General features: G+C 63.0%; 35 protein-coding genes, 1 pseudogene and 2 riboswitches (2 of these 38 running past the window's edge). Of the genes and pseudogenes, 16 read left to right on the top strand and 20 right to left on the bottom strand.

From position 1 onward, the window contains the following. From RHM60_RS01250 to gloB, 8 genes are all read right to left on the bottom strand, one after another. Nucleotides 1-205: the 5' portion of a hypothetical protein gene (locus tag RHM60_RS01250; RefSeq protein ID WP_209981193.1), read on the bottom strand. It extends 50 nt beyond the left edge of the window; only the first 205 of its 255 coding nucleotides appear in the window; its start codon is at nt 203-205; the stop codon falls past the left edge of the window. Nucleotides 206-356: 151 nt separating this feature from the next. Beyond that, the gene (locus RHM60_RS01255; protein WP_209981195.1) at nt 357-1,967 is read right to left on the bottom strand and encodes an ABC transporter ATP-binding protein; all 1,611 of its coding nucleotides are present in this window, start codon (nt 1,965-1,967) and stop codon (nt 357-359) included. 1 nt (nt 1,968) lies between these two features. After that, entirely contained in the window at nt 1,969-2,988 is a 1,020-nt protein-coding gene (locus RHM60_RS01260; RefSeq protein ID WP_003235508.1) for an ABC transporter permease, read from the bottom strand. Nucleotide 2,989: 1 nt separating this feature from the next. Beyond that, entirely contained in the window at nt 2,990-4,063 is a 1,074-nt protein-coding gene (locus tag RHM60_RS01265) for a microcin C ABC transporter permease YejB (RefSeq protein ID WP_209981197.1), read from the bottom strand. Beyond that, on the bottom strand, nt 4,064-5,902 hold the full coding sequence (locus RHM60_RS01270; RefSeq protein ID WP_322213340.1) for an extracellular solute-binding protein: 1,839 nt from the start codon (nt 5,900-5,902) through the stop codon (nt 4,064-4,066). It abuts the gene before it with no gap. Further along, complete coding sequence (locus RHM60_RS01275; protein WP_209981203.1) at nt 5,899-7,728, bottom strand: extracellular solute-binding protein; 1,830 nt, start codon at nt 7,726-7,728, stop codon at nt 5,899-5,901. Before RHM60_RS01275 ends, RHM60_RS01270 begins: the two co-directional genes overlap by 4 nt. A 210-nt stretch (nt 7,729-7,938) precedes the next feature. Then, nucleotides 7,939-9,345: a transglycosylase SLT domain-containing protein gene (locus RHM60_RS01280; RefSeq protein WP_209981205.1), complete on the bottom strand. Its 1,407-nt coding sequence runs from the start codon at nt 9,343-9,345 to the stop codon at nt 7,939-7,941. Nucleotides 9,346-9,443: 98 nt separating this feature from the next. Further along, nucleotides 9,444-10,211: a hydroxyacylglutathione hydrolase gene (gene gloB, locus RHM60_RS01285; protein ID WP_209981208.1), complete on the bottom strand. Its 768-nt coding sequence runs from the start codon at nt 10,209-10,211 to the stop codon at nt 9,444-9,446. Between the two features lie 65 nt (nt 10,212-10,276). Here gloB and RHM60_RS01290 point away from each other — a divergent pair, with 65 nt between their 5' ends. The 4 genes from RHM60_RS01290 to RHM60_RS01305 all read left to right on the top strand — a co-directional run bounded on the left by RHM60_RS01290 (nt 10,277) and on the right by RHM60_RS01305 (nt 13,196). Continuing rightward, nucleotides 10,277-11,035: a class I SAM-dependent methyltransferase gene (locus RHM60_RS01290; RefSeq protein ID WP_209981210.1), complete on the top strand. Its 759-nt coding sequence runs from the start codon at nt 10,277-10,279 to the stop codon at nt 11,033-11,035. A gap of 33 nt (nt 11,036-11,068) precedes the next feature. Next, a complete protein-coding gene (gene rnhA / locus RHM60_RS01295) occupies nt 11,069-11,521 on the top strand; it encodes a ribonuclease HI (protein ID WP_003207474.1) in 453 nt (150 codons plus the stop codon). 72 nt (nt 11,522-11,593) lie between these two features. Next, nucleotides 11,594-12,334, top strand: a complete 741-nt coding sequence (gene dnaQ, locus RHM60_RS01300) for a DNA polymerase III subunit epsilon (RefSeq protein ID WP_209990274.1) — start codon at nt 11,594-11,596, stop codon at nt 12,332-12,334. A gap of 283 nt (nt 12,335-12,617) precedes the next feature. Continuing rightward, complete coding sequence (locus tag RHM60_RS01305; protein WP_209990277.1) at nt 12,618-13,196, top strand: GNAT family N-acetyltransferase; 579 nt, start codon at nt 12,618-12,620, stop codon at nt 13,194-13,196. 31 nt (nt 13,197-13,227) lie between these two features. Here RHM60_RS01305 and RHM60_RS01310 read toward each other — a convergent pair whose 3' ends face one another. Next, nucleotides 13,228-14,145, bottom strand: coding sequence for a LysR substrate-binding domain-containing protein (locus tag RHM60_RS01310; protein ID WP_322213341.1), 918 nt, complete (start codon nt 14,143-14,145; stop codon nt 13,228-13,230). 183 nt (nt 14,146-14,328) lie between these two features. On the opposite strand from RHM60_RS01310, the gene RHM60_RS01315 reads away from it, so the two are divergent. After that, the gene (locus RHM60_RS01315) at nt 14,329-14,673 is read left to right on the top strand and encodes a hypothetical protein (RefSeq protein ID WP_209990280.1); all 345 of its coding nucleotides are present in this window, start codon (nt 14,329-14,331) and stop codon (nt 14,671-14,673) included. A gap of 62 nt (nt 14,674-14,735) precedes the next feature. Here the strand turns inward: RHM60_RS01315 and RHM60_RS01320 are convergent, their stop codons facing one another. Continuing rightward, a complete protein-coding gene (locus RHM60_RS01320) occupies nt 14,736-14,972 on the bottom strand; it encodes a hypothetical protein (RefSeq protein WP_057009432.1) in 237 nt (78 codons plus the stop codon). A 227-nt stretch (nt 14,973-15,199) separates the two neighbouring features. Here RHM60_RS01320 and RHM60_RS01325 point away from each other — a divergent pair, with 227 nt between their 5' ends. Further along, nucleotides 15,200-15,757, top strand: coding sequence for an NADPH-dependent FMN reductase (locus RHM60_RS01325; RefSeq protein ID WP_209981214.1), 558 nt, complete (start codon nt 15,200-15,202; stop codon nt 15,755-15,757). A 66-nt stretch (nt 15,758-15,823) separates the two neighbouring features. Here the strand turns inward: RHM60_RS01325 and poxB are convergent, their stop codons facing one another. Next, entirely contained in the window at nt 15,824-17,548 is a 1,725-nt protein-coding gene (gene poxB, locus RHM60_RS01330; RefSeq protein WP_322213342.1) for a ubiquinone-dependent pyruvate dehydrogenase, read from the bottom strand. 77 nt (nt 17,549-17,625) lie between these two features. Continuing rightward, nucleotides 17,626-18,858, bottom strand: a complete 1,233-nt coding sequence (locus RHM60_RS01335) for an NADH:flavin oxidoreductase/NADH oxidase family protein (RefSeq protein WP_322213343.1) — start codon at nt 18,856-18,858, stop codon at nt 17,626-17,628. Between the two features lie 71 nt (nt 18,859-18,929). Here RHM60_RS01335 and RHM60_RS01340 point away from each other — a divergent pair, with 71 nt between their 5' ends. Then, the gene (locus RHM60_RS01340; protein WP_057009428.1) at nt 18,930-19,331 is read left to right on the top strand and encodes a MerR family transcriptional regulator; all 402 of its coding nucleotides are present in this window, start codon (nt 18,930-18,932) and stop codon (nt 19,329-19,331) included. 130 nt (nt 19,332-19,461) lie between these two features. Here the strand turns inward: RHM60_RS01340 and RHM60_RS01345 are convergent, their stop codons facing one another. Continuing rightward, entirely contained in the window at nt 19,462-19,956 is a 495-nt protein-coding gene (locus tag RHM60_RS01345; RefSeq protein ID WP_322213345.1) for a DUF934 domain-containing protein, read from the bottom strand. Beyond that, a complete protein-coding gene (locus RHM60_RS01350; protein WP_322213346.1) occupies nt 19,940-21,598 on the bottom strand; it encodes a nitrite/sulfite reductase in 1,659 nt (552 codons plus the stop codon). The genes RHM60_RS01345 and RHM60_RS01350 overlap by 17 nt, the downstream gene beginning before the upstream one ends. A gap of 424 nt (nt 21,599-22,022) precedes the next feature. Here RHM60_RS01350 and RHM60_RS01355 point away from each other — a divergent pair, with 424 nt between their 5' ends. Then, nucleotides 22,023-23,090: an ABC transporter substrate-binding protein gene (locus tag RHM60_RS01355; protein ID WP_322213347.1), complete on the top strand. Its 1,068-nt coding sequence runs from the start codon at nt 22,023-22,025 to the stop codon at nt 23,088-23,090. Nucleotides 23,091-23,126: 36 nt separating this feature from the next. On the opposite strand, the gene metH is transcribed toward RHM60_RS01355, so the two are convergent. Further along, a complete protein-coding gene (gene metH / locus RHM60_RS01360; protein WP_322213349.1) occupies nt 23,127-26,837 on the bottom strand; it encodes a methionine synthase in 3,711 nt (1,236 codons plus the stop codon). A 162-nt stretch (nt 26,838-26,999) separates the two neighbouring features. On the opposite strand from metH, the pseudogene RHM60_RS01365 reads away from it, so the two are divergent. Next, nucleotides 27,000-27,181: pseudogene (locus RHM60_RS01365) on the top strand (fatty acid cis/trans isomerase); the annotation flags it as partial. A gap of 23 nt (nt 27,182-27,204) precedes the next feature. On the opposite strand, the gene RHM60_RS01370 reads toward RHM60_RS01365, so the two are convergent. Then, nucleotides 27,205-31,248, bottom strand: coding sequence for a membrane-targeted effector domain-containing toxin (locus RHM60_RS01370; RefSeq protein ID WP_322213350.1), 4,044 nt, complete (start codon nt 31,246-31,248; stop codon nt 27,205-27,207). Between the two features lie 182 nt (nt 31,249-31,430). Between RHM60_RS01370 and nfuA the strand changes: the two genes are divergently transcribed. Next, complete coding sequence (gene nfuA, locus RHM60_RS01375) at nt 31,431-32,015, top strand: Fe-S biogenesis protein NfuA (RefSeq protein WP_003190728.1); 585 nt, start codon at nt 31,431-31,433, stop codon at nt 32,013-32,015. Between the two features lie 146 nt (nt 32,016-32,161). Here the strand turns inward: nfuA and cobM are convergent, their stop codons facing one another. The 4 genes from cobM to RHM60_RS01395 all read right to left on the bottom strand — a co-directional run bounded on the left by cobM (nt 32,162) and on the right by RHM60_RS01395 (nt 34,257). Continuing rightward, a complete protein-coding gene (gene cobM / locus RHM60_RS01380; protein ID WP_209981229.1) occupies nt 32,162-32,908 on the bottom strand; it encodes a precorrin-4 C(11)-methyltransferase in 747 nt (248 codons plus the stop codon). A 67-nt stretch (nt 32,909-32,975) separates the two neighbouring features. Continuing rightward, nucleotides 32,976-33,368 (bottom strand): cobalamin biosynthesis protein, encoded by a 393-nt coding sequence (locus RHM60_RS01385; protein ID WP_322213355.1) that lies wholly within the window; start codon nt 33,366-33,368, stop codon nt 32,976-32,978. Next, nucleotides 33,365-34,057 carry a CbtA family protein gene (locus tag RHM60_RS01390; RefSeq protein ID WP_322213356.1) on the bottom strand — a complete coding sequence of 231 codons (693 nt, stop codon included), beginning with the start codon at nt 34,055-34,057 and terminating at the stop codon, nt 33,365-33,367. Before RHM60_RS01390 ends, RHM60_RS01385 begins: the two co-directional genes overlap by 4 nt. An 11-nt stretch (nt 34,058-34,068) precedes the next feature. Beyond that, nucleotides 34,069-34,257 (bottom strand): CbtB domain-containing protein, encoded by a 189-nt coding sequence (locus RHM60_RS01395; protein ID WP_209981235.1) that lies wholly within the window; start codon nt 34,255-34,257, stop codon nt 34,069-34,071. Nucleotides 34,258-34,351: 94 nt separating this feature from the next. After that, nucleotides 34,352-34,567, bottom strand: a riboswitch (cobalamin riboswitch). Between the two features lie 250 nt (nt 34,568-34,817). On the opposite strand from RHM60_RS01395, the gene RHM60_RS01400 reads away from it, so the two are divergent. From RHM60_RS01400 to RHM60_RS01425, 6 genes are all read left to right on the top strand, one after another. Continuing rightward, complete coding sequence (locus RHM60_RS01400; RefSeq protein WP_322213358.1) at nt 34,818-36,158, top strand: M10 family metallopeptidase C-terminal domain-containing protein; 1,341 nt, start codon at nt 34,818-34,820, stop codon at nt 36,156-36,158. Nucleotides 36,159-36,209: 51 nt separating this feature from the next. Further along, nucleotides 36,210-36,410, top strand: a riboswitch (cobalamin riboswitch). A 92-nt stretch (nt 36,411-36,502) separates the two neighbouring features. Further along, nucleotides 36,503-37,564, top strand: a complete 1,062-nt coding sequence (cobW, locus tag RHM60_RS01405; RefSeq protein WP_209981239.1) for a cobalamin biosynthesis protein CobW — start codon at nt 36,503-36,505, stop codon at nt 37,562-37,564. 3 nt (nt 37,565-37,567) lie between these two features. After that, nucleotides 37,568-41,329: a cobaltochelatase subunit CobN gene (gene cobN / locus RHM60_RS01410; protein WP_322213359.1), complete on the top strand. Its 3,762-nt coding sequence runs from the start codon at nt 37,568-37,570 to the stop codon at nt 41,327-41,329. A gap of 336 nt (nt 41,330-41,665) precedes the next feature. Beyond that, the gene (locus tag RHM60_RS01415; protein ID WP_322213360.1) at nt 41,666-42,664 is read left to right on the top strand and encodes an ATP-binding protein; all 999 of its coding nucleotides are present in this window, start codon (nt 41,666-41,668) and stop codon (nt 42,662-42,664) included. Next, nucleotides 42,589-43,320, top strand: coding sequence for a vWA domain-containing protein (locus RHM60_RS01420; RefSeq protein ID WP_231421812.1), 732 nt, complete (start codon nt 42,589-42,591; stop codon nt 43,318-43,320). The genes RHM60_RS01415 and RHM60_RS01420 overlap by 76 nt, the downstream gene beginning before the upstream one ends. Before the next feature lie 1,507 nt (nt 43,321-44,827). Beyond that, nucleotides 44,828-57,671, top strand: the 5' portion of a protein-coding gene (locus RHM60_RS01425; protein WP_322213361.1) for a non-ribosomal peptide synthetase. 71 nt of this gene lie beyond the right edge of the window; 12,844 of the gene's 12,915 nt are visible here — the first part of the coding sequence; the start codon lies at nt 44,828-44,830; its stop codon lies off the right edge, out of view.

Raw genomic sequence — 57,671 nt, forward strand, 5'->3', positions numbered from 1 at the left:
CGATTCTGGAACTGATCGGCTGCAACAGAAAGAACATCAGGTAGGCCGTCAGTACCAGCGTCAGGTCCACCCAGGTTCCGGCGACCGGTTCGTCTGAAAATATCTCGACTACGTCCTTGATCAGGAACAGCAGGGCGACCCCGCCCAGCCACAGCAAGGCCTTGAACAGCAATGGTTGCAGGTTGTTCGACAGTTTGTGTTGCATCCCGGGCTTACCTCTGCGGTGCATGACTTCCTCTCAGGCGAGAGTGGAGGTGAGCCACCGCGCCTGAAAGCGTCACCGATGATAACGATTAGGCAGGTTTAGGGATTGATCCAGAGCAGAAAGTTCATTTATTTAGTGACGAATACCGAAGTTACGCCCCCGCAGCAGGCACCAGAAAAGCAGCCTCCAGTAATTGACGCGTATACCCATGCTGGGGATTGGCAAAGATCGTCGCTGCATCGCCCTGTTCCACCACTTGCCCCTGTTTTACCACCATCAACTGATGACTCAATGCCTTGACCACCGCCAAATCATGGCTGATGAACAAGTAGGTCAGGTTGTACTTGGCCTGCAACCCACGCAACAACTCCACCACCTGGCGCTGCACCGTGCGATCCAGCGCTGAAGTCGGTTCGTCGAGCAAAATCAGCCTGGGCTTGAGCACCAGCGCCCGTGCAATCGCAATACGCTGGCGTTGCCCTCCGGAAAACTCGTGGGGGTACCGGTGCCGCGACGCCGGGTCCAGGCCTACTTCCTTGAGCGCTGCAATAATCGCCGCTTCCTGTTCGGCCGCCGTGCCCATCCTGTGAATGCGCAGGCCTTCACCGACGATTTCACTGACGCACATCCGCGGGCTCAAACTGCCGAACGGGTCCTGGAACACCACCTGCATCTCCCGACGCAACGGCCGCACCTGTTGCTGAGTGAGCTGATCCAACTGCTGGCCTTCGAATCGAATGCCGCCCTTGCTCGCGATCAACCGCAGGATCGCCAGGCCCAGGGTGGATTTGCCCGAGCCGCTCTCACCGACGATGCCCAGGGTCTGGCCCTGGGGCAGGCTGAAGTTGATGCCGTCCACCGCTTTGACGTAATCGACGGTGTTGCGCAAAAAGCCCTTCTTGATCGGGAACCAGACTTTCAGGTCGTCGACTTCCAGTAAGGGCGGCCCAACTTCATTGGTGGCCGGCCCTCCGCTGGGTTCCGCCGCCAGCAGTTCCTGGGTGTAAGGGTGCTGCGGCGACTGGAACAAGGTCTCGCAGTCGGCCTGTTCGACGATGCAACCCTGTTGCATCACGCACACCCGATGGGCAATGCGCCGCACCAGGTTCAAGTCGTGGCTGATCAACAGCAGCGACATGCCCAGCCGCGCCTGCAGTTCCTTGAGCAGTTCGAGAATTTTCAGTTGCACGGTGACGTCGAGGGCGGTGGTCGGCTCGTCGGCGATCAACAGTTCCGGCTCGTTGGCCAGGGCCATGGCGATCATCACGCGCTGGCGCTGGCCACCGGACAGTTCGTGGGGCAGGGCCTTGAGGCGCTTGTGTGGCTCGGGAATGCCCACCAGTTCGAGCAGTTCCAGCGTGCGTCGGGTGGCCACCTTGCCGGTGAGGCCCTTGTGCAGGCCGAGTACTTCGTTGATCTGTTTTTCGATGCTGTGCAGCGGGTTCAAGGAGGTCATCGGCTCCTGGAAGATCATCGCGATGCGGTTGCCGCGAATATGCCGCAGGGTCTTTTCCTTGAGCGTCAGCAGGTCTTGCCCGGCATAGCGGATAGTGCCGCTCGGATGCCGCGCCAGCGGGTAGGGCAGCAGGCGCAGAATCGAATGCGCGGTCACCGATTTGCCGGACCCGCTTTCGCCTACGAGGGCGAGAGTTTCGCCGCGCTTGATGTCGAAGCTGAGGTTGTTGACCACCCGGTGGTGGTGCTCGCCCGTGACGAACTCGACGGAGAGGTCGCGGACTTCGATCAGATTGTCCTGATTCATCTCATTTCCTCGGGTCGAAGGCATCGCGAGCGGACTCGCCGATAAACACCAGCAAACTCAGCATGATCGCCAGCACGGCAAAGGCACTGATGCCCAGCCACGGCGCCTGCAGGTTGGATTTGCCCTGGGCCACCAGTTCGCCCAGCGACGGAGAGCCGGCCGGCAGGCCGAAGCCGAGGAAGTCCAGGGCGGTGAGGGTGCCGATGGCGCCGGTGAGGATGAAGGGCATGAAGGTCATGGTGGAGACCATGGCATTGGGCAGGATGTGGCGGAACATGATCGCGCCGTTCTGCATGCCCAGTGCCCGGGCTGCGCGCACGTATTCAAGGTTGCGCCCGCGCAGGAACTCGGCGCGCACCACGTCCACCAGGCTCATCCACGAGAACAGCAACATGATTCCCAGCAGCCACCAGAAGTTGGGCTGCACAAAACTGGCCAGGATGATCAGCAGATAAAGCACCGGCAAACCGGACCAGATTTCCAGAAAGCGCTGCCCGGCCAGATCCACCCAGCCGCCGTAGAAGCCCTGCAAGGCGCCGGCGATTACGCCGATGATCGAGCTGAGCACGGTCAACGTCAGCGCAAACAATACCGACACACGAAACCCGTAGATCACTCGCGCCAGCACATCGCGACCCTGGTCATCGGTGCCCAGCAGGTTGACGCTGGACGGTGGCGCGGGAGCCGGCACCTTAAGGTCGTAGTTGATGCTCTGGTAGCTGAACGGAATCGGCGCCCACAGGGTCCAGGCGTCCTTGGCCTTGAGCAGTTCGCGGATGTACGGGCTTTTGTAGTTGGCTTCCAGCGGGAATTCGCCGCCGAAGGTGGTCTCCGGGTAGCGCTTGAGCGCCGGGAAATACCAGTCGCCGTCGTAGTGCACGGCCAGTGGCTTGTCGTTGGCGATCAGCTCGGCGCCCAGGCTCAGGCCGAACAGGATCAGGAACAGCCACAGCGACCACCAGCCACGCTTGTTCGCCTTGAACCGCTCGAACCGGCGGCGATTGAGGGGGGACAGATTCATCTCAATGCTCCCGGCTGGCGAAGTCGATACGCGGATCGACCAGGGTGTAGGTGAGGTCGCCGATGAGTTTCACCACCAGCCCCAGCAGGGTGAAGATGAACAGCGTGCCGAACACCACTGGGTAATCGCGGTTGATCGCGGCTTCAAAACTCATCAGGCCCAGGCCGTCGAGGGAGAAGATCACTTCAACCAGCAGCGAACCGGTAAAGAAGATGCCGATGAACGCCGAGGGGAATCCGGCGATCACCAGCAGCATGGCGTTGCGGAACACGTGACCGTAGAGCACGCGGTGATTGGTCAAGCCCTTGGCCTTGGCGGTGACCACGTATTGCTTGTTGATCTCGTCGAGAAAGCTGTTCTTGGTCAGCAGGGTCATGGTCGCGAAGTTGCCGATCACCAACGCCGTGACGGGCAGCGCCAGGTGCCAGAAGTAATCGAGGATCTTGCCGCTCACGCTCAGCTCGTCAAAGTTGTTGGAGGTGAGCCCGCGCAGGGGGAACCAGTCCAGGTAACTGCCGCCGGCAAACACTACGATCAGCAGGATGGCGAACAGGAACGCCGGGATCGCGTAGCCGACGATGATTGCCGAGCTGGTCCACACGTCGAAATGGCTGCCGTGCCGCGTGGCCTTGGCGATCCCCAGGGGAATCGACACCAGGTACATGATCAGCGTGCTCCATAACCCGAGGGAGATGGACACCGGCATCTTTTCCCTGATCAGGTCGATGACCTTGGCGTCACGAAAGAAGCTGTCGCCAAAATCCAGCCGGGCGTAGTTCTTGACCATGATCCACAAGCGTTCCGGCGCCGATTTATCGAAGCCGTACATTTTTTCGATTTCCTGAATCAGCGCGGGGTCCAGGCCCTGCGCGCCACGGTAGCTGGAGCCGGCCACGGCCACTTCGGCACCGCCGCCGGCGATGCGGCTGGTGGCGCCTTCAAAGCCTTCGAGCTTGGCGATCATCTGTTCCACCGGGCCACCGGGGGCGGCCTGAATGATGACGAAATTGATCAGCAGGATCCCGAACAGGGTGGGAATGATCAGCAACAGGCGGCGAACGATATAGGCCAGCATTCAATCGCCTCCCTTCGCCGGATCGGCGTCAGCTTGGGTGCCTGCGGCGGTTACCGGCGGCACATTGGGTTTGGCCCACCAGGTGGCGGTGCCGACGTCGTACAGCGGGGACACTTTCGGATGGCCGAGGTTGTTCCAGTAGGCCACGCGGAAGGTCTTGATGTGCCAGTTGGGAATCACGTAGTAGCCAAATTGCAGCACGCGGTCCAGGGCCTTGGCGTGGGCGATCAGGCTGGTGCGCGAGTCCGAATCGATCAGTTCCTCCACCAGTTGGTCGATGGCCGGGTCCTTGAGGCCGATGTAGTTGCGGCTGCCGGGCTTTTCGGCGCTGGTGGACTTCCAGAACTCGCGTTGTTCGTTACCCGGCGACGAGGATTGCGGGAAGCTGCCCACCACCATGTCGAAGTCCCGCGAGCGCAGGCGGGTGACGAACTGGGACACGTCGACCCGGCGAATCACCAGGTTGATGCCCAGGTCCGCCAGGTTGCGCTTGAACGGCAGCAGGATGCGTTCGAACTCGGTCTGGGCCAGCAGGAACTCGATGGTCACCGGTGTGCCGGTGGTGTCGACCATCTTGTCGTCAACGATCTTCCAGCCGGCCTGCTGCAGTAATTGGTAGGCCTCGCGCTGCTGGGCGCGGATCATGCCGCTGCCGTCGGTTCTGGACGGCTCGAAGGCCTGGGTGAATACCTCGGGCGGGATTTTGTCGCGCAGCGGTTCGAGAATGTTCAGTTCATCGGGGCCGGGCAGGCCGGTGGCGGCCATGTCGGAGTTTTCAAAATAGCTGCGGGTGCGGGTATAGGCGCCGTTGAACAGCTGTTTGTTGCTCCACTCGAAGTCCAGCAACAGGCTGATGGCCTTGCGCACGCGCACGTCCTGGAACATCGGCTTGCGGATATTGAACACAAAACCCTGCATGCCGGTGGGGTTGCCGTTGGGGATTTCTTCCTTGATCAGTCGGCCCTGGGTGACTGCCGGAACGTTGTAGGCATTCGCCCAGTTCTTGGCGCTGAACTCGGACCAGTAATCGAACTGCCCGGCCTTGAGCGCTTCGAGGGCCACGGTGGCATCACGGTAATAGTCGGTGATGCGGTTGTCGAAGTTGTACAGGCCCTTGTTGATCGGCAAGTCCTTGCCCCAGTAGTCCTTGACCCGTTCATAGCGCACGGACCGGCCGGCCTTCACTTCGGCCACTTGATAAGGGCCGCTGCCGAGGGGGAACTCGAGGTTGCCCTTGTTGAAGTCGCGGTTGGCCCACCAGTGCTTGGGCAGCACCGGCAGTTGGCCGAGGATCAGCGGCAGCTCGCGGTTGTTGGTGCGCTTGAACTTGAACAGCACGCGCAACGGGTCTTCGGCGATCACTTCGTCGACATCGGCATAGTAGGTGCGATAGAGCGGGGTGCCGTCCTTGATCAGGGTCTGGAAGCTGAAGACCACGTCGTCGGCGCGAATGGGGTGGCCATCGTGGAAGCGCGCCTCGGGGCGCAGGTAGAAGCGCACCCAGCTGTTGTCCGGGGCCTTTTCGATCTTGCCGGCCACCAGGCCGTATTCGGTGAAGGGCTCATCCAGACTCTGGGTAGCCAGGGTGTCGTAGATCAGGCCGATATTGTCGGCGGGCACGCCTTTGCTGATGAACGGGTTGAAGCTGTCGAAGCCGGTCAGGCTCGACTCGCGGAACGTGCCGCCCTTGGGCGCGTCCGGATTGACGTAATCGGTGTGCTTGAAGTCGGCTGGGTACTTGGGTGGCTCGTTGTACAGGGTCAGCGCATGCTGCGGCGCGGCCTGGGCGGCGCTGCACAGCAACAGGCCGCCCAGCAGAACGTTGCGCAAAGACATCATTGGGCTTTCTCCGAAGCTTTCAGCCACCACGCGCTCAGGCCCAGGCTGTAGGGCGGCGTGGTGACAAAGGCGAACCGGTTGCGGTAGGCCAGGCGATGATAGTTGAGGTACCAGTTGGGAATGCTGTAGTGCTGCCACAGCAGCACCCGGTCCAGGGCGCGGCCGGCGGCCAGTTGCTCTTCGCGGGTCTGGGCCGCGAGCAGTTGGTCCAGCAGGTGATCGACCACCGGGTTGGCAATGCCGGCGAAATTCTTGCTGCCCTTGATCGCGGCCTGGCTGGAGTGGAAGTACTGCCACTGTTCCAGGCCTGGGCTGAGGGTCTGGTTGAGGGTGATCAGGATCATGTCGAAGTCGAACTGATCCAGGCGCTGCTTGTATTGTGCGCGGTCGACGGTGCGCAGGCGGGCATCGATGCCGATGCTGATCAGGTTCTCGACATAGGGCTGCAGGATGCGCTCCAGGTTCGGATTGACCAGCAGGATCTCGAAGCGCAGCGGTTGTCCGTCCTTGTTCAGCAGGCGTTGGCCCGACAGTTTCCAGCCGGCCTCGCCGAGCAGGCCGAGGGCACGACGCAGGGTTTCGCGAGGGATGCCGCGCCCGTCGGTCTGCGGCAGGCTGAAGGCTTGGGTTAACAGGTTGGGCGGCAACTGGTCGCGGTAGGGCGAGAGCATCAGCCATTCATGGCCGACCGGTATGCCAGTGGCAGCGAACTCGCTGTTGGGGTAATAGCTGAGGGCGCGCTTATAGGCATTGCTGAACAGGGCGCGGTTGGTCCACTCGAAATCGAACATCAGCCCGAGCGCTTCGCGCACCTTGGTCTGGCTGAAGGTGGGCCGTCGGGTGTTCATGAACAGGCCCTGGCTCTGGGTGGGGATCTGGTGGGCGATCTGCGCCTTGATCACCTCGCCACGGTTGACCGCCGGAAAGTTGTAACCATTGGCCCAGTTCTTGGCCTGGTGCTCGATATAAATGTCGAACTCGCCGGCCTTGAATGCCTCGAACGCCACATCGCTGTCGCGGTAGAACTCCACTTCGACCTTGTTGTAGTTGTAAAAGCCCCGGTTGACCGGCAGGTCCTTACCCCAGTAGTCCTTGACCCGCTCGAACACCAGTTGCCGGCCCGGGGTGACCTTGCTGATGCGGTACGGGCCGCTGCCCAGGGGCGGCTCGAAGGTAGTGGCCTTGAAGTCGCGGTGCTTCCAGTAATGCTGGGGCAGCACCGGCAGTTCGCCCAGGCGCAGGATCAGCAACGGGTTGCCCGCGCGCTTGAACACGAAGCGGATGCGATGGCGGTTGAGAATGTCCACCCGCGCTACTTCCTGCAGGTTGGTGCGGTATTGCGGATGGCCTTCGGTGAGCAGGGTGCGATAGGAAAACGCGACGTCGTAGGCGGTGATCGGCTTGCCATCGTGAAAACGCGCTTGCGGGCGCAGGTTGAACACCACCCAGCTGCGGTCCTCGCTGTATTCCACCGACTGCGCAATCAGGCCGTAACTGGAAGCAGGCTCGTCGCCGGACGGCGCGTACTGGCCGGTGCCGACCATCAGCGGCTCGTTCAACTCGTTAACGCCGTATTGCAGGAAATTGGGCGTGGAAACCGGGCTTGAGCCCTTGAAGGTGTAGGGGTTGAGGGTATCGAAGGTGCCAAACGCCATCACCCGCAGGGTACCGCCTTTCGGCGCTGCAGGGTTTACCCAATCGAAATGGGTAAATTTGGCCGGGTACTTGAGCGTGCCGAACTGCGTGTAACCGTGGCTCTCGGTTATCGTCGCGTGCGCACCAAAGCTCAAGGCCAGACTTATTAGTAGAAGGAGGGGACGCTTCAAGTCAGAGATCCGATCCAGGCGGCTTGGGCTTTATGGTCGGTACAGTAACAGCTTGTTCCGGTTGGAAAAAGCCGGTTTAGATGATGGAGAACCAATGTGGGAGGGGGCTTGCTCCCGATGGCGGTGTGTCAGCCAGTACATGCGCTGGCTGAATCACTGCTATCGGGAGCAAGCCCCGTCCCACATTGTATTTTCAGTGTTGCCGAGGATTCAGCGCGGTGCCGAAACCACCAGCATCTGCCCCGGCTTCAGCGCCTGACCCGTGCGCGGGTTCCAGCGTTTGAGATGTTGCATCTCGACGTTGAAGCGTTTGGCGACGATAGACAGCGAGTCGCCTTTCTTGACCTTGTACTGCACCGGTTTTTTGGCACTGGCCACGGCGCGGCGTGTGTCCTGCATCACCAGGGTCTGGCCAACCTTGAGCGCCTGGCCATTGAGCTTGTTCCAGCGCTGCAGGTCATGCACGTCGACCTTGTTGGCCTTGGCGATCAGCGTGAGGTTGTCGCCGCTGCGCACCTTGTAGTTGCGGGTACGCCCGGCCACGCGTGCGGTCTCGACTTCGTCGAGTACCTGCTTTTTCGGGCGCATGGCCAGCAGTTCTTCGGGTTTCATCGTCGACAGCGTGCTGGTCAGCAGGTGCGCCTTGGAACTGGGGACGAGCAGATGCTGGGGGCCGTCGAGGGTGGTGCGTTGCTTGAGGGCCGGGTTGAGCTGGAACAGTTCGTCCTCGTCGATTTCCGCCAGCGCGGCGACCCGCGACAGGTCCATGCTCTGCTTGACCTCAACCACTTCGAAGTAGGGCGTGTTGGCAATCGGACTGAGGTTGACGCCATAGGCTTCAGGCGCCAGCACCACTTGGGACAGCGCCAGGAACTTGGGCACGTAGTCGCGGGTTTCCTGGGGCAGGGGCAGGTTCCAGTAGTCGGTAGGCAGGCCGAGCTTTTCGTTACGCTCGATGGCGCGGCTTACCGTGCCTTCACCGGCGTTGTAGGCCGCCAGGGCCAGCAGCCAGTCGCCGTTGAACATGTCATGCAGGCGCGTCAGGTAATCCAGGGCGGCGGTGGTGGATGCGGTGATATCACGGCGGCCATCGTAGGCGCGGGTCTGGCGCAGATTGAAGTAACGCCCGGTGGAGGGAATGAACTGCCACAGGCCGACCGCATCGCTGCGCGAATAGGCCATCGGGTTGTAGGCGCTTTCAATCACTGGCAGCAGCGCCAGTTCCAGCGGCATGTTGCGCTCTTCGAGGCGTTCGACGATGTAATGAATGTAGAGACTGCCGCGTTCGCCGGCGTTTTCCAGAAAGGATGGATTGCTGGCGAACCACAGGCGCTGTTGCTCGATGCGCGGGTTGACGCCTGCGCTGTCCTGTAATTGAAAGCCCCGACGCATGCGTTCCCAGACATCCTGGGGCACTTCGGGGCTGGGCTTCTCTGAAAGCCAGATGGGTTTTTGCTTGATCTTGGCAGCAAGATTCGGTTTGGGTTGCACGGTGGATTGTGCAGCATATTGTGTGGATTGGCAGCCCGCCAGAGTTGCGGAAACGGCCACCGCCACGGCTTGAGCCAGGCGGGTCAATGCGTCTGAAGAGATGGATTTACGAATAGATGACGACATTGGCTGGAAGTAAGTTCCGGGCAAAAATGTCGGGCGATTCTAGAAAGCGCTTTGGTTCCGGTCAACCATTCAGAAATTACGTATCAGAATACGTAGGCTTAGAACGTATCTTTCCATGCCCTCAAGCTGGCAAACACCTCGGCCCCAGCCCGGTTGTCACGACCATCCCGTTCGTCCGCTTTTTGTTTAACGGATGTTTCAGAGGTGCGCAGGAAGGGGTTGGTGCGCTTTTCCAGAGCCAGGTTCGAGGGCAGCGTCATCTCGCCGCGAGCCCGCAATTGGCGGACGTTTTCCACCCGTTCGGCGATATCGGCGTTGTGCGGTTCCACCGCCTGGGCAAATTTCAGGTTGCTTTGTGTGTATTCGTGGGTGCAATACACCTGCGTGTCGTCGGGCAGGTCGGCCAGACGCTGCAACGAGGCGTACATCTGCTGCGGCGTGCCCTCGAACAGGCGGCCACAACCGGCGGCGAACAGGGTGTCGCCGCACAGCAGCACGCCTTGGTGATAAAACGCGATATGGCCGAGGGTGTGGCCGGGTACGCTGTAAACGTCAAAGTCCCAGCCCAGCACGCTGATGCGGTCGTTGTCGTGCAGCGCCACGTCCCGCGCCGGGATGTTCTCGCTGGCCGGGCCGTAGACCTTGGCGCCGGTCACGTCCTTGAGCTGCGCAACACCGCCCACATGGTCGTGGTGATGGTGGGTAACGAGGATGTCGCTGAGGGTCCACTGCGGGTTCTGCCCAAGCCAGGCCAGCACCGGCGCGGCATCGCCGGGGTCGACAGCGGCGCAGCGGCGGGTATGCGGGTCCTGTAATAACCAGATGTAGTTATCGGTGAAGGCGGGCAGGGCACTGATCTGTATCATTCTTCGATTCGCCAAGCTGAACACATTGGTGCATCTTAGAACGTCCAGGCGAGTAGGAGAATGCAATGACTGATAAAGCGTTCGCCCAGGCCGATCCTGAGTGGCTCGCGCTGATCGGCGCAGCCCGCGAATGGCTGTCCGGGCCCATCGGGCAATTTTTGCTGGAGGAGGAGCGGCGCATGCTCGAAGACGAGCTGGGCCGGTTCTTTGGCGGCTACCTGGTGCATTACGGCCCATCGGCCCAGACCCCGCCCGCCGCGCCGCAGGTGCAGCGCAATGTGCGCCTGGGGGCCCCGTTGCCCGGTGTGGAGATTGTCTGCGAGGAACAGGCCTGGCCGTTGAGCGAGCACGCCGCTGATGTGGTGGTGTTGCAGCATGGCCTGGATTTCTGCCTGTCGCCCCACGGCCTGTTGCGTGAAGCGGCGAGCAGCGTGCGCCCCGGTGGCCATTTGCTGATTATCGGCATCAACCCCTGGAGCACCTGGGGCCTGCGTCATGTGTTCGCCCAGGACGGCCTGCGCCAGGCACGCTGCATCGCGCCTTCACGGGTGGGTGACTGGCTGAATCTGCTGGGCTTCGCGCTGGAGAAACGCCGCTTCGGGTGCTATCGTCCGCCGCTTGCCTCGACCCGGTGGCAGGGCCGTCTGGCCGGCTGGGAACGTCGCGCGGGGACCTGGCAATTGGCCGGTGGCGGCTTCTATCTATTGGTGGCGCGCAAGATCGTGGTCGGCCTGCGTCCGGTGCGTCAGGTGGCCCGCCAGCCCATGGGCAAGCTGGTGCCGATGCCGATGGCCAAGGTCAATCGCAAGCAAAGCGAACCGTAAACCCCCTCTTTTTGATTCAAGACCGAGCAAACGATGACCGATACCGTAGAACTTTTCACCGATGGCGCCTGCAAGGGCAACCCTGGCCCTGGCGGCTGGGGCGCATTGCTGGTGTGCAAGGGCGTGGAGAAGGAACTGTGGGGCGGCGAAGCCAACACCACCAACAACCGCATGGAGCTGATGGGCGCGATTCGCGGCCTCGAGGAGCTCAAGCGGCGCTGCGACGTGCTGCTGGTGACCGACTCGCAATACGTTATGAAGGGCATCAACGAGTGGATGGTCAACTGGAAGAAGCGCGGCTGGAAGACGGCGGCCAAGGAGCCGGTCAAGAACGCCGACCTGTGGCAACTGCTCGACGAGCAATGCAATCGCCACAACATCACCTGGAAATGGGTGCGCGGGCATATCGGCCATCCAGGCAATGAGCGCGCTGACCAACTGGCCAACCGTGGCGTGGATGAGGTGCGCGGCTACAAGCAGAGCTGAGGCCGGCTGCCGTGTTAACATCGCGCCTTCTACACACTCCACCACACCGTTGAGAGCTGAACCCTGATGGCCATCCGATCTGTTGTACTCGATACCGAAACCACCGGCATGCCGGTGACCGACGGCCACCGGATCATCGAAATCGGCTGTGTCGAACTGATGGGTCGTCGCCTCACCGGGCGGCACTTCCACGTGTACCTGCAACCGGACCGGGAAAGTGACGAAGGCGCGATTGGCGTCCACGGCATCACCGACGAATTCCTCAAGGGCAAGCCGCGTTTCGCCGAGGTGGCCGACGAGTTCTTCGAGTTCATCAACGGCGCGCAGTTGATCATCCACAACGCGGCGTTCGACATCGGCTTTATCAATAACGAGTTCGCCCTGATGGGGCAGACGGACCGTGCGGATATTTCCCGGCACTGTTCGATCCTCGATACCCTGATGATGGCCCGTGAGCGTCACCCGGGCCAGCGCAACAGCCTCGATGCGTTGTGCAAGCGTTATGGCGTCGACAACTCCAACCGTGAACTGCACGGCGCCTTGCTCGACTCCGAGATTCTCGCCGACGTCTACCTGACCATGACCGGCGGGCAGACCAGCCTCTCCCTGGCCGGTAACGCGTCCGACGGCAGCGGTTCGGCGGAAGGCTCGGGCAACCGCCCTTCGGAAATCCGCCGCCTGCCGGCCGATCGCACACCCACACCGATCATCCGCGCCAGTGAGCAGGATTTGGCCGAGCATGTGGCGCGGCTGGAGGCGATTGCCAAGTCTGCGGGTGCGCCGGCGCTGTGGACTCAACTGACTCAACAATGACTCGGATTCAAATGCGATCGACCGTGTGGGAGGGAATAGGTCTCCTCCCACGGTTGATCGCCTTGAACCGTGAAATCTTCATTCGCCACATCCGCTTCCGGCTTCTACCCTTGTGGCAGGAAGTGTTTGTGTTTCGCCGCGCCCTGGCCAAACGCTGCGCGCTGCGAAGTGGAGGCGGTGTCGATGGATGCCGATCTGCATGGGTTCAACATGAGGATGACGGCAGTGGTCGTTGTTACACCGTAGATGGCATCAAGGGTTGAGGAACGTTATGCAAGCTGTCATGAACCCGAAGTATCCAGGGCTCAGTGTGCGGGTCGCCGATGCAGGCTTTGATGCCTATGTGTGGGGCAACGATTTCAGCTTTGAGGTCAGTGCCTATGGCGTGCCGGAGATGGGCAAGCGCGTTGATCAATGGCAGGTGGAGCGTATCCTGCCGTACCGCAAGTGTTATGGCATCGACCCCGAGGAGTTCGCCAGTTTTCGCGATGCGCCCGACAGTGCGATCTTTATGGCCTACCTGGATGATTGCCCGGTGGGGCATATCGTGGTCAGCACCAATTGGAACGGGTTTGCCCATGTCGACGAACTGGCGGTGATCCTGCCGGCACGGCGTCACGGCGTGGCCAAGGCGTTGCTGGATGTGGCGCAGTTCTGGAGCCGCAAGAAAAACCTGCCGGGCATGATGCTCGAAACCCAGAACAACAACCTCGGCGCGTGCCGGTTGTATGAGCGCTGCGGCTATGTGATGGGGGGTATCGACCACCTGCGCTATCGCGGCATCGACCCGCAAACCCGCGAAGTGGCGATTTTCTGGTATCGGTTATTCAAGTCCGAGACGGTGCTGAAAGCGCAGTCATGAACCGATCCAGCGCTGGGGCCTGGACAGCCTGTTACGCGACAGGCGTATGGGGCGAAGTGCCCGCCAGCAGAGCCTCGGCCTTGTGCGCAACGATCTCCAGCAGCGCGTTCAGCGCGGGCGTGGGTTCGACGTTCTTCGACATCAATGCGTAAAGGACCACCGGGATGGGCGGCGACAGCGGGCAGGCATCCAGTCCGGCCTCCTGCGCGCCGGCTGCCGTGAACGGGTCGACAATCGCCAGGCCTTCGCCGGCCTCCACCATGCTGCGCATCATCTGGTAAGTCTGCACCCGCGTCTGCACCACCGGCAGCGGGCGCAGGGCTTGCAGTTTGGCGTCCAGCAGACGGCTCAAGGGGTCGTGCCCTTCAAGCCCGATCAGCGACTGCCCGGCCAGGTCCTGCAGTGCGATGTACTTTTGCCGTGGCTTGAGCCAGCCTCGGGGGGCGAGCACTTGCAGTTTGCCCTGGGCTACTTGGGTACTCTGGATCTGCGGATGTTCCGGATCATGCAGGCTCAGCCCCACCTGCGCTTCGTGAAGCAACAGGCTCCTGACGATCTCGCGCGTCGGCTGGCTCGACAGGCTGCACGGCGTGTCCTGAAAGCGGCGACGCAATGCGGCAATGCTTTGCGGTAGCAGTTGATTGGCCAGGGGCGGGGTGCAGAGGGCGTGCAGGGTGGGCGCGTGGTGATGTTTCAAGCGGCTGGCCAGACGTTGCACCGGCTCCAGCGCTTCGTACAGGTGGGCAATGTGCGCCTGTAATTCGAGGGTCTCGCGCGTCGCCTGCAGGCGCCCGCGCACGCTGGCAAACAGCATGAAGCCCAGTTGTTGCTCGGCATCCTTGAGCGAGGCTTGTACATCGCCCACGGGGAGTTGCAGCCACTCGGCGGCCGTGCCGAGGTGCCCGGTCTGCAGGATGGCTTGAATGACTTCGATATGACGTAAACGCATGGCCGGAGTCTATGTGCAGCGCCGTGGGTATTCAATGGCGCAGGCCATTGTGCGCAAAAAAGACAGTTGGCGTCGGCCATGCATATGGCGTTGGGCCACGATCTCACTAGAATGACGCCGTCTGATCATCAACGACCACTGCCGGCACGCCGGTACTTACAACAAAAACAGGTCTGGTCTCAAATGCGCATGCCCTCGCTGTTTCGCGGGGTAACGGTCAAGCAGCTCCTGGTCCTGGTGACCGTGGGGTGTGCGGCTGCTTATCTCCTGCACAATCAAGACGAAATCATCCCGGAACACTCGGTGCTGGAACGCTATATCCGCGCCCAGCAACAGGTGGACGAGCAGGTGGGCGCGATTCTGGGGATCACGCTGGTCAGGCAGGTCGAGGCCTATCCGGTGGCCGATTCGCCGGGTTACCTGCGTTCATTGTTTGCGGTCGAGGGGGAGCGGGGCAGCCTGATGGTGACGCTCAAGCAGATCAAGGGAGAGGAGGGCATAGAGCTGACGGAGATGCGTCGTCCCTGATCGACCCCGGCCCAGTCAATGCCGTCAATGGCCAGGACTGAGCGGGTAGATGAGGCGAGATCTTATGAGGCGAGGGTGGTCTTTGATTCGCGGACGATAACCGTGCCCGATTGAATCAGTCTGAATTCATCGCCTTCCAGTTTCTCTACACGGTCGCCAATGGCCAGCTTGTAGGTAGTGGTGGGCGCCGAGCCAGCCAGGTCGCCTTGCGCCGGGTTGGATTCCTGGAACTCATGCACGGAATACACGCGGCCTTCCGCGTCTCTGGCATGAAACTGTCCGACAAGTACTGCTGCCATCTGCTTAGAACCTCTGGAGATAAACACTCGATTTGCGGTGGTGTAGACCGTCAAGAAGCCGGGTAGTTTACCTATGGGAAAAAAATACTATTCGCTGACGAGTTCAGCCGCTTCCTACACAAGAGTCTGCGAGGCAAACCCGGCGTGAATCGCAAAAAGCTTCTGGTGAACACGCCCCGAAGACTTTATAACTACAGGCTCCTTTAGTCAGACGTCGGGAAACCTCAATGAGCAAGGTCTACACGATTGCCGTCCTGGTTGGCAGCTTGAGAAAACAATCGATCAACCGCAAAGTCGCGCTGGCACTGGCCGAACTGGCCCCTGCCAACCTCAGGTTGAACATTGTCGAAATTGGCGATCTGCCGCTCTACAACGAGGACATTGACGGTGCATCACCGCCGGCAGCCTACAGCACTTTCCGCAGTCAGGTGGGTTCATCCGACGCGGTGCTGTTCGTGACCCCCGAATACAACCGTTCAGTGCCGGCCCCGTTGAAAAACGCGATTGACGTGGGCTCCCGCCCGTATGGCAAAAGCGCCTTCAGCGCCAAGCCAGGTGCGATCATCAGCGTGTCGCCAGGCGCCATCGGCGGCTTTGGCGCCAACCACCATCTGCGCCAGTCCCTGGTGTTTCTGGACGTGTGGTGCATGCAGCAGCCGGAAGCCTACCTCGGTGGGGCCGGGAATGTGTTTGATGAGTCGGGGAACGTGTCGGAAAAGACTCGGCCGTTCCTGCAGGCATTTATCGATGCCTTTGGCCAGTGGGTAGAAAAACACAACGGTTGAGCGACCACTGATATCCAGGGTGAGAGCACGCCTGCTCCCACCCTGGACGATGTAGTCAGCTCAGGATCAGCGCAGCAAGTTGGTCCGTGCCAGTTCAATCACCTCATCCCCACGCCCACTCATCACTGCCTTGAGCATGTACAGGCTGAATCCCTTGGCCTGTTCCAGCTTGATGGTCGGTGGCATCACCAGTTCCTGAGTGGCGGTGACCACGTCCATCAGCACCGGGCCATCGTGGGCCAGGGCGCGGCGCAGGGCCGGCTCCAGGTCTTCGGACTGCTCCACGCGAATCCCGAGGATGCCCATGGCGTTGGACATGGCGGCGAAATCCGGATTCTTCAGCTCAGTGCCCGTGTCCAGATAGCCGGCCGCTTTCATCTCCATGGCGACAAAACCCAGGGATGAGTTATCGAACACGATGACTTTCACCGGCAGGTTCAGTTGCGCCAACGAGATGAAATCCCCCATCAGCATGGCAAAACCACCGTCGCCGGACATCGAAATCACCTGCCGGCCAGGGAACGCCGCCTGTGCGCCAATCGCCTGAGGCATGGCATTGGCCATGGAGCCGTGGTTGAACGAACCGATCAGGCGGCGTTTGCCGTTCATCTTCAGGTAACGCGCAGCCCACACGGTGGGTGAGCCGACGTCGGCGGTGAAGATTGCATCGTCGTCGGCCAGTTCGCTGAGCAGGCGCGCAACGTATTGCGGGTGGATCGGCCGGTCGGCTTTTGACGGCTGTGCGAGGTCATCCAGGCCCTGGCGCGCTTTTTGGTAATGCTTCAGGGAGGTGTCGAGGAAGCTGCGATCGGATTTGCGCGTCAGGCGTGGCAGCAGCGCGGCGATGGTCTCGCCGACGTCGGCGGCGATTCCCAGGTCCAGCGTGGCACGACGGCCCAGGGCCTGCGGGTCGCGGTCGACCTGGATGATCTTCGCATCGGTCGGGTAGAACTGGCGGTACGGAAAGTCGGTGCCGAGCATGATCAGCGTGTCGCAATCGAGCATCGCGTGGTAGCCGGAACTGAAGCCGATCAGACCGGTCATGCCCACATCGAACGGGTTGTCCCACTCCACATGCTCCTTGCCGCGTAGGGCATGCACCACCGGCGCGCCCAGCGCGTCGGCCAGCGCCACCACTTGGTCATGGGCGCCTGCACAGCCGCTGCCGCACAGCAGCGTGACTTTCTGGCTGCTCTGCAGCATCTCGGTAAGACGCTGCAGGTCTGGCTCGGCCGGCACGCTACGCGGCGCATGCAGGGCCGGCCACGGCTTGAGCTTGGCGTCCACCTCCAGCAGCGACACATCCCCCGGAATGACCACCACCGCCACGCCACGGTTGAGGATCGCCGAACGCATGGCGCGGTGCAGCACCTGGGGCATCTGTTCGGGGTTGCTGACCAGCTCGATAAAATGGCTGCACTCCTTGAACAGCTCCTGAGGATGGGTTTCCTGAAAATAGTTAAGGCCGATCTCCGACGACGGAATCTGCGCAGCGATTGCCAGCACCGGCACATGGTTGCGATGGCAGTCGAACAGGCCGTTGATCAAGTGCAGGTTGCCCGGTCCGCAACTGCCGGCGCACACCGTCAGTTCACCCGTGGCGGCGGCTTCGGCACCGGCGGCGAACGCGGCGACTTCTTCGTGGCGCACGTGCATCCACTCGATGTTGTCCATGGTGCGCAGGGCGTCGGTGAGGCCGTTGAGGCTGTCGCCGGTCAGGCCCCAGATGCGCTTGATGCCCGCCTGTTCAAGGGTGGTCGCCAATTGCTGGGCCAGGTTGATTTTCGCCATGAAGAACTCCAATCGTCAGTGAGGTAAAAAATTTCTGATCAATAGGGGACAGTTCGATCACGGCGAATGCTCCGTTTTTAACGTGAAGATTGCTTCATGGCTGCGCGGTATTGTCGAGCACGCCGGGCGATAAACCATTGATCGCGCAGCAATGCCAGCCACGGTGCCATCTTGGCATTGGGTAGGCGGCCAAGGCTCAGGCGGCGCATCTGGTCGCGCATAACGGCGAGAGTAGCGAGGGCGGCCAGAGGCTTGCGCTTCCAACTGATGGGCTGTAGCTGTGGGTTTAGATCGCGGCCTTCGCGCCAGTGCTTGAGCAACTGCGGCTCCAGAGTCAAGGCGGTGGCGATGCCAGCCATGGCGATGCCGCTGTCCAGTACTTGCTGCACCACCGGCAAACGGCGAATCCCACCGGTGACCATCAGCGGCATTTTCGCGATGATTGCCAGCTCCCTGGCAAATTCGAGGAAGTACGCCTCACGCGCCAGGGTGCGCCCGTCGCGCGCCTCGCCTTGCATGGCCGGGGCTTCGTAGCTGCCGCCGGACAATTCGAGCAGATCGATGGGCAGGGGGTTGAGCATCTCAACCACCGCACGCGCATCGGCGTCATCAAACCCGCCACGCTGGAAGTCGGCCGAGTTAAGTTTGACCGCCACGCAGAATGACGGACTGACCGCCGCGCGCACCGCATGCACCACTTCCAGCAACAGGCGCGCGCGGTTCTCCAACGAGCCACCCCAGCGGTCGGTGCGGTGGTTGCTCAAGGGCGAGAGAAACTGGCTGAGCAGATAACCGTGGGCGCCGTGGATCTGCACCCCGGTAAAACCGGCTTTTTCGGCCAGGCGTGCGCTGGTGGCGAAGCGTTTGATCACGTCCTGGATATCCTCTTCCGTCATGGCCCTGGGCGTGGCAAACAACCTGGAAAAACTGCCCAGGTCCAGCGCGATGGCAGAAGGTGCCAAAGCCTGCTGGCCAAGGTTGGCCATGGTCTGCCGACCGGGGTGGCTGAGCTGTACCCAGAAGTGCGTGCCTTTGGCACGGGCCACATCCGCCCATTCACGAAAGCTGTCCAAATGCTGCTCGTCTTCCAGGGCGACGCCGCCGGGACCGGTCATGGCATGGCGGTCGATCATCACGTTGCCGGTCAACAGCAGGCCAGGCTCGCCATCGGCCCAGGCTTTGTACAGTTGCTTCAGCTGGCGGGAAGGTGCTTGCCGAGCATCGGCCATGTTCTCTTCCATAGCAGCTTTGGCGATACGGTTCGCGATAACTTGGCCGTTAGGCAGTTGCAAGGGTTCGAAAGGTGACATGGGTTGACTCCTGAGCAGGGGAGGCCTCAGGCTAAGCTTAAAGTTAACTTTAATGTCAAGCAGGCGTTTTGATGAACATAGGTGAGCTGGCAAAACAGAGCGGACTGGCGGCTTCACGCATCCGTTTTTATGAGGCTCAAGGCCTGATCAGCCAGGTGGGGCGTCAAGCCAATGGGTACAGACGCTACGGGCCGGATGCGCTGCAGACTCTGCAATTGATCCAAAGCGCGCAGCAGGCTGGATTTACTTTGCAGGAACTCAAGGCGTTGATGCCCGCACCGGGCGAGTACAAACGAGACGAACTGATTGAGGGTTTGGAACGCAAGGTAGCGCAGATCGAGGTGATGCAGGCGCAGCTTGAGCACAGTAAGGCACAGTTGCTGGGGGTGATCGAGGCGGTGCGGGCGCAGCCGGAAGGCGTGCCGTGTTCGATGGGGCAGGAGCGGGTGCTGGCGTCGATAAAGCAGTCCTGAATGTGCACAGTGCCAATGTGGGAGGGGGCTTGCTCCCGATAGCGGTGGGTCAGTCACGCAGATGTTGACTGAGACTATGCTATCGGGAGCAAGCCCCCTCCCACATTAGGTCCTGCGGCGTTCCGTGAACTCAGCGTCGCCGAAACAGCGGCAGCGGTTCGTCGGTCGCGGCCTGGTACGTCACCGAAAAGTCCTTCAGGCTTTCCAGCGCTTCGTACGGGTCCTTGTCGGCGCGCAGGGCGAAGGCATCGAACCCGCAGCGGCGCAGGTAGAACAGTTGGTCGCGCAGTACGTCGCCAATCGCGCGCAGTTCGCCCTTGTAACCGTAGCGGTCACGCAGCAGGCGCGCGTTGGAGTAGTTGCGCCCGTCGGTGAAGGCCGGGAAGTTCAGGGCGATGAGCTGGAAGTGTTCCACGTCGGCACCGATCTCTTCGGCTTCCTCGTCGGCGTCCAGCCACACACCCAGGCCGCCGTCGCGGGCCTTGAGGGCGTGGCCGTGTTCGCGCCACAGCGCCAGCGGCACGATCAGGTCGTCGCAGTTGGAGATGCCATCGAAGCTCGCGTCCTTGGGCAGCAGGTGCCAGGTTTCGTCGAGGACTTCGTTGTTCTTAATGATTCGCTGCATAGACGCGCTCCTTGAACAGGTCAATGCCGATGCGCTGATAGGTGTCGATGAAACGCTCATCTTCGGTGCGCTGTTCGACGTACACATCGATCAGCTTGCCGATCACTTCGGGCATGGCTTCCTGGGCGAAGGACGGGCCGAGGATCTTGCCCAGGCTCGCATCGCGGCTGGCGCTGCCGCCCAGGGACACTTGGTAGAATTCTTCGCCTTTCTTGTCCACGCCCAGGATGCCGATATGGCCGACGTGGTGGTGACCACAGGCGTTCATGCAGCCGGAGATGTTCAGGTCCAGCTCGCCGATGTCGAACAGGTAGTCCAGGTCATCGAAACGACGCTGGATCGATTCGGCAATCGGGATCGACTTGGCGTTGGCCAGGGAGCAGAAGTCGCCACCCGGGCAGCAGATGATGTCGGTCAGCAGGCCGATGTTCGGCGTAGCGAAACCGCCTTCGCGCAGCTCGCCCCACAGGGCGAACAACTGGCTCTGTTCGACGTCCGCGAGAATGATGTTCTGCTCGTGGGAGGTGCGCAGTTGGCCGAAGCTGTAGCGCTCGGCCAGGTCGGCGACGGCGTCCAGCTGCTTGTCAGTGATATCGCCCGGCGCAACGCCGGTGGGTTTGAGCGACAGGGTCACGGCCACGTAGCCCGGCTGTTTGTGCGCCAGGGTATTGCGGGTGCGCCAGCGGGCGAAACCCGGGTGCTGCTGATCGAGCGCCGCCAGCGCGGCGTCCTGATTGCTCAGGGTTTTGTAATCCGGGTCGACGAAGTGCTTGGCCACGCGATGCACTTCGGCTTCGGTCAGGGTGGTCTGGCCGCCGCGCAGGTGTTCCATCTCGGCATCGACTTTCTGCGCGAACACTTCAGGGGTCAGCGCCTTGACCAGGATCTTGATCCGGGCCTTGTACTTGTTGTCACGGCGGCCGTAGCGGTTGTAAACCCGCAGGATCGCGTCGAGGTAGCTGAGCAGGTCCTGCCACGGCAGAAACTCATTGATAAAGGCACCGACCACCGGGGTACGGCCCAGGCCGCCACCCACCAGTACGCGGAAACCCAGCTCGCCTGCGGCGTTGTGCACCGGCTCCAGGCCGATATCGTGCACTCCGATGGCGGCGCGGTCCGAGGTCGAGCCGTTGATGGCGATCTTGAACTTGCGCGGCAGGTAGGCGAATTCGGGGTGGAAGGTGGTCCACTGACGCACGATCTCGCACCAGGGGCGCGGGTCGATCAGCTCATCGGCGGCCACACCGGCAAACTGGTCGGTGGTGACGTTGCGCAGGCAGTTGCCGCTGGTCTGAATGGCGTGCATCTGCACGGTGGCCAGCTCGGCAAGGATATCCGGCACGTCTTCCAGCGCCGGCCAGTTGAACTGTACGTTCTGGCGCGTGCTGATGTGGGCGTAGCCCTTGTCGAAGTCGCGGGCAATCTTGGCCATCATGCGCGTCTGGCGCGAGGTCAGTTGGCCGTAGGGCACGGCCACCCGCAGCATCGGCGCAAAGCGCTGAACGTAAAGGCCATTTTGCAGGCGCAGAGGGCGGAACTCTTCTTCGCTCAGTTCGCCTGCCAGATAGCGTCGGGTCTGATCACGGAACTGCTTGACGCGGTCCTCGATGATGCGCTGATCGTATTCGTCGTATACGTACATATAGGTCCTGTTCTCGGCAAATCTGCGCGCACGGCCGCGCACTCCCAACGGAGCCGGCGCACGATAACAGGTTGCGTTTATGCGCAAAAGTGATGTTTGAGTATATGCAAATAACCAAAATGACTAATGCGAACCGTTATCGCGATACCCACATTTGTCATATGGGCAAGCATGAACTTTACTGTGCTCGAGTCTTGATGCAATCACCTATAAAACCGACAAGAGGCGATGCGATGAGCAATTCTACAAAAGTCCGTAAACCCGGCATTACCGTGGATGCCTGGGCCATTCTGTTCCTGGTTGTGCTGGTGGTGGGCACAGCGCTTTTCTGGGTTGGGCATCCATAACGACCTTTTCGCTGGTGTCTCGATTGCCTGTCGTATTGCCACTATGATGGCGGTCAATATTCAAGGCTTGGACAACCATGTTGAAAGTTCTGATTGCGTGTGTATGGCTGCTCGGCTCGACATGCGCGGCGATGGTCCAGGCGTCGTCCGTGGTGTTTCTCAATCCGGGTATGTCGACGGAAGCCTTCTGGGTCAATTACGCGCAATTCATGCAGGCTGCCGCCACTGACCTCGGCCTGGATTTGCGCGTGCGCTATTCCGAGCGCGTTTCCGACACTACCTTGGCCCAGGCCCGTGAAGCGCTGCTGGGCAGTGCGCGGCCGGATTACCTGGTATTGGTGAATGAGCAGTACATCGCCCCGCAGATCCTGCGTATGGCCGAGGGCAGCGGGGTCAAGTTGCTGATCGTGAACAACGCGCTGACGGCCGATCAGGCTCAACTGCTGGGCACCTACCAGCATCCCGACTGGATTGCCAGCCTGGTGGCCGATGACGAGCAGGCCGGCTACCTGATGCTCATCGATCTGTTGCGCCAGTACGGCCCGCTGGCGCCCGGGGCGTCCATCGACCTGCTGGCATTTTCCGGCAGCAAGACCACCCCGGCTGCGCAGTTGCGTGAGCGCGGCCTGCACCGCGCCCTGGCCGAGCATCCCGAAGTGCGTCTGCGCCAACTGGTCTATGGCGAATGGAACCGCCAGCGGGCCTTTGAGCAGGCCACGCAGTTGTTCAAACGCAACCCGCAGACGGCGTTGGTGTGGGCTGCCAACGATGAGATGGCGCTGGGCGCGATGCAGGCCGTGCAAGCGAGCGGGCGAATGCCGGGCAAGGATGTGCTCTTCAGTGCCGTTAACAGCTCGCCGGAAATTCTGCAGGCGCGGCTGGACGGACGGCTGACCACCCTGGTGGCCGGGCATTTCACGCTGGGAGGCTGGGCCATGGTGTTGATCAATGATCACGCCAAGGGCGTAGACCTCGACGCCCACGGCGGCCGCGATCGCCAGGCAGCCTTGTTCCAATTGATCGATGCCAACCAGGCCCGGCATTTACTCGGGCCGCCGACCGCAGTGGACTTTCGCGCATTGTCGGCGGTGGGCAAGCCCGCGTCCTACCGTTACCCGTTCAGCCTGCAACTGCTGCTGCGCTAAACGCGGGTCGCGAGCAGCACGACTGGCCTGACAATCCTAGTTGTCATAGCCCAGGTTCGGCGCCAGCCAGCGCTCGGTCACGGCCAGATCCTGGCCCTTGCGTGCGGTGTAGCTGTTTACCTGATCCTTGTCGACCTTGCCCACGGCAAAGTACTGGGCCTGCGGGTGGGCAAAGTACCAGCCGCTGACCGCCGCCGCCGGGAACATCGCGTAGTGCTCGGTGAGGAACACGCCGCTGCGCCCGGCATGCATTTCGCGTGCTTCGGGGTCCAGCAACTGGAACAACTGGGCTTTCTCGGTGTGGTCCGGGCACGCCGGGTAGCCCGGGGCAGGGCGGATGCCGCTGTACTGCTCTTTGATCAACGCTTCGTTGTCCAGCGCTTCGTCCTGGGCATAACCCCAATGCTCTTTACGCACCTGCTGGTGCAGCCACTCGGCGCAGGCCTCGGCCAGGCGGTCGGCCAGGGCCTTGACCATGATCGAATTGTAGTCGTCGCCCGCGTCCTGGTAGGCCTTGGCCACTTCCTCGGCGCCGATGCCGGCGGTGGTGATGAAGCCGCCGATATAGTCGGTTACACCGCTGGCCTTGGGTGCCACAAAGTCGGCCAGCGACAAGTTCGGCTTGCCGTCGGTCTTGATGATCTGCTGGCGCAGGTGGTGCAGCCGGGCAATCGGCTGGCCATCGTCGCCGTAGACTTCCAGGTCATCGTCCTGTACCTGGTTGGTCGGCCAGAAACCGAACACCGCGCGGGCACTGATGAGTTTTTCGTCGATGAGCTTGTTGAGCATTTCCTGGGCATCGGCGTACAGCGCAGTGGCGGCTTCACCGACCACTTCGTCTTCAAGGATTCGCGGGAACTTGCCGGCCAGGTCCCAGGAGATAAAGAACGGCGTCCAGTCGATGTATTCGGCCAGCACCCTGAGATCGATAGTGTCCAGCACCCTGGCGCCGGTAAACGTCGGTTTGACCGGCGTGTAGCTGCTCCAGTCGAACTGCGGCTTCTTGGCGATGGCGGCGGGGTAGCTCAGGCGCTCGGTGCGCGCGCTGCGGTTGGCGGTGCGCTCGCGTACGTCGATGTATTCCAGGCGGGTTTTTTCGACAAAACCGGCCTTCAGTTCCTTGGACAGCAACTGCGTGGCCACACCCACGGCGCGCGAGGCGTCGGTGACGTAAATCACCGCGTCGTTGCTGTACTTGGGCTCGATTTTCACCGCCGTGTGCGCCTTGGAGGTGGTCGCGCCGCCGATCATCAAAGGCAGGTGGAAGTCCTGGCGCTGCATCTCACGGGCCACGTGCACCATTTCATCGAGGGACGGCGTGATCAGGCCGGAGAGGCCGATGATGTCGCACTTCTGTTCCTTGGCCACCTGCAGGATTTTCTCCGCAGGCACCATGACACCCAGGTCGACGATGTCATAGCCATTGCAACCGAGCACCACGCCGACAATGTTCTTGCCGATGTCATGCACGTCGCCCTTGACCGTGGCCATCAGGATTTTGCCCTTGGCTTCCGGCTTGTCGCCTTTTTCCAGCTCGATGAACGGAATCAAGTGCGCCACGGCCTGCTTCATCACACGGGCGGATTTCACCACCTGGGGCAGGAACATCTTGCCGGCGCCGAACAGGTCACCGACGATGTTCATGCCGGACATCAGTGGACCTTCGATCACCTCGATCGGGCGCGCGAACGACTGCCGGGATTCTTCGGTGTCTTCAACGATGTGGGTGGTGATGCCCTTGACCAGCGCGTGCTCCAGGCGCTTGTTCACCGGCCAGCCGCGCCATTCTTCGGTCTCGGCCTCTTTTACGCTGCCGTCGCCCTTGTATTTATCGGCGATGGCCAGCAGGGCGTCGGTGCCTTCCGGGGTGCGGTTGAGCACCACGTCTTCCACCGCGTCGCGCAGCTCGGCGGGAATCTGGTCGTAAATCTCCAGTTGGCCGGCGTTGACGATGCCCATGGTCAGGCCGTTGCGGATCGCATACAGCAGGAACACCGAGTGGATCGCCTCACGCACCGGGTTGTTGCCGCGGAACGAGAACGACACGTTGGACACGCCGCCGGAGGTCAGCGCATACGGTAGCTCGTCGCGGATATAGGCACAGGCGTTGATGAAGTCGACGGCATAGTTGTTGTGCTCTTCGATACCGGTGGCGACCGCGAAGATGTTCGGGTCGAAGATGATGTCTTCCGGCGGGAAGCCGACTTCATTCACCAGAATGTCGTAGGAGCGTTTGCAGATTTCCTTCTTGCGCGCTTCGGTGTCGGCCTGGCCGGCTTCGTCGAAGGCCATCACCACCACGGCGGCGCCATAGCGCTTGCACAGTTTGGCGTGATGAATGAACTGCTCCACGCCTTCCTTCATGCTGATGGAGTTGACGATGCCCTTGCCCTGGATGCACTTGAGGCCGGCTTCGATAACTTCCCACTTGGAGGAGTCGATCATGATCGGCACGCGGGAGATGTCCGGCTCGCCGGCAATCAGATTGAGGAAGGTCACCATGGCCTTCTTCGAATCGAGCATGCCCTCGTCCATGTTGATGTCGATCACCTGCGCGCCGGCTTCCACCTGCTGCAGGGCAACTTCCAGGGCTTCGGTGTAGTTGTCTTCACGGATCAGCCGGGCAAAGCGTGCGGAACCGGTGATGTTGGTGCGCTCGCCGACGTTGACGAACAGCGAGCTGCGATCAATGGTGAACGGCTCCAGCCCCGACAGTCGGCAGGCTTTGGCAATGTCCGGGATCGCACGCGGCGCATAGCCGGCCACCGCGTTGGCGATGGCTTCAATGTGGCCGGGCGTGGTGCCGCAGCAGCCGCCGACGATATTGAGGAAGCCACTTTGGGCGAACTCTTCGATGACCTTGGCCGTTTCCGATGGCAGTTCATCGTACTCGCCGAATTCGTTGGGCAGGCCTGCATTGGGGTGCGCAGACACATGGGTGTTGGCCTTGTTCGACAGCTCTTCCAGGTAAGGGCGCAGGTCGCTGGCGCCGAGGGCGCAGTTCAGGCCCACGGAAATCGGTTTGGCGTGGGCCACGGAGTTCCAGAACGCTTCGGTGGTCTGGCCCGAGAGGGTGCGGCCGGAGGCGTCGGTGATGGTGCCGGAAATCATGATCGGCAGTTCGACATCCAGTTCTTCGAACACACCCTGCACGGCGAAGATCGCAGCCTTGGCGTTGAGGGTGTCGAAGATGGTCTCGATCAGGATCAGGTCGGCGCCGCCTTCGATCAGGCCCTTGGTGGCCTCGGTGTAGTTTTCCACCAACTCATCGAAGGTTACGTTGCGATAGCCGGGGTTGTTCACGTCCGGCGACAGTGAGCAGGTGCGACTGGTAGGCCCGAGCACGCCAGCGACGAAGCGCGGCTTGGCCGGGTTTTCGAGGGTCTTGGCGTCGGCCACCTGGCGCGCCAGGCGTGCGCCTTCCACGTTCAGCTCATAGGCCAGTGCTTCCATGCCATAGTCGGCCATGGAGATGCGCGTGGCGTTGAAGGTGTTGGTTTCCAGAATGTCGGCACCGGCGTCCAGGTAGGCTTTTTCGATGCCGCCGATGACGTCCGGACGGGTGATCACCAGCAGGTCGTTGTTACCCTTGACGTCGCTTGGCCAGTCAGCGAAGCGCTTGCCGCGATAATCCTGTTCTTCGAGCTTGTAGCTCTGGATCATCGTGCCCATGCCGCCGTCAAGGATCAGGATACGGTCCTTGAGGGCTTGGTGAAGGGCTTGCAGGCGAGCGCTACGATCGGACATGGGACTACTCTGGGTCAGGCATTACGGAGGGCGTGAATCATAGCAAACTTGTGCGCATTTGGAGCATGAGAGGGTTTTGCATGAATGTTGCTCATGTTGGCGAGCGTGCTGTGCCAGTAGCATTGCCCTCACTTCCTATTGCACGCGTTGAATCGGCGCAGAACGACGCTGTGGGCAGGCAATGACAATGCGCTGCCGAGCACCTGGCGCCACTTCGACAGCGCCTCGGTGACCAAAGGCCTATCGGCGAAGTGCCGCAGACGATGTGGCTGTTCGACTACCCGTTGTTGGAGCGCATCTATGACCAGTTGGCGGTGAATTTCGATGTGTTCGGCAACGTGACCTCTAGGGACAAACGGTCCAAGTCTCAAACCTCGATCATTCCCAGTTCATCGATCAACGCTTCGGTCAATGCATCAAGGTCGGCGAAGCGTCGATGGCTGACCGCGCCGAACGGCGCATGATTGACATATGCCTGGGAGCCGTCGGCGAGTACCGCAACTTCCACCGCTGCGTGCTGTGCGTTGATGTAAAGCAACAGAGCCTGGTTGGTGGGCGCCATGACGGTGGTGAAAGTGAACGGGCTGTGTAGGCGAAGGGCCAGTTCATGATCGTTTACGGTGCTGCGCAGGCAAACCTGCAAATCACATCTGTAAAGAAACCGTCCGGAGGGCGCGCGGTAATCGATCAACCTGCCAGGATCATGGGTCACCCGTGTCATCGGCTGGGTGGCAACACGTGTGGTCATTCGGATGCCGATTGCGTCGGTCAACTCGGCCAGCCCGGGAATGTCCTGCATGGTGTTGCAATGACCGACCCCGACGAGGGCTACCCAGCGATGCGGTCCAATGGATGATTGATCGAAATTGATTCTCTTGTAGGCAAAGAAGTTGAACATGGTCACGCGATCAAGGTACTCGGCGAGGGTCAGCGGGTGTGGCAGTTCGAGATCACCTGCTCTATAGAGGTAGCTGGCAGTGGTATCCAGCGCATGGATCGGAATGCCCTGGGCGTGTACCGCTTCGACCAATCGAACGTAGTCGAATGGCGATTGCCCGGCCGCTGGTTCGCCCATGCGCTCAATTCTGCTTCTCAGTAATTGAGGCAATTGATTGTTGGGTGAAGCGTTGTACAGCCTCAGTGCAGCCTGATGCATATCTGTATTGAACACCTCCATGTAGAACGCTGCGACCCCCGCGCGGCTCAGGCTGACTGCGTGTCTGGTCAAATACTGCCGTGTGAGCGGGAACGAATGGTGTTCACCGAAAATCAAGCCTCTACGTTGGCTGAACAACTGATTTAACAAATCATCGGTCGACAGACGCGGGGGCGGCAGGGCGATCGACCTTGAAGGCGCAACGAACGCCCGGTAATAACTTCTGGCATGGCGACGCAATCTTGCCTGAATGCCAAACACATGAAATATCGCTGCGCAATTATCGGTAACAGGGATCACCGGGGGCAGTTTTTCCAGGTTGAAAGACCCTGGCCTCGCCTGATTGACACTCGGTAGCGCGGCGAGGTCGGCGGGTGATAATTCATAGTCCCGATAAGTCGTTTGCAGCGCCGATCTTTCGACAGGAACCATGCCGCCAGGCAATCGGGGCTTCGGTTCGACCTGCCAATGCTTGAGGGAGGCATCCAGTGTCAGTGGATAGCGCAGGGTTTTTCCGGCTGCACCTTCGGGGTGGAGAAAGCGTTGCCCCTGAGCAATGTCGGTCAGGTAGTGCTTGCCGTTGACCCGCACATATTGCTGAACCGACGTCGCGCTCTGGTAGAGGTTGCCGCGGATTCGCTCAAGGGTCAGCGGGTCGACCGCCACGTCCAGCCCGGAAAGATCCGGCGTCGGTCGAAGCGCGGGGACGGCATCAAATTGGGGGGCCAGGAGTGGGCGGCTGCGGGCCCCGGTGATGGACCACAGCGCGCGCGCGGCAGACTTGGAGCGTCCCATCTGTTTGAGCAGCATGAGTGTCCGCGTGATATTGCGTACCGCATTGAAAGCGCTGGTGATGGGTAAAAAGCCGATCAGGTCGATTGCCAAATCGATGCCGAAGGTGACCTTGTTCCACAGCGATTCGCGTTCGACTTCAGCGTTGCTGGTCGACGCCACGTCGGCGTTGTGTCGCAGGGTCCAGACCTGCTGCTCGTACAGTGCATCGCAGACCGGTGCGTTGATCGTCTCGAAGTAAAGGTTATCGAACGGGTTGTAGATGCGGTTCTTGCGCTCCGTGACGCGTGCCTTGCCGGGTTCTGTCAAGTGTTGGAGGACGTAGTCGCGCCATTCGCTGGAGGTGTCCCACTGCAATTGGAGAAACTGCTGCATCGCGGCACTGTCGGTAAATTCCTGAATATCGTGCTCGGCGGGGCACGAGGGAGTGAAAAGGATCACGTTGGGCACGGAGCGGCGATTTTCCACGCTGATTATGAGGCTGTCATTGAGTGAGTAGCCGTTGGCCGTTGCCGGGGAGTTGGCGATAATCAGCGCGCTTGCCACGACCTTGTGCCCACTGACAGTGGTATAGGCGTTGAGCAAAAAGGTCTCGATAATCGCGTTGACCCATTTATAGCCCCTGTTCTCGCGGTCTTTCAGGAAGCTGCCGCTGATCAGCCTGGCGGTCAGTGCCTGGGTTTTCAGGCTGGCGAGATAAGCGCCGCTCCAGGCCTGGCGCAGGGGTTGGCCCTGATCGAGCAGGCGTAACTGCAACAACCGGTCGTAACCTGCGCCCACGTCGAGCTTTTTAATCAGCGATTTGAGGTAGGCGTCATCCAGGGTTATAGGCCTGCCGGACGTCGCCTTGCCCTCGGCTGACATCGAAGTGCGTTTACCGATGAGCAACTGGTACACGCTGACATCCCACGGCGTGTTGTTCTTCAGTGCCAGTTGGGTCAGTGTCAAGACCGCCGCACTGCTGGGCCGTGTGGCCGGGTCATCGGTCTGGGGCACGTGGTCCACGCCCGCGCCGCCCCCCATGCTGGCGGGGTTGAAGGAGGTGGTGATGTGGACCTGAACCTTATCCGGGACCGTGTCCCAGTCGGGATAATCGCGTTGCAATTGCTGCGTGAGTTGACTGCTGGCGAACGCGTGCAGAGTGGGGATCGCCGCGGTGCGAAATTGGCCGGCCAGGCGTTTATTGGCCTCCAGTTCGGCATGGGCTCGCTGTTTGAGCGCCTGTTTGTGTGTCTTGCTTGCCGCCTGATACCACGCTGGCAAGGCGGCTTCGAGGTAGCGCCGACTGCGCGCAACCATCAGTTCGCGCAGATCCAGGAAAGTGCCGAGATGCGCCAGGCGATTGAATTGTTCATACACCTGCTGACCATTCGAACCCTGTTGGCGTGCCTGCTGCCAAGCATATTCGATATCGGCTTTCTGCAATCTGAGCAGTTGCTCCACGCGATGTTGGAACAGATGCTCGTCGATGGCGGTGTAAACGAAGGCGGGGGCACTTTTCAGGTACCGGCGTGCGCGTGCCTGGTCTTGCCAACAGGCTAGGCTCAGCAGCTGTTCGCGGGCCGTACCCTGTGCCATCTGCATGCGCAGCGACTGGTCGAGGGCTTGCAGCGAGGCATGCGTCTCAATGCCCTGGTGAGGGGTGAACAGCACAACAGCGCCGATATCGGTGCTTGCCGAGACGTTGGCCGCCGGGGTTTTGCCGGCAATTACAAACACCTCCACCAGCGCGATATCGGGTTTGTTGGCGCGGCCCTTGAGCCTCACGGCGAAGGCTGCGGGGCGTTGGTCTGGCGGCAGGCCCGCGCGAGCCTGGCTGCAGGGCCGCTCGACGAGCTGGCCGATGAGGATTTTGCAGGCGGTGTCGAGCGTGCCGTCCTCCACGCGCAGCGCCGCTTCGGCCTGCAGGGTTTTGCCCAACTGGCTGGCAAGCCATTGACGCCGGGTTGTCGATTCGCCCGGTGCGAACGGGCCCCGCCAATACTCATCCAGTAACTGTTGAAAACACTGGTCCGGCTGGCGGATCAACGTGTCCAGAAAGGTTTCGAATGCCGGGGTGCCACCACTTGTGGCACTGACGCGGTGTCCAGGCTGGAGCTGATAGGTGGACGCGGCGTGGTAGCGGTAGCGCCGGTTGGGCGCGTTATGGTTTTCGCCGCCCCAGGGCGTGTCAGTGAATAGCGCAGACAATGGGCGAGCCGGTGTGTCCGTTGACACCAGGGTGTGCGTGCCAGGGCGGATGCACAGTTGGATATCTTCGTCATAACTCACAGCTTTCAGTGCAATAGGCAACGGCAATCCGGGGAATCCCGACTGGATTTTCGCCAGGAGTAGTGCGCTGAGGGATCTGGCGGCCTCGGGCTGTTGGTTCAGCAATTGCTCCAAGGCCCTTTGTTGTTCCAGCAACTGCTTGAGATAGATGGACTGGCTGGCTTCGATCCCAGCGGGGGACGGGTTCATCATGATCGCCTCTCAAAGGAGGCAAGTGTGGCGAGGCGCTCCCTCTGGGCGGCGGTGCCTATCTATCGCTTTGAAAGAAAGCCCGGCGTGGCGCACCAATCAATGCTTTTCCGACAAAAATACTAGGACTTTGTACCTGCGTATTATTTTGGCGTAAACTGCCGGCAAGCCTGTGAGGAGTTTCCATGACTGCCATAACCATTACCGACGCCGCCCACGATTATCTGGCTGACCTGCTGTCCAAGCAGAACACCCCGGGTATCGGCATCCGCGTCTTCATCACCCAGCCCGGCACCCAGTACGCCGAGACGTGCATTGCCTACTGCAAGCCTGGCGAAGAGAAACCTGAAGACACCGCGCTGGGGCTCAAAAGCTTCACCGCCTACATCGACGCCTTCAGCGAAGCCTTCCTGGACGATGCCGTGGTCGACTACGCCACTGACCGCATGGGCGGCCAGTTGACGATCAAGGCACCCAACGCGAAGGTGCCGAATGTCAACGCCGACAGCCCGGTCAACGAGCGTATCAACTACTACCTGCAAACCGAGATCAACCCGGGGCTGGCCAGCCACGGCGGTCAGGTCAGCCTGATCGACGTGGTAGATGACGGTATCGCCGTCCTCAAGTTCGGCGGCGGCTGCCAAGGTTGCGGCCAGGCAGACGTGACCCTGCGCGAAGGCATCGAGCGCACCTTGCTTGAGCGCATTCCGGAGCTCAAGGGCGTTCGCGATGTGACCGACCACACGCAGAAAGAAAACGCCTACTACTGAGTAAGGCGTTCACTGCGAACAAAAAACGGCGCCCGTGAGCGCCGTTTTTTTTGCCTTGAATTCAGAAGCTTGCACCCGCTATCCAACTAATCAGATCAAATGTGGGAGGGGACTTGCTCGCCTCCCACCGTTTTGCCCGCGTTCCTTCAAGGGCGGTAGAGGTGAGCATGACCCGCGCGATACAGCGATGAATCACCAAAGCTATCACTGGCCAGCACCCTGCCCACCACGATCAACGCCGTACGCCGAAAGCCCTTGGCCGCGACTTTTTCAGCAATATCACTGAGCGTGCCCACTGCCCAGTCCTGATCCGGCCACGTTGCCCGGTGCACCACGGCGATCGGGCAGTCGGCGCCATAGTGCGGCAGCAGTTGGGCAACGATCTTCTCCAGGTGATTGACCCCCAGATGAATCGCCATTGTGGTGCCATGGCGCGCCAGGCTGTCGAAGTCTTCGCCATCGGGCATGCGGGTTTTGTCGGCGTAGCGGGTCAGGATCACGCTCTGGGCGATATCCGGCAGGGTCAGTTCGGTTTCCAGCAGCGCGGCGCAGGCGGCTATCGCCGTGACGCCCGGGATGATCTGGAACGGAATGCCCAGCTCGCGCAAATGACGGATCTGTTCGCCAATCGCCCCGTACAGGCTCGGATCGCCGGAGTGCACGCGGGCCACATCCTGGCCGCTGGCGTGGGCGACCTTGATCAACGCGATGATCTGTTCCAGATGCAGTTCAGCGCTGTTGACCACCTGATGCGCCTGATGGCCCTCCAGTACCGCTGCCGGCACCAGCGAACCGGCGTAGATGATCACCGGACAGCTGCGGATCAGCCGCTGGCCTTTGACGGTGATCAATTCCGGGTCGCCGGGGCCTGCGCCGATAAAGTAAACGGTCATGGGAGTTCCTGTGGAAGGGGGCGAGCATGAAAAATGCTCATGATCGATCAGGGTGATTATCGAGGTTTCAGTCGGCGCAGGCCAACGCAAAGGTAGCCTTGGCGTTGTTTTTGCGGCGGATCAACAGGCGGGCAGGGGCGCCCGACAGCTGTTCTGCCAGGGCGAGTGCGGCACTTTCAGCAATACCATGGCAACCAGTGTGGGCAAAGGCGACGGCTGACTTGTGGCTCAGGCGGTCCTCATAAACCGCCAGTTGCGCAGCGCTGAAACACTGCAGTGGCAATTGCAGCCGCTGGGCCAGGGCGACCAGCCCCGGCTCATCCTGTTTGCGATCGATGCTGGCCAGCGCGGTGACACGCTGGCGCTCGATTCCCGCCTCGGCAAGGGCGCCGTCAAGCAGAGCCAGCAGGGTGTCAACATCACAACCGCGCTGACAACCCAGGCCCACCGCCAGAATCATGCCGAGTATTGACCGTCGCGGTTGCGTCGGAACAGCCAGGCGCTGATCAGGCCCAGGGCCAGCCAGAATGCGATGTTGGTCAATTGCGACGCAATCTTGAACTGCGCTTCGAGGGCCTCCGGGGCCAGCATTGCATGCACTTCGGGCTGCGGCGCGCCGATCACATGGGGCACCGCGAGGATCGCCACGCCGAGGACCTTAAGCAGCCAGTTGCGGCCAAACACAATCAGCGCAATACCGGCGGCCGTGGAGGCGGCGGTGCCGATCCACCAGGTTTGGCGCAGCGCCAGGTCGGCGGCGGCAGTGCCCGGCAATTCGGGCGGCAGGCCCAGGGTGGGCGCCAGCACAAAAGTCGCGTAACCGGCCAGGCCCCATAGCAAACCCTGGGCCGTGCGGGTTGGGGCGCGCAGGGTATAGAGACCCGCCAGCATCAGCGCGAAACCCACTGCCACCACCAAATTGCCGCCGGTGGTGGACAGCACGCGCTGCCAGCCATCCTCCGGCTCCCAGGCTTCGGCGTCGTGGCTATGGGCAGTGTGCTCATGCGCCACCTCGGTTGCAGCCGGCGCCTTCTCGAAGGTTTCGGCCTGCAGAATCAACGGGGCGACCCAGAAGCTTTGCAGCAGCGTCAGCAGCAGGGCGGCCAGCAGGCCGGTAAAGCCGGCGGTTTGCGCAATACGCTTGATCATGTCGGCAGGCCTCAGTGGCACGGGAACGCGGCGCTGTGGCGGGTATCGTGGGCCGCGTTGTGCACCGCTTCGATATGCGAGAACCCGGCAAAATACACCAGGCAGGCGCCGAGAACCGACGCGCCGATGGCGGCAGTGAGGCGTTGGCTCAGGGTGGCGGTGTGGCTGGCGGCGGGTGAGGTGCTGCTGATGATCGACATGGCGCGTCCCTATCAAGTGTCTGGGCGAAACGAGCGCATGAAAACCCCGCGAGCCGGGCACGCGAGGTTCGAACAGCGCCCGCCCACCGCGGGTTTGTTATCTGATTTTTCGGGCCGGTCTCCGGGCTTGCGAGGGACGCTGGGTCAAAAAGCATCACCTTCCCATGCCGGCTGGCACAGTGGATCTGACGCTTCACTCGCTTACCGTTGCGGGGGCAGCACCGGACTCGTCATACCCTGGCATTGCAGGCCATGACTCACCGGTTTCCCGTTTCACCCTGTGAAGGGCACCCGAAACAAGATGTACAGGAAAACACGAGCATGACCGGGGCGTCAATTGAAGCCGATTCTGATTAAGAATCGCGGCGTAAAAGGCGTAATGGCATTTTTACCAAGTAATATCTCCTATTATTTTGCGGGTCTGATGCACTTTTTTTCCGTGAGTGGATATCGGAAGGTAGGCGCGCTGAAGTTGATGTTATCCATTAAGTTGATAAGGCCTTTTTATGTCTGTTATATCGCGCGCCAGTTTAAATCCTCCGATTGTCAGTCAAGATATTATGAATTCGCACGTTGAAGCCGCCGGCCCGCACTACAAGGCACAGGATGCTCGCAACCCGCACTATCATGCGGTCTCCAGCAAGCCGTCCTGGTCCACCGGTCAAGCCGCCAGCCAAATAGATCGAAGGCAGCGCCGATGGCAGGACCGTAATAACGATAAAGTAGTGCGGGTGGGTTATACGTTTCGTGAAGTTGCACCAGAGGAAACTCGGTTTAATCAAACCCAGCAATCGCAGGCCCGTCTTTCAATGCGGTCCTGGGCAGATGTAGCGAATATCGAGTTCGAGGAAGACGCCGTTACGCCCGACGCCCTGTTACGTTTCGTCAATAGCGCGAGGCCAAGTGTCGCCGATGCCATGCGTTCCGGCAATTCTGGGCGAGTGCGCCTCAACTCCAGACACTCGTTCAATCACGCGCCCACCGTAAATGGCTTTGGACGCCAAACGCTGACCCACGAAATCGGCCATTGGCTGGGCGCTGCCCACCCCGGAAACTATGAAGCGTTAAAGGGCCCGATCAAGTACGGCACGCATGCCATTTTCGCCGAGGACAGCCGGGCCTACTCGGTCATGAGCTATTTCGAAGCGAGCGATACAGGTCATGATCACAAGGGCGAGTACGCCTCGGCACCGTTGATGACCGACATTGCCTGGGCCCAAAAGGTCTACGGCGCCAATTACACGACCCGTAACACGGATACCACCTACGGCTTCAATTCCAATACCCGGCGAGACGATCTTTCACTGGTGTCCCCGTGGGACGGCGCCGTCTTTTGCGTCTGGGACGGCGGTGGTAACGATACGCTGGATTTCTCTCGCTATTACCAGAACCAGGTGATCAACCTGAACGCTGAAACCTTCTCCAATGTTGGTGGGAAGACGGGGAATGTCTCCATCGCCAGGGACGTTACCGTGGAGAACGCCATCGGCGGTTCCGGCAATGATGTGTTGATCGGCAACGCCGCCGACAACCGGCTCAAAGGCGGTGGCGGTGTCGATCGTCTGTACGGCGGCGCAGGCCGCGATACCTTCGTGTACGACACCGCCACCGATTCGACGTTACGCAGCCCTGACGTGTTGACGGACTTCGTCACCGGTCAGGACAAAATCGATATTTCTGGATTGCTGCGCAAGCATGGCCTCCACGACCTCACCTTCGTCAACCGGCTTTCCGGCCGACCCGGGGAGGCGGGGCTGGGTTACAATCCGCAAAATAACGAGTCGTGGCTGGTGCTTGACCTGACAGGCAACGGCGAAATTGATTTCTACCTTGAAAGCCAGGGGCGCATAGCGCTCGCCGACATCGTGACGAATGTGCCCATCAAACATCGCTATGTGTAGATCGGCGTCCGGGTCCCGGGTTTCCGACATTGACCGCTTGCCATGCACTGCGTAGCCTTGCGCCTTCGAGGTTCTTCGGCCCAGGTCGAAGCTAAGAAGGGAACGCGGTTCAAGCCGCGGCTGCCCCCGCAACTGTGAAGGGTTCTGCTGACTGCCACGCCACTGCCGATCCGGCGGGAAGGCGCAGTCGGCGCCGGTCGCATGACCCGCAAGCCCCAAGCCAGGAGACCTGCCTCGCAACCGATTTTCCAATTCAACCGGGCGGGGTGATCCGGTGACGAAATCCGCTGCTGCGCGCCGTCGCAGGGCCTATCGTCCCGTATGCCCGCCCCAAAGGGCATCCGATGAAAACACTGGCCAAACTTCCCGTCACTATCGTCACCGGCTTCCTCGGCTCGGGCAAGACCACCCTGTTGCGCCATATGCTGGACAACGCCCAGGGCCGCCGCATCGCGGTGATCGTCAACGAGTTCGGCGAGCTGGGCATCGACGGTGAAATCCTCAAGCAGTGCTCCATCGGTTGCACCGAGGAAGAAGCCAACGGCCGCGTGTATGAACTGGCCAACGGCTGCCTGTGCTGCACCGTGCAGGAAGAGTTCTTCCCGGTGATGCGCGAACTGGTGGCCCGTCGCGGCGACCTTGACCATATCCTTATTGAAACCTCGGGCCTGGCCCTGCCAAAACCCTTGGTGCAGGCCTTCCAGTGGCCGGAAATCCGCAGCGCCTGCACCGTGGATGCGGTGATCACCGTGGTCGACAGCCCGGCCGTGGCCGCCGGCACCTTTGCCGCCTTCCCGGACCAGGTCGACGCCCAGCGCAAGCTCGACCCGAACCTGGACCACGAATCGCCGCTGCACGAACTGTTCGCCGACCAACTGGCCAGCGCAGACCTGGTGATCCTCAACAAGGCCGACCTGATCAGCCCCGAAGACCTGGCCCGCGTGCGTCTGGAAGTCGCCGAAGAGCTGCCGCCGGCGGTCAAGGTCATCGAAGCCAGCAGCGGCCGTGTGCCGTTGGACGTACTGATCGGCCTTGGCGCCGGCTCCGAAGAACACATCGACGCGCGCCACAGCCATCACGATGCGCACCACGAAGGTGAAGACGACCACGATCACGACGCCTTCGACTCCATCTCCATCGACCTGCCGCAAGCCGACGAAGCGCTGCTGCTCGATGCGCTCGCCCAACTGGTAGTGCAGCACGGCATCCTGCGTATCAAGGGTTTTGCCGCCATTCCCAACAAACCGATGCGCCTGTTGATCCAGGGCGTAGGCACCCGCTTTGACAAGCACTTCGACCGCGCCTGGGGTGCCGACGAAGCGCGCATCACGCGCCTGGTGCTGATCGGCCAGGAGCTGGACGCCGCTGGCCTCGAAGCGCAACTGCGCGCCGCGCTCAGCGTTTAAGCCATGCACCTGCTCAGGACCCAGCCCGGTGGTTTCGTCTCGGACGACAATATTGCCGACCTTGGACAGACCCCCGCTGAACTGGTGATTCTGTGCAGCGGTGACTCGAGCCTGGCGCTGCTGGCCGAAGCGGCCCGGCAGTTGCCCGACGACTATCCCAGCCTGCGCCTGGCCAACCCGATGCAGGTGCAGAACCATGCCTCGGTCGACCTCTACGTGGACCAGGTGCTGCGCCACGCCAAGGTGATCCTGATCTCGCTGCATGGCGGCATCGGCTATTGGCGCTATGGCGTCGAGCGTCTGGTGGCATTGGCCGAGCGCGGCGTGCAGCTGATTCTGGTGCCGGGGTGCGACCGCCCGGACCCGGAGCTGGGCAGCCTGAGCACCGTCGGGGTGCAGGAGCGCGACCGTCTGTGGCACTTCCTGCGCCAGGGCGGTTTGGGCAATGCGCTGAATTTCTATCGCTGTCTGGCCTCGGGCTATCTGGGCCGCGACTATGCGTGGGCCGAGCCGCAGACCCTGCCGCGGACTGCCATTTATCACCCGCATAACGCCAATGCCACACTGCAGGACTGGCAGGCGGCGTGGCGCGCTGATCTGCCGGTCGCAGCGGTACTGTTCTACCGCTCGCATTTGCAGGCGGCCAACACCGGTTTTATCGACGTGTTCTGTCAACGCTTGCAGGCGGCGGGCCTCAACCCGCTGCCGATGGCGGTGGCCAGCCTCAAAGAGCCCGGCTGCCTCACGGTGGTCGAGGACCTGCTCGACGAGGTACAGGCGGCGGTGATCCTCAACACCACCGGCTTTGCCCAGTCCAGCCCCGAAGCACCGCATCTGCGCCCGTTTCGCCGCAATATCCCGGTGATCCAGGCGATCTGCGCGCAAGACAACCAGCCCGGCTGGGAAGCCAGCGCACAGGGTCTCGGCCCGCGCGATCTGGCGATGCACATCGCCTTGCCGGAGCTGGACGGGCGCATCATCAGCCGGCCCATCAGCTTCAAGGACCTGGCCTGGCGCAGCGAGCGCAGCCAGTCGGACGTGGTGTGCTACCGCGCCGCGCCCGAGCGCATGGACTTCGTCGCCGAGCTGGCGCGACGCTGGGTCGAACTGGCGCGGGTGCCCAATGGCGACAAACGCATCGCGCTGATCCTCGCCAACTACCCGACCCGCGACGGCCGCATCGGCAACGGCGTGGGCCTGGATACTCCGGCCGCCGCGCTGAATATCCTGCGTGCCTTGCAGGCCGAAGGTTATCCGCTACCGGACGCGTTGCCGGAAAGCGGCACGGCGCTGATCCACGAGCTGCTCGGCGGCGTCACCAACGACCTCGACAGCCTCGACCTGCGGCCCTGCCACCAGAGCCTGGGCCTGGACGACTACGCGACGATGTTTGCGCGCCTGCCCGCCGCCAATCAACAGGCGGTGCTCGAGCGCTGGGGCGCGCCGCAGAATGATCCGATGTGCCGCGATGGCCGCCTGATGATCGCCGGGTTGCGCCTGGGCCTGACCTTCGTCGGCATCCAGCCGGCGCGGGGTTATCAGGTGGACGCCAGCGCCGTGTACCACGACCCCGACCTGGTGCCGCCCCATGGCTACCTGGCGTTCTACTTCTGGCTGCGCCACACCTACGGCGCTCACGGTGTGATTCACGTTGGCAAGCACGGCAACCTCGAATGGCTGCCGGGCAAGGGCGTGGGCCTGTCGGAGAACTGCTGGCCGGACGCATTGCTCGGGCCGTTGCCGAATATCTATCCGTTCATCGTCAACGATCCGGGGGAGGGCGCCCAGGCCAAGCGGCGTACTCAGGCGGTGATCATCGACCACCTGATGCCGCCGCTGACCCGCGCCGAAACCTACGGCCCGCTGCGCAACCTCGAGCTGCTGGCGGACGAATATTACGAAGCGCAGTTGCTCGACCCGCGGCGCGCGCTGGCGCTGCAAAAGGACATCCTCGCGCTGGTGCGCGAAACCCGGATCGACCAGGAGCTGGCGCTGGACAGCGACGCCGAGGCGTCCGTGTGGCTGCCGCGCCTTGACACCTACCTGTGCGATCTCAAGGAGTCGCAGATCCGCGACGGCCTGCATATCTTTGGTGAGTCGCCCCAAGGCCGCCTGCGCATCGACACGTTGCTGGCGTTGCTGCGCATTCCGCGTGACGACGGTCGCGGCGCGCAATCGAGTCTGCTGCGCGTGTTGGCCAAGGCATTCGCGCTGGGCTTCGACCCGCTGGACTGCGCGTTGGCCGAGCCATGGAGCGGCCCGCGCCCCGACGTATTGCAGCGCATCGATCCACAGCGTTGGCGCACCGCCGGTGACACCCGCGAACGTCTGGAACTGTACGCGGCGCGCTTGATCGAGCAGGCGCTCGAAGGCCCGCTGGAGCAGCTTGAGGCGCCGGGCTGGGAGGACGTGAAAGCGGTGATCGAGCATTTGCGCATCATCGTCGCGCCGCGCCTGGATGCCTGCGGCCCGGCGGAAATGCGCGGTTTGCTGGATGCCTTGAGTGGCCGCTTCGTCCCGGCGGGCCCCAGCGGCGCGCCGAGCCGTGGGCGCCTCGACGTGCTGCCCACCGGGCGTAACTTTTTCAGCGTGGACGTACGCAACCTGCCGACCACCACCGCCTGGCGCATCGGTTTCCAGTCGGCCAACCTGATCCTCGAGCGGCACTTGCAGGACCACGGCGACCACCTGCGCCAGCTCGGCCTGTCGGTGTGGGGCACCGCCACCATGCGCACCGGCGGCGATGACATCGCCCAGGCCATGGCACTGATGGGCGTGCGCCCGGTGTGGGCCACCGGCAGCCAGCGCGTGGACGACTTCGAGATCCTGCCGATCAGCCTGCTCGACCGCCCGCGCGTGGACGTGACGCTGCGTGTGTCCGGGTTTTTCCGCGACGCCTTCGCCAACCTGATCCGCCTGTTCGATGCGGCGGTGCAGGCGGTGGCGGCGCTCGATGAGCCGGACGACATGAACCCGCTGGCGGCCAAGGTGCGCAGTGAGCGCGAGGCTCTGCGCATGGCCGGCCTGGACGAAGACGCGGCGGCGAAACAGGCGGGCTGGCGCATCTTCGGCGCCAAACCGGGCGCCTACGGTGCCGGTGTGCAGGGCGCGATTGACGGGCGCCTGTGGCAGAGCCGCGAGGACCTGGCCGAGGTCTACCTTAATTGGGGCGGCTACGCCTACGGCGGTGCCGATGAAGGCACCGAGGCCCGCGAGCCTTTCGCGCGGCGCCTGAGCCAGGTGCAGGCGGTGGTGCAGAACCAGGACAATCGCGAGCACGACCTGCTCGATTCCAACGACTACTACCAGTTCCAGGGCGGCATGCTCGCCGCCGTGGAAACCCTCAGCGGCGACAAGGCCGCCAGCTACCATGGCGACCACAGCCAGCCGGACCTGCCGAAAATCCGCACGCTGAAGGAAGAACTCAACCGGGTGATTCGCTCCCGTGCGGCCAACCCCAAGTGGATCGACGGCGTGAAGCGCCATGGCTACAAAGGCGCGTTCGAGATGGCCGCCACCGTGGACAACCTGTTCGCCTTCGACGCCACCACCGAGCTGATCGACGATCACCAATACGCCTTGCTCGCCGACGCCTACCTGCTCGACCCGGACACCCGCGCCTTCGTGCAGCAGCACAACCCGGCGGCGTTGCGTGACATGACCGAACGCATGCTCGAAGCCCAGCAACGCGGCCAGTGGCAAGCGCCGGGCGCCTACCGTGAAGCGCTGGAAAACCTGTTGCTCGATATAGAAGAAGACAGCTGATGAGTGAGCGTACCAACACTGTGGCGAGCGGGCTTGCCCCGCGTTGGGGTGCGAAGCGCCCCCAATCGAGCAAAACGCGGTGTACCTGATACGGCTCAGCGCCTGGCTTTGGGGCTGCTGCGCAGCCCAACGCAGGACAAGCCTGCTCGCCACAGGGAGTCTGCGCTTAACTGAACGGCATTCGGGCTTGCCCCGCGTTGGGCTGCGTAGCAGCCCCAATAAGTTCAACCTGGTCTTCCTGAAAGAACGTGGCGTTTGGTTTTAGGGCTGCTTCGCAGCCCAACGCGGGGCAAGCCCGCTCGCCACAATAAGTAGCAGAATTTAAAGAGAACCGGCATGACCGATATTCCACATTTCCCGCTGTCCGCCGTCGTCGGCGCCGACGACCTGAAGCTGGCGCTGTGCCTGGCCGCCATCGACCCGAAGATCGGCGGTGTGCTGATCGAAGGTCCGCGCGGCATGGCCAAGTCCACCCTGGCCCGTGGCCTGGCGGACCTGCTCGCCAGCGGGCAGTTCGTCACCTTGCCCCTGGGCGCCACCGAAGAGCGGCTGGTCGGCACCCTCGACCTCGACGCGGCGCTGGGCGAAGGCCGCGCGCAGTTTTCCGCCGGCGTGTTGGCCAAGGCCGATGGCGGCGTGCTGTATGTGGATGAAGTCAACCTGCTGCCCGACCACCTGGTCGACCTGCTGCTGGACGTTGCCGCCAGCGGCACCAACCTGATCGAGCGCGATGGCATCTCCCACCGGCATGCGGCCCGCTTCGTGCTGATCGGCACCATGAACCCGGAGGAGGGGGAGTTGCGCCCGCAGCTGCTCGATCGCTTCGGGTTCAACGTGGCGTTGAGCGGCTACACCTTGCCGGCCGAGCGTGGGCAGATCATCCGCCGCCGCCTGGATTTCGACAGCGACCCCGCTGCCTTCTGCGCGCAATGGGCCGAGCCCCAGGCCGCCTTGCGCGCGCGTTGCACCCAGGCGCGTGAGCGGCTGGAGCGTATTGCCCTGGATGATGAGGCGCTGGCGCAGATCACCGAGCGCTGTTTCGCCGCCGGTGTCGACGGCCTGCGCGCCGACCTGGTCTGGTTGCGCGGCGCCCGTGCCCATGCAGCCTGGCGCGGCGCCGATGCCATCGCCGAGGAAGACATCCAGGCCGTGGCCGAGTTTGCCTTGCGTCATCGCCGTCAGCAGCAATCCCCACCGGCGAGCCCGCCCGGTCAAGGCCAGTCTGCGCAGCCGTCGGACACCTCGCCGGGCCAGGGCCAGTGGGGCGACCTGCCCGCACCGGCACTGCCCACCGGCGCGCGCCGCGAAGTGCCCACCTGGCCAAAAAAGCCCTAGGCATCCGCCCTCGACCTGACCCGGGGGCGGATGCACGGCCCCGAGCGGGCAGAGTCACCAGCGGCAGGCACGGCAAGGCGCGCGACGCAGAGCAGGGCACGGTCAACTGGCCGGGCACCCTGCTCGGCGGTCGCCCGCATTCGCGTGAGGATTTACGCTTCCAGCAGCGCAATCGAGCGACCCATGAGCTGTGGCTGGTCATCGTCGACGCCTCGGCCTCCACCCGACGGCACAGCGCACTGACCGATGCCAAGGGCCTGCTCGCGCAGTTGTTCGATGACGCTTACCGGCAACGGGCGCGCATGGCCTTGCTGACCGCCAGCGGGCCATCGCCGCAGTGGCAGGTACAAGGCCTGAAAGCCGCCAAGGGCCTGGCCGACTGGCTTGCGCAACTGGGCGCCGGCGGCGGCACGCCCTTGCTCGCGGCATTGAGCGAGGCCGCGCAGTGGCTGCAGGTGCGGCGCAAACGTCATCCCACTGAGCAGCAACGCCTGTTGATCATCACGGATGGCCGACTCAAGGCCATCGATCAACTGCCCCAACTCGACTGTCCGGGCTTGCTGGTGGATATCGAACGCGGTCCGATCCGGCTGGGAAGGGCGCAACAGCTGGCAGACGGATTGAACCTGGACTATCAGCATATCGACGCCAGGTAGCGCTGCAGAGCATCCTGTGTAAGCCGTTTCAATCTGTGGCGAGCGGGTCCTGTGGGTGCGGGGCTTGCCCACGAAGGCGATTTTTCGGTGTACATATCCGTTTCTGCGGTAACGGCGACTTAAGGTTCCGCTCTTACAGCGGGTCACTTTTGTAAAGGCACAAAAGTAACCAAAAAGCCTTCGCCCCAACACTCGGCACCTCGCTAATGCTCGGTGTGCCCGAACGCAGGCTTGAATCCGTGGGCCGCCGCAATGGGCCATCCCTGGCCCAGTTCGGCTAACCCGGCGTCCTGCCGGGTTACCCACGGATTCAAGCCGGCGCTCGGCCAGCGTGTTTGACGGGGCGCTTCCAGATCAAAAGCAAAAGCGCGGCGGCCCGAGAGCCGACCTAAATGGTCTGCCGAACGAGGTACAACATGTGGGAGCGGGCTTGCCCGCGAAAGCGGTGGGTCAGCCAGCGTCAATGTTTGCTTGGCCAACGCCTTCGCGGGCAAGCCCGCTCCCACATTTGATCTGCGTCGCTATGAGCATAGCGCTCTCTTAACTGACTGGCATCAGGGCTTGCCCTAATGCCGTTCAGTTAAGCGCAGCTCCCCTGTGGGAGCGGCAGTGCGACGATTCGACTTGCCCGCGAAAGCGGTGGGTCAGTCAACGTCAATGTTTGCTGGGCCGACGCCATCGGGAGCAAGCCCCCTCCCACATTTTGTACCTCGTTCGGCAGACCATTTAGGTCGGCTCTCAGGCCGCCACGCTTTTGCTTTTGCTTTTGCTTTTGATCTGGAGCGCCCCGTCAAACACGCTGGCCGAACGCAGGCTTTGGAGCGTGGGTAACCCGGCAGGACGCCGGGTTAGCCGCGCTGGGCCAAGGATGGCCCATCGCGGCGGCCCACGCTCCAAAGCCTGCGTTCGGGCACACCGAGCCCGGGCGAGGTGCCGAGTGTTGGGGCAAGAGCCCTTTTGGTTACTTTTGGCTGGGCCGGCATTCCGGGCTCTTTTCCAAAAGTGACCCGCCGTCAGGGCGGAACCCTAAGTCGCCGTTACCGCACAAACCGATATGTACACCGAAAAGTCGCACGGCTCGTTGCTTCGAGCATCACGTTGGCTTAACTGAACGGCATTAGGGCTTGCCCCGCGTTGGGGTGCGAAGCGCCCCCAATCCAGCAAAACGCGGTGTACCTGATACGGCTCAGCGCCTGATTTTGGGGCTGCTGCGCAGCCCAACGCAGGACAAGCCTGCTCGCCACAGGGACTCTGCGCTTAACTGACTGGCATCAGGGCAAGCTCGCTCTCCACAATAAGCCTCAAGTGAAACCTTTTCCCATTCCGCTTGTCCCCGCTTCCCATGTCACCTCCCGCCTGCCAAATCCCTTAATTTTCCAAGCCTGCCGGAAGCCTCTTCAGGTCCCCGGCTGCGCCCGCTATTTCAAGGCGCCCAGCACGCCCGATTCAAACGGCAGCTGAAAACGGACTTTCTTCTCCCCCGTGACTTATCAGGCAGGTTACCCCCATGCAGTTCAGCGAATTATTGACAGCGATTTCCACCCACGCGATCCGTCTGCAACTGGAAGAAGGCGACCTGATCATCCTCGGTGACGACGAGGCCCTGGATGATGCGCTATGGGATCAACTCATTGCCCACAAACCTAAGCTTCTCGAACTGGTGGCCGAGCATGGCGGCGACTGGCTCAGTCCCGCCTACCGCATTACCCCGGACATGCTGGCGCTGGTCAGCCTCGACCAGGACGCCATCGACCGCATCGTCGCGGCCATCCCCGGCGGCGCAGCGAACGTGCAGGACATCTATCCGCTGGCGCCGCTGCAGGAAGGCATGCTCTACCACCACCTCTCGGCGCAGCAGGGCGACCCCTACGTGCTGCACGCGCAATTCGTGTTCGACAGCCGCACCCGCCTGGACGCTTTCGCCCAGGCGCTGCAATGGGTGATCGACCGCCACGACATCCTGCGCACCTCGCTGGTGTGGGAGCGTCTCGACGAGCCGCTGCAAGTGGTGTGGCGCAAGGCAACCCTGGCCTGCGAAGAAGCCCGCTTCACCGGTGGTGACGTCCTCGCGCAACTCGGCGCGCGCCACGACCCGCGCAGCTATCGCATGGACCTGGGTCAGGCGCCGCTGCTGCGCCTGGTGTTCGCCAACGACCCGGCCAACCAGCGTGTGGTGGCGATGCTGCTGTTCCACCACACCATTCTCGATCACACCGCCCTCGACGTGGTGCGCCATGAAATCCAGCTGTACCTGGCCGGCCAGCAGGCACTGGCGAGTGAGCCGGTGGCGTTTCGCAGCTACATCGCCCAGGTGCGCCATGGCGTCAGCGAGCAGGCCCATGAAGCGTTCTTTCGCACGATGCTGGCGGATATCGATGAGCCAACGCTGCCGTTCGGCCTGCAGGATGTGCAGGGCGACGGCCAGGGCATCGACGAGGCGCGCATCCCCGTCGACAGCGACCTCAGCCGCCGCCTGCGCAGCCTGGCACGCCCACTGGGGGTGAGCGTGGCAAGCCTGATGCACGTAGCCTTTGCCCGTGTGCTGGGCGTGGTGTCCGGCCGCGACGCGGTGGTGTTCGGCACCGTGATGCTGGGACGCATGGGCGCCGGTGAAGGCGGTGAACGTGCGCTGGGCATGTTCATCAACACCCTGCCGTTGCGCGTGGATGTGGGCGGGCAGGGCGTGCGCGCCGAGGTCAAGGCGACCCATGCGCGCCTGACCGCCTTGCTCGACCATGAGCACGCGTCCCTGGCGCTGGCCCAACGCTGCAGCGGCGTGACGGCGCCCACGCCGTTGTTCAGCGCGATGCTCAATTACCGCCACAGCGCGGCGACGGACATGGCCCAGGTGATCGACATCGCCGAAGGCATCCAGGTGCTTGGCGCCGAAGAGCGCACCAACTACCCGCTGACGGTCAACGTCGACGACCTGGGCGAAGACTTTGCGCTGACGGTGATGGTCGACGGGTCCATCGGCGCGCAGCGCGTGGCCGACTACCTGCATGTCGCCCTGCACAGCCTGGCCGACGCGCTGCACGAGCGACCGGACATGCCGCTCTGCGGCCTGAACATCCTGCCTGACCCCGAACGCCAGCACCTGCTGCACACGCTCAACCACAGCCCCACGTCTTATGCCGACACTGCGTTGATCCACCAGCAGGTCGAAGCCCACGCCGCCGCCCATCCCGACGCCATCGCATTGCGCTACGACCAGCAGCGCGTGACCTACCGCCAGCTCAACGAACGCGCCAACCAGGTCGCCCACCGCCTGCTTGCCCAGGGCATCCGTGCAGACGACCGCGTCGCGATCTGCGTAGAGCGCGGTGCCGAAATGATCATCGGCCTGCTCGGCATCCTCAAGGCCGGCGCCGGCTATGTGCCGATTGACCCGGCCTACCCGCAGGAACGCATCGCCTACACCCTGGCCGACAGCGCACCGCTGGCCGTGCTGGTGCAGGCCAATACCCGCCATCGGGTGGGCGACCTGGCACAGATCGACTTGAACGACCTGCGCGGTGAGTCCATCGTCAACCCGCGCGTGCCGCTCAGCCCGGCCAACCTCGCCTATGTGATCTACACCTCGGGTTCCACCGGCCTGCCCAAGGGCGTGATGATCGAGCATCGCCAGGTCGCGCGCTTGTTCAGTGCCACCGAGCACTGGTTCGGTTTCAATCACACCGATGTGTGGGCGCTGTTCCACTCGTTCGCGTTCGACTTTTCCGTGTGGGAAATCTGGGGCGCGTTGATGCACGGCGGCCAGTTGCTGATTGTGCCGCAACTGGTCAGCCGTTCGCCGGATGCGTGCTATGCGCTGCTCTGCGAAGCCGGCGTGAGCATCCTCAACCAGACGCCGAGCGCGTTTCGCCAACTGATTGCGGCCCAGGGCCACAGCAGCGAAGCGCACTCCCTGCGCCAGGTGATTTTCGGCGGTGAAGCGCTGGAACCAGGCATGCTCAAACCCTGGTATGCCCGCGCGATCAACGCCGGCACGCAGTTGGTGAACATGTATGGCATCACCGAAACCACCGTGCACGTGACCTACCGCGCCCTCGAGGCGGCGGACGCGCGTCTGGTGGGGGTCAGCCCGATTGGCGTGCGCATTCCCGACCTGCAACTCTACGTGCTGGACGCCCAGCGCCAGCCGCTGCCCATGGGCGTGGTCGGCGAGCTGTACGTGGGCGGCGCCGGCGTTGCGCGCGGCTACCTGAACCGCGATGAACTGAACGCCGAACGCTTCCTGGCCGACCCGGCCACCGGCCTGCGCATGTACCGCACCGGCGACCTCGGCCGCCTGCTGGCCGATGGCAGCGTCGAGTACCTGGGGCGCAACGATGACCAGGTGAAGATCCGCGGCTTCCGCATCGAACTGGGCGAAATCCAGGCGCGCCTGGCCACCGCGCCGGGCGTGCGTGACGCGGTGGTTGTCGTGCGCGAAGACGAGCCGGGCGACAAACGCCTGGTGGCCTACGTGATTGCCGACGGCACGCCCGATATCGCTGCACTGCGCGACCACCTGCAACTGAGCCTGGCCGAACACATGGTGCCGGCCGCCTTCGTGCTGCTCGACCAGTTCCCGCTGACCACCAACGGCAAACTCGACCGCAAGGCCTTGCCCGCACCCGACGCCGATGCCGTGGCCCGACGCGGCTACGCGGCCCCTCAGGGCGCAGTGGAAAGCACCCTCGCGGGCATCTGGCAGGAGCTGCTCAAGCTCGACCGGGTGGGCCGCGACGACAACTTCTTCGAGCTGGGCGGGCATTCTTTGCTGGCGGTCAAGCTGATCGAGCGCATGCGCCAGGTCGACCTCAGCGCCGATGTGCGCGTGCTGTTCGGTCAGCCCACATTGGCGGCATTGGCCGCGGCGGTGGGCGGGCAGCACGAAGTGCAGGTGCCGGCCAACCTGATCAGCGCCGGCAGCCAACGCATCACCCCGGACATGCTGCCGCTGATCGACCTCGACCAGGCGGCCATCGACCACATCCTGCACAGCGTGCCCGTGGCCAATGTGCAGGACATCTATGCGCTGGCGCCGTTGCAGGCCGGCATTCTCTACCATCACCTGGCAACCACCGAGGGCGATCCCTACGTGTTGCAGGTGCAGTTGCGCTTCGAACACCAGGCAGCGCTGGACGCCTTCGTTGACGCGCTGCACAGCGTGATCGAGCGCAATGACATTCTGCGTACCGCGATCCTCTGGGAAGGCCTGGATGAGCCGGTGCAGGTGGTCCTGCGCCAGGCGCCGCTGACGGTGGAGCGCATTGAGCATCCGGGCGGCGATGGACTGGTGCGACTGCAACAGCGCTTCGACCCACGTCACTATCGCCTCGACCTGTCCCGCGCTTCGCTGATGCGCCTGGCCTACGCCGAGGAGCGGGGTGGCTTCGTCGGCATCCTGCTGTTGCACCACATCCTGCTCGACCACACCGCGCTGCACGTGCTGGTGGAAGAAATGAGCGCCAGCCTGTGCGGTCGCAGCGCACAGCTGCCCGACGCGGTGCAGTACCGCAACTACGTGGCCCAGGCGCGCCTGGGGGTCAGCCAGGCCCAGCACGAAACGTTTTTCAGCGAGATGCTCGGCGATATCGACGAGCCGACGTTGGCCTTCGGTCTGCAGGATGTGAACGGCGACGGCAGCGGCATCAACGAGGTTCATTTGCCGCTGGAGCCGGCACTGAGCCTGGGCCTGCGCGAACAGGCGCGACAGCTGGGCGTGAGCCCGGCCAGCCTGATGCACCTGGCCTGGGCGCAGGTATTGGGCCAGGTGTCCGGCCAGCAGGACGTGGTGTTCGGTACCGTGTTGCTGGGGCGCATGCAGGGCGGCGAGGGCGCCGACCGCGCGCTGGGCATGTTCATCAACACCTTGCCGCTGCGGGTGAGCCTCGGCACCGTTGGCGTGCAGGCCGGCGTGCGCGCCACCCACGCGCGTCTGGCGCAATTGCTTGGCCATGAGCACGCTTCACTGTCCCTGGCCCAGCGTTGCAGCGGCGTGCCGGCTTCGCTGCCGTTGTTCAGCACCTTGCTCAACTACCGCCACAGCGCACCGGACGAGGCGCCAGGCGCCAGTCCGTTCGCGGGCTTTGGCATCGATATCCTCAGTTCCCAAGAGCGCAGCAACTACCCGCTGGTGCTGAGTGTCGATGACCTGGGCACAGGCTTCGCGCTGGCGGTGCAGGGCGTCGCCGAGGTCAACGTGCAGCGTGTGGGCGACTACATGCTGACCGCATTGCGCAACCTGCTGATCGCGCTGCAACAGGCGCCGACCACGGCGTTGCAGGCGGTGTCGATTCTGCCGCCGGGCGAATGCGACACGCTGCTGCGTGAGTTCAATGCCACCGCCCGGGATTTCCCGCGCGGCCAGACCCTGCATGGCGCCTTCGAAGTCCAGGCCGAGCGCCAACCCCAGGCGGTTGCCGTGCAGCAGGACGGCGAATCACTGACCTATCAGCAACTCAATCAACGCGCCAACCAACTGGCTCATCACCTGCTGACACTGGGCGTGCAACCGGACGACCGCGTGGCGATCTGCTGCCGTCGAGGCCCGCAGATGCTGGTGGGCCTGCTCGGTATTCTCAAGGCGGGCGCCGGCTACGTGCCCGTTGACCCGGCGTACCCGGCCGAACGCATCGCCTACCTGCTGCAGGACAGCGCGCCGGTGGCGGTGCTGGCCGAATCCAGTACTCGCGAGCTGTTGGGCGAAGTCAACAGCGTCGACCTGCATGACCCGCGCTGGCAGCAGCATCCCGTCAGCAATCCACAACTGCCCAACCTGACCCCGGCGCACCTGGCCTACGTCATCTACACCTCCGGCTCCACCGGCCAGCCCAAGGGCGTGATGGTGGAACACCACAGCGTGGAAAATCTCGTGCACTGGCACTGCGACGCGTTCGACCTGCACGCTTCCGGGCACACCAGCAGCCTGGCCGGCTTCGGTTTTGACGCGATGGCCTGGGAAGTCTGGCCGGCGCTGTGCGTGGGCGCGACCCTGCACTTGCCACCCGCTCACGTGGGCAATGAAAACATCGACGAACTGCTGGCCTGGTGGCTGGTGCAACCTTTGGATGTGAGCTTTCTGCCCACGCCGGTGGCCGAATACGCGTTCAGCCGGCAACTGCAACACCCGAGCCTGCGCACGCTGCTGATCGGCGGTGATCGCCTGCGCCAGTTCAGCCAGGCGCAGCGCTTTGCGGTGATCAACAACTACGGTCCCACCGAAGCGACGGTGGTCGCCACCTCCGGGCGCATGCAGGTGGGGCAGCCGCTGCATATCGGTCGGCCCATCGCGAATGCCTGCGTGTACGTGCTCGACGCGCACTTGCGCCCGGTGCCGCTGGGCGTGGTGGGCGAGCTGTATGTGGGCGGCAGCGGTGTGGCGCGGGGTTACCTGAACCGGCCGGAGATGACCGCCGAACGCTTCCTGCAAGACCCGTTCAACGAAGGCCGCATGTACCGCACCGGCGACCTGGTGCGCTGGCTGCCCGATGGCAATCTCGACTACCTGGGCCGCAACGATGACCAGGTCAAAGTGCGCGGTGTGCGCGTGGAACTGGGCGAGATCGAAAGCCGCCTGGCGGCCCTGGACGGCGTCGGCGAAGCGGTGGTGCTGGTGCGCGAAGGGCGTCTGGTGGCGTGGTTTACCGAACATCGCCCCCTTGCCATCGGTACCCTGCGCGCGCAACTGCAACAGCAGTTGCCCGAGGTGCTGGTGCCGGTGGCCTACGTGAAACTCGACGTCATGCCGCTGACCGCCAACGGCAAGCTGGACCGTAAGGCGCTGCCCGAGCCGGATCAATCCGCCATGCTCAGCCACGTGTACGAAGCTCCCCAGGGTGACGTCGAAACCACCCTGGCGCGCATCTGGGCCGAGGTCTTGCAGGTGGCGCAGGTCGGGCGCCATGATCACTTCTTCGAGCTGGGCGGGCATTCGTTGCTGGCCGTGAGCCTGATCGAGCGCATGCGCCAGGTCGGCCTGAGCGCCGATGTGCGTGTGCTGTTCAGCCAGCCGACCCTGGCCGCGTTGGCCGCTGCCGTGGGCAGCGGGCGGGAGGTTGTGGTGCCGGCCAATGGCATCGCGGCGGGCTGCACGCACATCACCCCATCGATGTTGAGCCTGGTGCAGCTCGACCCGGCGGCCATCGAGCGCATCGTCGCGACCGTGCCCGGTGGCGCGGCCAATGTGCAGGACATCTACCCGCTGGCGCCGTTGCAGGAAGGCATCCTCTACCACCACATCAGCGCCGAGCAGGGCGACCCGTACCTGCTGCAATCGCGCATGGCGTTCGACGGTCTTGAGCGTTTGCACAGCTTCATGGGCGCGCTGCAACACGTGGTTGCGCGCCACGATATCCTGCGCACCGGGGTGGTGTGGGAAGGTCTCGACAGCCCGGTGCAAGTGGTATGGCGCAAGGCGCAGTTGGTTGTGCAAGCCATTGGTCTGGACCCGGCGGATGGCGACATCATCGAGCAGTTGCACGGCCGTTTCGATGCGCGGCATTACCGCCTGGACATCACCCAGGCGCCGCTGTTGCGCATGGTCTACGCCGAGGATCCGGCCAATAACCGCGTGGCGGCGATCCTGCTGTTCCATCACCTGGCGCTGGACCACACCGCCATGGAGGTGGTGAGCCAGGAAATGCGCGCGTTCCTGTTCGACCAGGCCGATGCGTTGCCCGAGCCTGCGCCGTTTCGCAACTACGTGGCCCAGGCACGCCTGGGGGTGAGCACTGCCGAGCATGAGCAGTTCTTCCGCGAAATGCTCGCCGACATTGATGAACCGACGCTGCCGTTTGGCGTGCAGGACGTGCAGGGCGACGGGCGCACTATCGAAGAGGCCGAGTTGCCCCTCGACACCGCGCTGGCTCAGCGCGTGCGTGAGCAGTCGCGGCAGCTGGGCGTGAGTGCCGCCAGCCTGATGCACCTGGCGTGGGCGCAGGTGCTGGGGCTGGTGTCCGGGCGCGACGACGTGGTGTTCGGCACTGTATTGATGGGCCGCATGCAGGCCGGCGACGGCGCCGACCGCGCGCTGGGCATGTTCATCAACACCCTGCCATTGCGCGTCGATGTGGCCGCCAGTGCGGCGGTGGCGGTCAAGGCCACCCACACACGCTTGAGCGCGTTGCTGGGCCATGAGCACGCGTCGCTGGCCCTGGCCCAGCGTTGCAGTGGCGTGGCGAATTCAACGCCGCTGTTCAGCGCCTTGCTCAATTACCGTCACAGCACCCCCGGCGAAATGGCCCGCGATGGCCAGGGTATCTGGGAGGGTGTGCAACTGCTCGGCGGCGAAGAACGCAGCAACTACCCGCTGGTGTTGAGCGTCGATGACCTGGGTGCAGGCTTTGGCCTGAGCGTGCTGGCCGTGCCGCAGATCGGCGCGCAGCGGCTGTGTGGCTACATGCACAACGCCGTGGAGCAACTGATCGGCGCCCTGGAAAACAGCCCGAGAACCGCGCTGAACCAGCTGCACATTCTGCCGCCGGCCGAGCGCGACACCCTGCTGCGTGACTTCAATGCCACCGTCCGGGATTTCCCGCGCGGCCAGACCCTGCATGGCGCCTTCGAAGTCCAGGCCGAGCGCCAACCCCACGCGGTTGCCGTGCAGCAGGACGGCGAATCACTGACCTATCAGCAACTCAATCAACGCGCCAACCAACTGGCCCATCACCTGCTGACACTGGGCGTGCAACCGGACGACCGCGTGGCGATCTGCTGCCGGCGCGGCCCGCAGATGCTGGTAGGCCTGCTCGGTATTCTCAAGGCCGGCGCCGGCTACGTGCCCATCGATCCGGCGTACCCGGCCGAACGCATCGCCTACCTGCTGCAGGACAGCGCGCCGGTGGCGGTGCTGGCCGAATCCAGCACTCGCGAGCTGTTGGGCGAGGTCAGCAGTATCGACCTGCACGACCCACGCTGGCAGCAGCAGGCGGTTGATAATCCGCAGCTCGCCAACCTGACCCCGGCGCACCTGGCCTACGTCATCTACACCTCCGGCTCCACCGGCCAGCCCAAGGGTGTGATGGTGGAACACCGCAGTGTCGAGAATCTGCTGCATTGGCACTGCGCGGCCTTCGGCTTGAAAGCTTCAGCACATACCAGCAGCGTAGCCGGCTTCGGCTTCGATGCGATGGCCTGGGAAGTCTGGCCGGCGCTGTGCGTGGGCGCGACCCTGCACTTGCCGCCCGCTTACGTGGGCAATGAAAACATCGACGAACTGCTGGCCTGGTGGCTGGCGCAACCGCTGGACGTGAGCTTTCTGCCCACGCCAGTGGCCGAATACGCGTTCGGGCAGCCGCTGCAGCACCCGACCTTGCGCACGCTGCTGATCGGCGGTGATCGCCTGCGCCAGTTCACCCACGAGCAGCGCTTTGCGGTGATCAACAACTACGGCCCCACTGAAGCCACGGTGGTCGCGACCTCCGGCCGCATGCGCGCCGGGCAGGTCTTGCACATCGGCCGGCCCGTGGCCAACGCCACCAGCTACGTGCTGGATGCCCAACTGCGCCCGGTGCCGGTGGGCGTGGCCGGTGAGTTGTACGTGGGCGGCAGCGGCGTGGCGCGCGGTTACCTGAACCGCCCGGACCTGACCGCCGAGCGCTTCCTGCAAGACCCGTTCAACGCGGGCCGTATGTACCGCACCGGCGATCTGGTGCGCTGGCTGCCCGACGGCAACCTGGAATACCTGGGCCGCAACGACGACCAGGTGAAAGTGCGCGGCATGCGCGTGGAACTCGGTGAAATCGAAAGCCGCCTGGCGGCCCTGGATGGCATTCGCGAAGCGGTGGTGCTGGTGCGCGAAGGCCGCCTGCTGGCCTGGTTCACCGAGCAGCGCGCGCTGGATATCGAGAGCCTGCGCGCGCACCTGCAGGCGCAGTTGCCCGAGGCGCTGGTGCCGGTCGCCTATATGCGCCTGGATGCGTTGCCGCTGACCGCCAACGGCAAGCTGGACCGCAAGGCGCTGCCGGAGCCGGATCAATCCGCCTTGCTCAGCCGCGCGTACGAAGCCCCGCAGGGTGACGTCGAAACCACCCTGGCGCGCATCTGGGCCGAGGTGTTGCAGGTGGAGCAAGTCGGTCGCCATGACCACTTTTTCGAGCTGGGCGGGCATTCGTTGCTGGCCGTGAGCCTGATCGAGCGCATGCGTCAGGTCGGCCTGAGCGCCGATGTGCGCGTGTTGTTCAGCCAGCCGACCCTGGCTGCGCTGGCCGCTGCCGTGGGCAGCGGGCGCGAAGTGCAGGTGCCGGCCAACCGTATTGCGGCCGATTGCCAACGCATCACGCCGGACATGCTGGCGCTGGTCAGCCTCGACCAATCGACGATCGATCAGGTGGTCGCGCAGGTGCCGGGCGGCGCCGCCAATGTGCAGGACATTTACCCGCTGGCGCCTTTGCAGGAAGGCATCCTTTACCACCACATCAGCGCCGGGCAGGGCGACCCGTACCTGCTGCAATCGCACCTGGCCTTCGACAGCCTCGAGCGTCTGGACGCCTTTGCAGCGGCGTTGCAACAGGTGATCGACCGTCACGATATCTTGCGTACCGGCGTGGTGTGGCAAGGCCTGGCGCAACCCCTGCAAGTGGTGTGGCGCGAAGCCCGATTGAGCATGATGGAACTGCACCTGCAAGGCGACGTACTGGCAGGGCTGCATGAACGCTTCGATGCGCGGCGCTTTCGTCTGGACATCAGCCAGGCGCCGCTGATCCGCGTGAACTATGCCCAGGATCCGGCCAACGGGCGCGTAGCGGTGGTGTTGCTCTATCACCATATCGCCCTGGACCACACGGCATTCGATGTGGTGCTGCGCGAAATGCAGGGCCATCTGCTCGGCCACGGCGCGCCCACGGCAGCGCCGATGCCGTATCGCAACTATGTGGCCCAGGCGCTGTTGGGCGTCAGCGAGCAGGAGCACGAAGCATTTTTCCGCGACATGCTCGGCGACATTGACGAGCCGACGTTGCCGTTCGGTTGGCAGGACGTGCGCGGCGACGGCCATCAAATCGAAGAATACAGCCTGCGTCTGGACGCCCAATTGAATCGCGGCCTGCGTGCCCAGGCTCGTTTACTGGGGGTGAGCACCGCGAGCCTGTTCCATTTGGCCTGGGCCCAAGTGCTGGCCGCGACATCCGGTCGCCACAACGTGGTATTCGGCACCGTGCTGGTGGGCCGCCTGCAAGGTGGCGAAGGCGCCGACCGTGCGTTGGGGGTGTTTATCAATACCTTGCCGTTGCGTCTGGATATCGACGCTCAGGGCGTCAAGACGGCGGTGCGCGCCACCCATGATCGACTCAGCGCATTGCTTGGGCATGAGCATGCCTCCCTGGCGCTGGCCCAGCGTTGCAGTGGCGTGGCGGCCCCGGCGCCGCTGTTCAGTTCAATGCTCAACTACCGCCATCGCGGCATGGCCACGCGCTCGGCTGGAGCACAGCAGGCCTGGCAAGGCATGCAGACCCTGGCCAACGACGGGCGCACCAACTACCCGCTGAGCCTGAATGTGGACGACCTGGGCGACGGCTACGATGTCACTGCCCTGGCCCGCCTGGACGCGCAACGGGTGTGCGGCTACATGCAGACGGCTTTGGCCCGCCTGGTCGAAGCGCTGGAGCAGGCGCCGCAGCAGCCGATCAATCGCCTGTCGATCCTCGGCGAGCAGGAACGCCGGCAAGTGCTGCAGGGCTTCAACGCCACCGAGGTGGCTTACAACCTTGACCAGACCCTGCACGGCCTGTTCGAAGCGCAAGTGGTGCGTACGCCGCACGCGGTGGCGGTGAAGGCTGATCATCAACAGCTGACCTACCAGCAACTCAACGAGCGCGCCAACCGTTTGGCCCATCACCTGCGTGACCTCGGCGTGCAGCCGGATACGCGGGTGGGCATTTGCGTGGAGCGTGGCCTGGACATGGTGGTGGGCCTGTTCGCGATCCTTAAGGCCGGCGGCGGTTATGTGCCGCTCGACCCGGCCTATCCCCAGGAGCGCATCGCCTACATGCTGCACGACAGCGCGCCGGTGGTGGTGCTGGCCCAATCCGCCACGCGTGCACTGCTGGGGAATGTGCCGGTGATCGACCTCGACCACGGCACCTGGCAGCACCAGCGCGCCACCAACCCCGAGGTGCCGGCGCTGACCGCACGGCACCAGGCCTACGTGATCTACACCTCCGGCTCCACCGGCCAGCCCAAGGGCGTGATCAACGAGCATGCCGGCGTGGTCAACCGCCTGCTGTGGATGCAGGACGCCTATGGCCTCAACGCCGACGATGCGGTGCTGCAGAAAACCCCGTTCAGCTTTGACGTGTCGGTGTGGGAGTTCTTCTGGCCGCTGTTTACCGGCGCACGCCTGGTGATGGCGCGTCCGGGCGGGCACAAGGAGCCGGCGTACCTGTGCGAGGTGATCCAGGCCGAGCGCATCACCACGCTGCACTTTGTGCCGTCGATGCTCGATGTGTTTCTCGCCCATGGCGATGTCAGCCAGGCGGCGGGGCTGCGGCAGGTGATGTGCAGCGGCGAGGCATTGCCGGGCAGCCTGGTGCGACGCTTCAAGCAGCAGTTGCCGGACATCGGCCTGTACAACCTGTATGGCCCGACCGAGGCGGCGGTGGACGTCACCGCGTGGAATTGCGCGCGCCCGGACGTACCGGACAACACGCCCATCGGCAAACCCATCGCCAACACCCGCATGTACGTGCTGGATGCGCAGTTGCAGCCGGTGCCCCTGGGGGTGGTGGGTGAGCTGTTCATTGGCGGGGTGCAGGTGGCGCGCGGTTATCTCAACCGCGCGGACCTCAGCGCCGAACGCTTCCTCGATGACCCGTTCAACGGCGGCCGTATGTACCGCACCGGCGACATCGGCCGCCACTTGCCCGACGGTAATATCGAGTACCTGGGACGCAACGATGACCAGGTGAAGATCCGTGGCCTGCGCATCGAGCTGGGCGAGATCCAGGCGCGGCTGATCGAGCATCCGGCGGTCAAGGACGCGGTGGTGATGGCCCGTGACGAACGCCTGGTCGCCTATTACACCGGCGCACCGGCCGAGATCGACAGCCTGCGTGCGCACCTGCTGCAGCACCTGCCGGACTTCATGGTGCCCGCGCTGTTCGTGCACCTGGACGCCTTGCCCCTGAGCCCCAACGGCAAGCTCGACCGCAAGGCGCTGCCCGAACCCGGCCTGCAGGCGCTGAGCGTGCGTGAGTACGCAACGCCCGAAGGCGACACCGAAACCCTGATGGCCGCGCTGTGGGCCGAGCTGCTCAAGGTGGAGCGGGTAGGGCGACATGACAATTTCTTTGAACTGGGTGGGCATTCGCTGCTCGCCGTGAGCTTGATCGGGCGCTTGCGCCAGGAAGGCATGGAAGCCGATGTGC

It is taken from the genome of Pseudomonas sp. MH9.3 (genome assembly GCF_034354675.1).
GTDB lineage: Bacteria > Pseudomonadota > Gammaproteobacteria > Pseudomonadales > Pseudomonadaceae > Aquipseudomonas.

Bases quoted from the DNA above. Each gene is read 5' to 3' on its own strand.
- RHM60_RS01320 (WP_057009432.1), bottom strand. From the start codon at position 14,972: ATGGCAGCAGTACTTGTCGGACAGTTTCATGCCAGAGACGCGGAAGGC.
- RHM60_RS01315 (WP_209990280.1), top strand. From the start codon at position 14,329: ATGCGCATGCCCTCGCTGTTTCGCGGGGTAACGGTCAAGCAGCTCCTG.
- RHM60_RS01260 (WP_003235508.1), bottom strand. From the start codon at position 2,988: ATGAATCTGTCCCCCCTCAATCGCCGCCGGTTCGAGCGGTTCAAGGCG.
- metH (WP_322213349.1), bottom strand. From the start codon at position 26,837: ATGTCCGATCGTAGCGCTCGCCTGCAAGCCCTTCACCAAGCCCTCAAG.
- poxB (WP_322213342.1), bottom strand. From the start codon at position 17,548: ATGGCGAAAATCAACCTGGCCCAGCAATTGGCGACCACCCTTGAACAG.
- rnhA (WP_003207474.1), top strand. From the start codon at position 11,069: ATGACCGATACCGTAGAACTTTTCACCGATGGCGCCTGCAAGGGCAAC.
- RHM60_RS01310 (WP_322213341.1), bottom strand. From the start codon at position 14,145: ATGCGTTTACGTCATATCGAAGTCATTCAAGCCATCCTGCAGACCGGG.
- cobN (WP_322213359.1), top strand. From the start codon at position 37,568: ATGCACCTGCTCAGGACCCAGCCCGGTGGTTTCGTCTCGGACGACAAT.
- RHM60_RS01340 (WP_057009428.1), top strand. From the start codon at position 18,930: ATGAACATAGGTGAGCTGGCAAAACAGAGCGGACTGGCGGCTTCACGC.
- RHM60_RS01280 (WP_209981205.1), bottom strand. From the start codon at position 9,345: ATGTCGTCATCTATTCGTAAATCCATCTCTTCAGACGCATTGACCCGC.
- RHM60_RS01345 (WP_322213345.1), bottom strand. From the start codon at position 19,956: ATGCAGCGAATCATTAAGAACAACGAAGTCCTCGACGAAACCTGGCAC.
- RHM60_RS01355 (WP_322213347.1), top strand. From the start codon at position 22,023: ATGTTGAAAGTTCTGATTGCGTGTGTATGGCTGCTCGGCTCGACATGC.
- RHM60_RS01270 (WP_322213340.1), bottom strand. From the start codon at position 5,902: ATGATGTCTTTGCGCAACGTTCTGCTGGGCGGCCTGTTGCTGTGCAGC.
- gloB (WP_209981208.1), bottom strand. From the start codon at position 10,211: ATGATACAGATCAGTGCCCTGCCCGCCTTCACCGATAACTACATCTGG.
- nfuA (WP_003190728.1), top strand. From the start codon at position 31,431: ATGACTGCCATAACCATTACCGACGCCGCCCACGATTATCTGGCTGAC.
- RHM60_RS01400 (WP_322213358.1), top strand. From the start codon at position 34,818: ATGAATTCGCACGTTGAAGCCGCCGGCCCGCACTACAAGGCACAGGAT.
- RHM60_RS01325 (WP_209981214.1), top strand. From the start codon at position 15,200: ATGAGCAAGGTCTACACGATTGCCGTCCTGGTTGGCAGCTTGAGAAAA.
- RHM60_RS01370 (WP_322213350.1), bottom strand. From the start codon at position 31,248: ATGATGAACCCGTCCCCCGCTGGGATCGAAGCCAGCCAGTCCATCTAT.
- RHM60_RS01395 (WP_209981235.1), bottom strand. From the start codon at position 34,257: ATGTCGATCATCAGCAGCACCTCACCCGCCGCCAGCCACACCGCCACC.
- RHM60_RS01265 (WP_209981197.1), bottom strand. From the start codon at position 4,063: ATGCTGGCCTATATCGTTCGCCGCCTGTTGCTGATCATTCCCACCCTG.
- RHM60_RS01255 (WP_209981195.1), bottom strand. From the start codon at position 1,967: ATGAATCAGGACAATCTGATCGAAGTCCGCGACCTCTCCGTCGAGTTC.
- cobW (WP_209981239.1), top strand. From the start codon at position 36,503: ATGAAAACACTGGCCAAACTTCCCGTCACTATCGTCACCGGCTTCCTC.
- RHM60_RS01350 (WP_322213346.1), bottom strand. From the start codon at position 21,598: ATGTACGTATACGACGAATACGATCAGCGCATCATCGAGGACCGCGTC.
- RHM60_RS01305 (WP_209990277.1), top strand. From the start codon at position 12,618: ATGAACCCGAAGTATCCAGGGCTCAGTGTGCGGGTCGCCGATGCAGGC.
- RHM60_RS01385 (WP_322213355.1), bottom strand. From the start codon at position 33,368: ATGATTCTGGCGGTGGGCCTGGGTTGTCAGCGCGGTTGTGATGTTGAC.
- RHM60_RS01290 (WP_209981210.1), top strand. From the start codon at position 10,277: ATGACTGATAAAGCGTTCGCCCAGGCCGATCCTGAGTGGCTCGCGCTG.
- RHM60_RS01415 (WP_322213360.1), top strand. From the start codon at position 41,666: ATGACCGATATTCCACATTTCCCGCTGTCCGCCGTCGTCGGCGCCGAC.
- RHM60_RS01390 (WP_322213356.1), bottom strand. From the start codon at position 34,057: ATGATCAAGCGTATTGCGCAAACCGCCGGCTTTACCGGCCTGCTGGCC.
- cobM (WP_209981229.1), bottom strand. From the start codon at position 32,908: ATGACCGTTTACTTTATCGGCGCAGGCCCCGGCGACCCGGAATTGATC.
- RHM60_RS01335 (WP_322213343.1), bottom strand. From the start codon at position 18,858: ATGTCACCTTTCGAACCCTTGCAACTGCCTAACGGCCAAGTTATCGCG.